The sequence below is a fragment of the Mesorhizobium sp. M0664 genome, assembly GCF_040320565.1.
In the GTDB taxonomy this organism is placed as follows: Bacteria; Pseudomonadota; Alphaproteobacteria; order Rhizobiales; family Rhizobiaceae; genus Mesorhizobium.
Map to the genome: position 1 here is coordinate 53356 of NZ_JAMYPW010000020.1, position 50023 is coordinate 103378.

A 50023-nucleotide genomic window follows, 5' to 3' on the forward strand; every position below is an offset into this window, starting at 1 on the left:
AGCCATAAACCAGAAACCGGCATGCCGCGTATGACAAATGATGACAGCGCTTCGTGCTTCGTGAATCCGTAGCGCACGGGCAATATTTGCAAGTGCCCCGATTGCGTTTTGCGGCGCTTTGGCTAAGAGGTGCGCGACGCTTCAATCGATCAATCGGGGACATCGCAATGACGGCCATCATCGACATTGTCGGGCGTGAAATCCTGGACAGCCGCGGAAATCCGACCGTCGAGGTCGACGTCGTGCTCGAAGACGGCTCGATGGGTCGCGCCGCGGTGCCGTCCGGCGCCTCGACCGGCGCGCATGAGGCGGTCGAACTGCGCGATGGCGGCCCCCGCTATCTCGGCAAGGGCGTGCTCACTGCGGTCGAGGCGGTGAACGGCGAGCTGTTCGAGGCGATCGGCGGCATGGAGGCAGAGAATCAGATTCATATCGACCAGACCATGATCGAGCTCGATGGTACGCCCAATAAGAGCCGGCTCGGCGCCAATGCCATCCTCGGCGTGTCGCTGGCTGTGGCCAAGGCTGCGGCCGAAGCCGCCGACCTGCCGCTCTATCGTTATGTCGGCGGCACCAAGGCCCATGTGCTGCCGGTGCCTATGATGAACATCATCAATGGCGGCGCGCATGCCGACAACCCGATCGATTTCCAGGAATTCATGATCCTGCCGATCGGCGCGCCGACGCTGCGCGACGGCGTGCGCTGGGGCTCGGAGATCTTTCATACGCTGCGAAAGAAGCTGAAGGACGCCGGCCATAACACCAATGTCGGCGACGAGGGCGGCTTTGCCCCCAACCTGAAGAGCGCGCCGGCCGCGCTCGACTTCATCATGGAATCGATCGAGCAGGCTGGCTTCAAGCCCGGCGAGGAGGTTGCGCTAGGCCTCGACTGCGCGGCGACCGAATTCTTCAAGGATGGCAACTACGTCTATGAAGGCGAGAGGAAAACCCGCGACCCGAAGGTGCAGGCCAGATATCTGGCCAAACTTGCTGCCGACTACCCGATCATCACCATTGAGGACGGCCTGGCGGAGGATGACTGGGACGGTTGGAAAATACTGACCGATCTCATCGGCAAGCAAACGCAGCTGGTTGGCGACGATCTGTTCGTCACCAACACGGCGCGGCTGCGCGACGGCATCCGCATGGGTGTCGCCAATTCGATCCTGGTCAAGGTCAACCAGATCGGCTCGCTTACCGAAACGCTCGACGCCGTCGAGACCGCGCACAAGGCCGGCTATACCGCGGTGATGTCGCACCGCTCGGGCGAGACCGAGGATTCGACCATCGCCGACCTCGCCGTTGCCACCAATTGCGGGCAGATCAAGACGGGCTCGCTGTCACGCTCGGATCGCATGGCCAAGTACAACCAGCTCATCCGCATTGAGGAGGAGCTCGGCAAGCAGGCGCGATATGCCGGCAAGTCGATCGTGAAAAGCTGATTTCGAGAGAAAATCCGTGGCGGCGAGGGCGGGGACATTCCCGCCCTTTTTTGCTTCCTGGCTCTGAATCCAACAGGCTGTAACCGTCCATTAAGCACAATCGGGCGACAAAGGCGGCGTAGAGGATTCGGACCATGTGGACACGCCAGCACAAGCAAAGAAACACCGGCCGGCTGATCATCCCCTCGCTCTGCGTGGTGTTCCTGACTTATTTCGGCTTCCATGCCTATCATGGCGAGTTCGGCATCTATTCCAAGTATCAGCTCGAAGCTGAGACTGCCGAATTGCAGGGCAGGCTCGATGCCGTCAGGGCGCGCCGGATCGATCTCGAGCGCCGCGTTCAGCTGATGCATGAGGGCACCCTGGAGAAGGACATGCTGGACGAGCAGGCGCGCAAGGCGCTTAATCTGTCCCACGCGGACGAGATCACCATCATGCTGCCGGTTGCAAGATAACCGGATTTCAGTTAATCGGTGATATTTGCAATGATTTTAATTGCTTAGATGCATGACAGCCATGCGTTTTCGGCATGGCGAAAGCCTTCCCTGCATGTTAGCCTGCCTCAAACCGGTGGGAGAACTGATCTCCCTCGCTGTCCGCCAAGAGACGCCAACAGGGAGTGATGCATGGCCACCGCCACCAGAAAAGCGCCTGCCAAATCCAAATCGGACGGCAAAACGCCGGGCCTTTCCACCCCAAAGCCTGTTGAATTCACCAAAGACCAGGAGCTTGCCGCCTACCGGCGCATGCTGCTCATCCGCCGCTTCGAGGAAAAGGCCGGCCAGCTTTACGGCATGGGCTTCATCGGCGGTTTCTGCCACCTCTACATCGGGCAGGAAGCGGTCGTTACCGGCATGAAGATGGCGCTGATCGATGGCGACCAGATGATCACCGCCTATCGCGACCATGGTCATATGCTGGCCATGGAGTTGTCGCCGCGCGGCGTCATGGCCGAACTGACCGGGCGCCGTAGCGGCCTGTCCAGAGGCAAGGGCGGCTCGATGCACATGTTCTCCAAGGAGAAGCATTTTTACGGCGGCCACGGCATCGTCGGCGCGCAAGTGTCGCTCGGCACCGGCATTGCGTTCGCCAACCGCTATCGCGGCAACAACAATGTGACGCTGACCTATTTCGGCGATGGCGCGGCGAATCAAGGCCAAGTCTACGAAAGCTTCAACATGGCCTCGCTGTGGAAGCTTCCGGTGATCTACATCATCGAGAACAACCGCTACGCCATGGGCACCTCGGTCTCGCGCTCGTCGGCCGAGACGGATTTCTCGCACCGCGGCGCGTCCTTCAAGATTCCAGGCATCCAGGTCGACGGCATGGATGTGCGCGCTGTAAAGGCAGCCGGTGACCTCGCCGCCGAATGGTGCCGCGCCGGCAACGGGCCGCTCATTCTCGAAATGCAGACCTATCGTTACCGCGGCCATTCGATGTCGGATCCGGCTAAATACCGCTCCAAGGAAGAAGTGCAGAAAATGCGCTCCGAACGTGACCCGATCGAGCAGGTCAAGGCGCGGCTGCTCGATAAGAAATGGGCAAGCGAGGACGAACTCAAGGCCATCGACAAGGAAGTCCGCGACGTTGTCGCCGACGCCGCAGAATTTGCCCAGAACGACGCGGAGCCAGATCCGTCCGAGCTCTGGACCGACATCGTACTTTAACGAGAGGGCAAGGACATGCCGATCGAAATTCTCATGCCCGCCCTCTCGCCGACCATGGAAGAGGGTAATGTTTCGAAGTGGTTGAAGAAAGAAGGCGACAAGGTCGCGGCCGGTGACGCCATTGCCGAAATCGAGACCGACAAGGCAACGATGGAAGTCGAAGCCGTCGACGACGGCACGCTTGCCAAGATCGTGGTTCCTGCCGGCACCGAAGGCGTCAAGGTCAACACACTGATCGCTGTGTTGGCCGTCGATGGCGAAGACATCGACGAGGCGGGCGAAGGCATTGGCGAGGAGGCTGTCGTGTCGCAAGCGGCAGCGCCCGCGGCTGCTCCGCCCCCCGTTGCTGCTCCGGCCAAGAGCGAAGCGGCAGCACCTGTTGCCGCCGCACCCAGGCTGGAAATTGCCGCCGATCCGGACATCCCGGCCGGCACCGAAATGGTCTCGACCACGGTGCGTGAAGCGTTGCGCGACGCAATGGCTGAGGAAATGCGCCGCGACGGCGACGTCTTCGTCATGGGCGAGGAAGTCGCCGAGTACCAGGGCGCCTACAAGATCACACAAGGCCTGTTGCAGGAATTCGGTCCGCGGCGCGTAGTCGACACGCCGATCACCGAGCACGGCTTTGCCGGCGTTGGTGTTGGCGCGGCGATGGCCGGCCTGAAGCCGATCGTCGAATTCATGACCTTCAACTTCGCCATGCAGGCGATCGACCAGATCATCAATTCAGCCGCCAAGACGCTCTATATGTCCGGCGGCCAGATGGGCGCCCCGATCGTCTTTCGCGGCCCGAACGGCGCGGCTGCCCGCGTCGCCGCGCAGCATTCGCAATGCTATGCCGCCTGGTACAGCCATGTTCCCGGGTTGAAGGTGGTGATGCCCTATACCGCCGCCGACGCCAAGGGTCTGCTCAAGGCGGCGATCCGTGACCCGAACCCGGTCATCTTCCTCGAGAACGAAATCCTTTACGGCCACTCCTTCGACGTGCCGAAGATGGACGATTTCGTGCTGCCGATCGGCAAGGCGCGCATTCACAAATCCGGCAAGGACGTGACCATCGTCTCGTTCGGCATCGGTATGACCTACGTGATCAAGGCCGAGGCGGAGTTGCGCGGCATGGGCATCGATGCCGAGATAATCGACTTGCGCACCATCCGCCCGCTCGACTTCGACACGATCATCGCCTCGGTCAAAAAGACCAATCGCCTCGTGGTGGTCGAGGAAGGCTTTCCGCAGAACTCGGTCGGCGACCATGTCGCCAATCAGGTCTCGCAGCGCGCCTTCGATTTCCTCGATGCACCGGTCATTACAATTGCCGGCAAGGACGTGCCGATGCCCTATGCGGCGAACCTCGAAAAGCTGGCGCTGCCCAATGTCGGCGAGGTCGTCGAGGCGGTCAAAGCCGTCACGTATCGCTGAGCAGGGCGGGAGGACAAAATGCCGATCAACATCACCATGCCGGCGCTTTCGCCCACAATGGAAGAGGGCAACCTTTCCAAGTGGCTGGTCAAGGAAGGCGACAAGGTCTCGCCGGGCGACGTGATTGCCGAGATCGAGACGGACAAGGCAACGATGGAAGTCGAAGCCGTCGACGAAGGCACGGTTGCCAAGCTGGTGGTTCCGGCCGGCACTGAAGGCGTCAAGGTCAATGCGCTGATCGCGGTATTGGCGGCTGAGGGGGAGGATGCTGCTTCTGCCGTCAAAAGCGGTGATGGCGCTGCGCCGGCCAAGGCTGAGGCTCCGAAAGCGGAAGCCGCCAAAGCGGAAACATCAAAGCCCGAAGCGTCGAAGCAGGAGCCTGCCGCACCTACGCCTAAGGCGGACGCGGTGCCGGTCGCCAACGGCCACGCAAACGGTGAGCGCATCTTCGCCTCGCCGCTGGCCCGGCGCATCGCCAGCGAAGCTGGTATAGATGTCGCGGCGCTGACAGGCTCCGGCCCCCGCGGCCGCGTGGTAAAGGCCGATGTCGATGCCGCAATTTCCAGTGGCGGCGCCAAGGCGGCACCAGCAGCAAAAGCGGCGCCCGCCGGCGCTCCGGCGCCTGCGGCCGCAGCACCCAAACCAATGTCCGACGAGCAGGTGCTCAAACTGTTTGCCGAAGGCTCCTACGAGCTGGTCCCCCACGACAATATGCGCAAGACCATTGCGCGGCGGCTGGTCGAGGCCAAAACCACCATCCCGCATTTCTATCTGACGCTCGACTGCGAGCTCGACGCGCTTCTGGCCCTGCGCACGCAGATCAATGCGGCCGCCCCGGCGAAGAAGACCGAGAAGGGCGAAACGCCGGCCTACAAGCTTTCGGTCAACGACATGGTTATCAAGGCTCTGGCCATGGCGCTGATGGCGGTGCCGGATGCCAATGTGTCGTGGACAGAAAACGCCATGGTCAAGCACAAGCATGCCGATGTCGGCGTTGCCGTGTCGATCCCCGGCGGCCTGATCACCCCGATCATCCGGCGTGCCGATGAAAAGACGCTGTCCGTCATCTCCAACGAGATGAAGGATCTTGCCGGCCGCGCCCGTAGTCGCAAGCTGAAACCGGAAGAATATCAGGGCGGCACCACGGCGGTGTCCAATCTCGGTATGTTCGGCGTCAAGGATTTTTCTGCCGTCATCAACCCGCCGCATGCGACGATCCTGGCGGTCGGCGCCGGCGAGCAACGCGCAGTGGTGAAGAACGGCGAGATCAAGATCGCCACGATCATGTCGGTGACGTTGTCGACCGATCACCGCGCCGTCGACGGTGCGCTCGGCGCCGAGTTGCTCGTCGCCTTCAAACGCATGGTCGAAAACCCGATGGGCATGCTGGTTTAAGAGAGGGGAACAGGGCGGTGCGGAAATTCTTCACCAGCCTTTTTGCCTTTTTTCTTTCCGGTTTGGCGGGCGGATTGGTGGCGCAGTGGCTCGCCGTCGCCACCAATGCCGACGTAGAGTACATCCTTGTGTTCATGATCTCGGTTCTCGTCACCGTCCTCGTGACGGTCGCGTTCTTCATCGCACAATTCATGTCGGACCCACGACGGGCAACAAAGCTGACGGCGACCATAGGGGTAGCGTTTTTTGTGCTCGTTGGAGTTGCCCTGATCGGCTGGACTTTCTCCCAGCCCCCAGGCAAGAGCCAGTGGTCGGGCGATCTTCCCGTAGTCGCCGGTCTCGTTCTGCCGGGCATCGCTACAGTGCTGGTCCAGTGGCTTTTCGTGCGCTGGCGATTGGCGCGCTCGCAACCAGGTTTCGGCGGGGCAGGCACATGAAGACGGTCCTCTGCTACGGCGATTCGCTGACCTGGGGCTATGACGCGGCAAACCTCGGCCGTCATCCGCCGGCGGATCGCTGGCCGAGCGTGCTGCAGGCAACATTGGGCAGCGGCGTCGAGGTCATCGCCGAAGGCCTGAATGGCCGAACCACCGCCTTCGACGATCACTTGGCCGGGGCGGACCGCAATGGCGCAAGGCTGTTGCCAACAATCCTGACGACGCACGCACCGATCGACTTGATCGTCATCATGCTCGGAGCCAACGATATGAAGCCGTGGATTCACGGTAATCCGGTCGCGGCCAAACAAGGCATGCAACGCCTGATCGACATCGTGCGCGGTCACGATTACCCGTTCGATTGGCTGGCGCCGCAGATCCTGATCGTCGCGCCGCCCGTAGTCAGCCGCACGGAAAACGCCGAGTTCAAGGAAATGTTCGCCGGCGGCGATGACGCGTCAAAGCGGCTGGCGCCGCAATATTCCGCCCTTGCCGACGAGGCCGGCTGCGGCTTCTTCGATGCCGGCACGGTGGCCAAAACCACGCCGCTCGACGGCGTCCACCTGGACGCGGAAAACACGCGGAACGTCGGGCAAGCGCTGGCGCCGCTCGTGCGCCTCATGTTGGAATTGTGAAGGAGAAAGCCGTGGCTGAGAACTACGACGTCATCATCATCGGCTCCGGCCCCGGCGGCTATGTCACTGCAGTGCGTTCGGCCCAGCTTGGCTTCAAGACGGCGATCGTCGAGCGCGAGCACTTGGGCGGCATCTGCCTCAACTGGGGCTGCATTCCGACCAAAGCGCTGCTGCGCTCCGCCGAGATCATGCACTATTCGGATCATCTGAAGGACTACGGCCTGAAGATCGATGGCAAGGTCAGCGTCGACACAGCCGCCGTCGTCGATCGCTCGCGAAAGGTCTCGCTGCGGCTCAACGGCGGCGTCGGCTTCCTGATGAAAAAGAACAAGGTTGACGTCATCTGGGGCGAAGCCAAGCTGACCAAACCTGGCGAGATCGTCGTGTCGAAATCGTCGAAGAAGCCGATGGAGCCGCAGCCGCCGGCGCCCAAGGGCGTCAAGGGCGAGGGCACCTACAGCGCCAAGCACATCATTCTGGCGACCGGAGCGAGGCCGCGCGCATTGCCCGGCATCGAGCCGGACGGCAAGTTGATCTGGACCTATTTCGAGGCCATGGTGCCGAAAGAGATGCCGAAATCGCTGCTGGTGATGGGCTCGGGCGCCATCGGCATCGAGTTCGCCTCGTTCTACCGCACCATGGGCGCCGAGGTGACGGTGGTCGAACTGCTGCCGGCTGTGATGCCGGTCGAGGACGCCGAGGTCTCGAAATTCGCGCAGAAGCAGTTCGAGAAGCAGGGCATGAAGATCATTCTAGAAGCCAAGGTGACCAAGGTCGAGCAGGGCACTAACTCGGTCACGGCGCATGTCGAGATGAAGGACGGCAAGGTCGAGAAGATCACCGCCGATCGTATGATCTCGGCCGTCGGCGTACAGGGTAACATCGAAAACCTCGGCCTCGAGACGCTCGGCGTGAAGACGGACCGCGGTTGCGTCGTCGTCGACGGCTACGGCAAGACAAATGTGCCGGGCGTCTACGCCATCGGCGACGTTGCCGGACCGCCGATGCTCGCCCACAAGGCCGAGCATGAGGGCGTGGTCTGTGTGGAAAAGATCGCCAATTTCCCCGGCGTGCATGCCATCGACAAGCTGAAGATCCCGGGCTGCACCTATTGCAATCCGCAAGTCGCCTCGGTCGGACTGACGGAAGCCAAAGCGAAAGCCGATGGCAAGGACATCCGCGTCGGCCGCTTCCAGTTCGCCGCAAACGGCAAGGCGATTGCGCTGGGCGAAGACCAAGGTTTCGTCAAGACCATTTTCGACAAGAAGACCGGCCAGTTGCTGGGTGCCCACATGGTCGGCGCAGAAGTAACCGAACTGATCCAGGGCTTCGTCGTGGCGATGAATCTGGAGACCACCGAGGAAGAGCTGATGCACACGATCTTCCCGCACCCGACGCTGTCGGAGATGATGAAGGAGAGTGTACTCGACGCCTATGGTCGCGCACTGAATGCATGATAAATTAGTTGGGGCGAGTCTCACACGGAAGACACAGAGGAACTCGACGGCAGAGCAATTCGTTTCGCAGGCATCATCCATCATACAAGGAGAGGGCATATGGAAATGAACGGCGTGGGCTGGGTTGCAGCCATCATCATCGGTGGCCTGGCGGGGTGGCTGGCCGAGATGGTCATGAAGAGCAATACCGGCATCCTCATGAACATCATTCTCGGCATTGTCGGCGCAATCGTGTTGAACGCCATCTTGCAGGCCCTGAACATCGGCATCTTCGGCGTCGGCTGGATAGCCTATCTGATCACCGGCTTCATCGGTGCCTGCATTCTGATTGCGGTCGGACGACTGGTGCGCCGCTAACCTCTGTCGGCACTTGCTATGCGAAAAAGGTCACCGCGGCATGCGTGATCGCGGCCTTTTTCTTTTCGCCGAAAAGTCCTAGATGATGTGGGTAGAGCGAGCGCTGGACAAGCGCTTGCCAATGAGCCGGGTTTCACATGGTCACCGTCCTCGACACGATTGCCAATGCGCCGCGCCTGCGGCATCCCGAAAAGGCGCACAAGCCGGATCAGGACGTACTGCGCAAGCCTGACTGGATCCGCGTCAAGGCGCCGATGTCGAAAGGCTATGCCGAGACGCGCGAAATCGTGAAGTCTCACAAACTGGTGACGGTTTGCGAAGAGGCGGGCTGCCCCAATATCGGCGAGTGCTGGGAGAAGAAGCACGCCACCTTCATGATCATGGGCGAGATCTGCACGCGGGCCTGCGCCTTTTGCAATGTCGCCACCGGCATCCCGACCGCACTCGATCCCGACGAGCCGGCGCGCGTCGCGCATGCGGTCAAGCAAATGGGCTTGAGCCATGTCGTCATCACCTCCGTCGATCGCGACGATCTGGCCGACGGCGGGGCCCAGCATTTTGCTGATGTCATCCGTGCGATCAGGGCAGCAACCCCGTCGACGACGATCGAAATCCTGACGCCCGATTTCCTGCGCAAGGACGGTGCGCTGGAGATCGTGGTGGCGGCCAGGCCGGATGTTTTCAACCATAATCTCGAGACCGTGCCGTCTAACTATCTGACGGTTCGGCCGGGCGCGCGCTATTTCCACTCGATCAGGCTCTTGCAGCGGGTCAAGGAGCTTGACCCCTCGATCTTCACCAAGTCCGGCATCATGGTCGGCCTTGGCGAGGAGCGGAACGAAATTCTGCAGCTGATGGACGATTTGCGTTCGGCCAATGTCGACTTCATGACCATCGGCCAATATCTGCAGCCGTCGAAGAAGCACCATCCGGTGATCCGCTTCGTCACGCCGGAGGAATTCAAGTCCTTTGAGACGATCGGCAGGACCAAGGGCTTCCTGCTGGTAGCGTCGAGCCCGCTGACGCGCTCGTCGCACCATGCCGGGGACGACTTTGCCAGGTTGCGCGCGGCGCGCGAAGCGTTTCTCAAAAAGTCCGCCTAACACTGGTTTTATGCCACAATTCGAAGCCCATCGCCGCGTTGCGCATACGCCGGAGCAGATGTTCGCTCTGGTCGCCGATGTCGAATCCTATCCGCAATTCCTGCCGCTTTGCGAGGCACTGACGGTTCGCTCACGCAAGGAACGCGACGGGCGCACCTTGCTCATCGCCGACATGAGCATCGGCTACAAGGCGATCCGCGAGACTTTCACCACGCAGGTGCTGCTGAAGCCTGACGAGAACGCCATAGATGTCAAATACATCGACGGCCCTTTCAAATATCTGAGCAATGTCTGGCGCTTCGACCCGGCGGACGGCGCTTGCAACGTCTGCTTCTTTATCGACTACGAGTTCAAGAGCCGCATTTTGGGTGCGTTGATGGGAACCATGTTCGACCGCGCCTTCCGCATGTTCTCCGAGGCGTTCGAGAAACGGGCCGAAATCATCTACGGCGCGCCATCGACGGCCTGATCCGCAGCGAGCGCGCGCAGACCCAGTTCAAGCGCATGACGGACCGTCTCCCTGCGGATGTAATCGCGGCCCTTGTCGGCGAACAGCTGGCATTCGCTGACTACCGGCCGGCCAGCCACGGCAACGCCGAACCAGACCAGGCCGACAGGTTTTTCCGCCGAGCCGCCGTCCGGACCGGCGATGCCGGTCACCGCCAGGGCGAGCCCGGCCGGCGAATGCGCCAAGGCTCCGGCCGCCATCTCCACCGCAGTCTCGCGCGAGACCGCGCCGTGCGCCTCGAGCGTAGCGGCCGAGACGCCGAGCATCTCGGTCTTGGCCTGGTTGGAATAGGTGATGAAGCCGCGATCGACCACCGCGGAAGAGCCGGCGATGTCGGTCAGCGCGGCGATGATCATGCCGCCGGTGCAGCTCTCCGCCGTCGCCAGCATCATGCCGCGCTGCTGGCAGGCCTTAAGCAGGGCATCTGCGAGACCGCTATTGCTCATTCAGGGACATCCCCTGGAAACACAACGCTGGCAGTCGCGATGGCCGCTATGCCTTCCTCACGGCCGACGAAGCCAAGCTTCTCATTGGTTGTCGCCTTGATCGAGATGCGATCGCGCGAAATTCGCAGCATTGCCGAAAGCGCTTCGGTCATGGCCTCGCGATGCGGGCCGACGCGCGGCGCCTCGCAGATCAGGGTGATATCGGCGTTGGCGATGCGTCCGCCGCGCGCGCGCACCAGCTTCACCGCGTGTTCGACGAAGATGCGTGAAGCGGCCCCTTTCCACTGCGGGTCGGAGGGCGGGAAATGCGTGCCGATGTCACCGGCGCCGCAGGTGGCGAGCAGGGCGTCGGTCAAGGCGTGGAGACCGACATCGGCATCCGAATGGCCGGACAACTTCCTATCGTGTGGAATGGCGACGCCGCACAGGGTGACATGGTCGCCGGGCACGAACGCATGGACGTCATAGCCATTGCCGGTTCGGATGTCGGGAAAACGCGGGGCGCTGGAAAGCCGCTGATCCGCCATTGCAATATCCCGTGCCCAGGTCAGTTTGACGTTGTCCGGCGAGCCGGGAACGATCTTCACCGGAATATGCGCCCATTCGGCGATTGCCGCATCGTCGGTGAAATCCGCTTTGCCCAGATGATGAGCCTTTTCGTGCGCAGCCAGGATCGGCCAGAACGGAAAGCCTTGCGGTGTCTGTGCGGCATGAAGCCCGGCCCTGGACACGGTTTCGCCGATCATGCCTTCGGCCGTTTCGCGCTTGAGCGTATCGGCAACCGGCAAGGCAGGCAGTGCCCCCTGGCGCTCGCCAATGGCGGCGATCGTGCGGTCTATCAGTTCCGCATCGACAAACGGCCGGGCCGCATCATGGATCAAGACCCGGCCCGGCGCATTGCTTCTCAACGCCAGCAGTCCAAGGCGGACGGACTCCTGCCGTGACGTACCGCCGGTCACCGCGACGACACGGTCGGCGTTCGCACCGGCCGCACGGCGGAAAAGCGCGCCGTCGTCGGCATGGATAGCAACGACGACAGGTCCAATCTTCGGATGCGTCAGAAAGGCGCCGAGCGTGCGTGCGATAACGGCGCCGCCGCCGATTTGCTGGTACTGCTTCGGCCCCTTGGCCTGTCCGGCGCGCGCGCCGCGGCCGGCAGCAACGATGACCACGGCGACCTTGTCGTCCGCAGCTTGCTTTTCGCTCGCATCTCTCATGCCGAGACGCTTAACGCATGATCCCGAAAAGTGGTATCGCTTTTGGAAGACCCAGGATTGATGCGGTGCGGCGATCCGTATTTTTCCCAAATGCGCCTTAATGTCACGACATTGCGCGTTGCACATTGCCGCCGTTCTGGCTAGAGAATGTGCAGCAACCGAAGGTGCTTGGTTTTTGTGCATGCCTGATGTGACCAAATTGGCTTCGCCGCTGGATGTGGGTGGCGTGAGAATCCGCAATCGCGTATTTCTCGCGCCCATGTCGGGCATCACCGACGAACCGTTCCGGCAACGCGCCCATGCGCATGGCGCCGGGCTGGTCGTATCGGAAATGGTGGCGAGCGGCGAGCTTGCAAAGGGCAGGGCTGGTTCCGGCCTGCGCATCCGTCATTCCGGGCTGCCTGTCCACATGGTCCAGCTTGCCGGCCGTGAGGTGGCGCACATGGCCGAGGGCGCGCGAATCGCAGCCGGCGAAGGCGCCGACATCGTCGACATCAACATGGGCTGTCCGGCCAAAAAGGTGACGGGCGGCTATGCCGGTTCGGCACTGATGCGAGATCTCGACCACGCGCTGTCGCTGATCGAAGCGGTAGTCGGCGCGGTCGACGTGCCGGTCACGGTCAAAATGCGGCTCGGCTGGGACGAAGGCGCGCTCAACGCGCCGATGCTGGCGCGACGCGCCGAGCAGGCCGGGGTGATGATGGTGACGGTGCATGGCCGCACACGTTGCCAGTTCTATCAGGGCACGGCCGACTGGCGTGCCATCGCACGCGTCAAGCAGGCCGTCTCGATCCCTGTGGTTGCCAATGGCGATGTCGGCTCGCCGGCAGAGGCTGCGTCGATCCTTGACCAATCCGGCGCCGACGCGGTGATGATCGGCCGTGCGCACTATGGCGCGCCGTGGACCGCCGGCAGCATTGTAGCGGCCGCGCTGGCCGAGCCGGTATCCGGCATGCCGGAAAGCCCGCAAGCGCTGACCGATTACGTCATTGCCCATTACGAAGACATGCTGACGCTCTATGGCGTGGAAAGCGGATTGCGCCAGGCGCGCAAGCATCTCGGCTGGTATCTCGACCGCCACGCCGCCACAAGCGACGACCGGCGCAAGGCCATACTCACGTCTTTCGAGCCTGGGCGCGTCATTTCCTTGCTGCGCGACGTATTTTCAAGCGCTCCCGAAGCAGCGAACCTGCGGAGTGCGGCATGAACGCCACCGTCACACAGAGCACGGATATGGCGGACGCCGCGCATATTGTGCTCAACACCATTCGTCGGCCGGTGATCATGGTCGATCCGCAAGGCTTCATCACCTTCGCCAATGCCGATGCCGAGGATTTTTTCCGTTCGAGCGCCACGATGCTCGCCCGCAACACGCTGCACAAGCTCATTCCTTTCGGCAGCCCGCTGCTGACGCTTGTCGACCAGGTGCGCGAGCGCCGGGCGCCAGTCAACGAATACCGGGTGGACGTGTCGTCGCCGCGGCTCGGCATCGAGAAGGTGGTCGATCTCTACGTCGCGCCTGTGACGGAATTTCCAGGCTCCGTCGTGGTAATGTTCCAGGAACGCTCAATGGCCGACAAGATCGACCGGCAGATGACGCATCGCGGTGCGGCGCGCTCGGTCACCGGCCTTGCCGCGATGCTTGCCCATGAGATCAAGAACCCGCTGTCCGGCATTCGTGGTGCCGCGCAGCTGCTTGAACTGTCGGCGTCCGACGAGGATCGCGCACTGACCAGGCTGATCACCGACGAGACCGATCGCATTGTCTCGCTGGTCGACCGCATGGAGGTGTTTTCGGACGAGCGGCCGATCGACCGCTACCCCGTCAACATCCATGTCGTGCTCGACCATGTCAAGGCAATCGCCAAGAACGGTTTTGCCAAGCGGATCAAGATATTGGAGGATTATGATCCATCATTGCCTCCGGTTTTTGCCAATCGCGACCAGCTCATCCAGGTCTTCCTCAATCTGGTAAAAAATGCCGCCGAGGCGATCGGCAGCGATCCGCAGGGCGAGATCATGCTGTCGACCGCCTTCCGTCCGGGCATCCGTGTTTCCGTACCCGGGACTCAGGACCGCGTATCGCTGCCATTGGAATTCTGCGTGCGTGACAACGGTTCGGGTGTTTCCGAGGATATCCTGCCGATCCTGTTCGATCCCTTTATCACCACCAAGCCGAACGGCTCCGGTCTCGGTCTGGCGCTGGTCGCAAAGATCGTCGGCGAGCATGGCGGCATCATTGAATGCGAATCGACGCCGCGCGGGACCACCTTCCGTATCCTGATGCCGGCATGGAAAGAAACCCAGTTTGGCACCGACGACGACGGTGAAGGAGACCGCAAATGACCGTTCGCGGCAATATTCTCGTCGCTGACGACGATGCGGCCATCCGCACAGTCCTCAACCAGGCGCTTTCGCGCGTCGGTCACGACGTGCGCGTCACCTCCAATGCCTCGACGCTGTGGCGCTGGGTGGCGGCGGGCGAGGGCGATCTGGTCATCACCGACGTTGTCATGCCCGACGAGAACGCCTTCGACATGCTGCCGCGCATCAAGAAGGCGCGACCGGAACTGCCGGTCATCGTCATGAGTGCGCAGAACACGTTCATGACCGCGATCCGGGCCTCCGAAACCGGAGCCTATGAATATCTGCCGAAACCGTTCGACCTGACGGAACTGCTCAACATCGTCAACCGCGCGCTTTCCGAGCCGCGGCGGCCCAAGATCGATACGCGTGCCGACGAGCCGCCTGAAACGATGCCGCTGGTCGGCCGCTCGGCGGCCATGCAGGACATCTACCGCATGCTGGCGCGCATGATGCAGACCGACCTGACGGTGATGATCTCGGGCGAATCGGGTACCGGCAAGGAACTGGTGGCGCGCGCGCTGCATGAATATGGCCGTCGTCGTGGTGGCCCCTTCGTCGCCATCAACATGGCGGCGATCCCACGCGACCTGATCGAATCGGAACTATTCGGGCACGAGAAGGGCGCCTTTACTGGCGCACAGAACCGCTCCACTGGCCGTTTCGAGCAGGCCGAAGGCGGCACGCTCTTCCTCGACGAGATCGGCGACATGCCGATGGAAGCGCAGACGCGGCTGCTGCGTGTGCTGCAGCAGGGCGAATACACCACGGTCGGCGGCCGCACGCCGATCAAGACCGACGTGCGCATCGTGGCTGCCACCAACAAGGACCTGCGCACGCTGATCAATCAGGGGCTTTTCCGCGAGGACCTGTTCTACCGCTTGAACGTTGTGCCGCTCAGGCTGCCGGCGCTGCGCGAGCGCTCGGAGGACATTCCGGACCTCGTCCGCCACTTCTTCAAGCTCGGCGTCAGTGAAGGCTTGCAGACCAAGCGCATTTCCACCGGCGGCATCGAGCTGATGAAGCGCTACCCATGGCCCGGTAATGTGCGCGAACTCGAAAATCTCATCCGCAGGCTGGCCGCACTGTATTCGCAGGACGAGATCTCCGCGGAGATCATCGAGGCGGAGTTGAAGACCGGCGAAAGGCCTGTCGTTCCAGGTGGCGGCAACCTCATTCCCGACGACCTTTCCATCGGCCAGGCGGTGGAGCATTTCCTGCAACGCTATTTTGCCTCGTTTGCCGGCGACTTGCCCCCGGCCGGGCTCTATCAGCGAATCCTCTCCGAGGTCGAATATCCGCTGGTCCTCGCCTCGATGACCGCAACGCGCGGTAACCAGATCAAGGCTGCGGAATTGCTGGGGCTCAACCGCAACACGCTGCGCAAGAAGATTCGCGAACTCGGCGTCAACGTCTACAAGTCGTCCAGGCAGGTCTAGACGAATCCCTTTAAGAGCGCTTTCCAGGGGATCGATTGCCGAAAGATTTCCGTCTCGGCCACACTTGTTGCATAATCGCCACAATGCGTTGCATACATCCGACGCAATCACTGGCTCTAGACGGCGACATGGCCCTGCACGCACCGACACTGAGCAAATCGCTTTTCAGCAATACCGGCGCGCGAGACGGTCGCCGGCTGCTTGCGCTGCCGGGCGTGATCGCCGTTGCCGGTGCGCTGGTGACGGCGGCGATCTCCTTCGCCATTCTGGTCGGCGCGACGCCGATCACGCCCGACGCGAGGACGACGCTGGCGCTGATTGCGCTTAATGCGGCGTTCGTCCTGTTTCTGATCTTGCTGGTCGGCCGCGAGGTGCATCGCATCCTGATGGCACGCCGGCACGGCAAGGCTGCGTCGCGCCTGCATGTCCGCATAGTCGCGATGTTTGCGCTGGTCGCCGCCATCCCCGCGATCATGGTGGCGATCATCGCGTCGATCACGCTCGACATCGGCCTCGACCGCTGGTTCGAGATCCGCACCAAGACGATCGTCAATTCGTCGTTGTCGATCGCCGACGCCTATGTGCAGGAAAACGCGCGAAATCTTCAGGGCACGACGTTGTCGATGGCTTACGACCTCGACGCTTCGCGCACGCTCTACGGTCTCGATCGCACCGGGTTCCTCGATCTCATGAACAAGGAGGCGGTGGGACGCTCGCTGGCGCACGCAGCACTCATCAAGCCCGATGGTTCCTTCGTTATGAGCGCCAAGACCGACGCCGACTTTGCCATGCCGGAGCCGCCTGAGGGCGCCGTGGCAAGCGCTGCCGACGGCAAGCCGGTGCTGATAGAGCCGCGCACCCGCAACATCATGGGTGCGATCGTCAAGCTGCGCGAGATCGACGGGCTCTATCTCTACACCATCCGCCTCGTCGATCCCGAGGTGATCAAGGCACGGCAGATCGTCAAATCCAACACCGCCGAATATCGCGGTCTCGAAGACAATCGCCGCACCTCGCAAGTGGCTTTCGCGCTTCCCTATCTGTCGCTGACGCTGATCATCATCCTGTCTGCCATCTGGACCGGCATTGCGGTGGCCGACCGCCTGGTGCGGCCGATTCGTCAGCTCATCGGCGCGGCCGATGAGGTCGCCACCGGCAATCTCGACGTAGCCGTGCCTGTCCGCCCCTCCGACGGTGACGTCGCCTCGCTCGGCGACACCTTCAACAAGATGCTGATGGAGCTGAAATCGCAGCGCAACGAGATCCTGTCGGCCAAGGATTTGATCGACGAGCGGCGGCGCTTTTCGGAGGCGGTGCTTGCCGGCGTCACCGCCGGGGTCATCGGCGTCGATCCATATGGCATCGTCACCATCGTCAACCGTTCGGCGGAAACGATGCTGGCCATATCCGCCACGGCAGCGCTTGGGCAGAACCTTTCGGCCGTGCTGCCGCATGTCGGCCGCGTCTTCGAGATCGGCCGCAAGTCGGGCAAGCCGGTCTATCGCGAACAGGTCACCTTCTATCGTGCCGGCACTGAACGGACCTTCAACGTACAGATCACGATCGAAGCCGGCGACGACGGTTCGGAGGATAAATCCTACGTCGTTACAGTCGATGACATTACCGATCTGGTCCAGGCACAGCGTTCCTCCGCATGGGCCGACGTGGCGCGACGCATCGCCCACGAGATCAAGAATCCACTGACGCCGATCCAGCTTTCGGCCGAGCGTATCAAGCGGCGTTACGGCAAAGTCATCACCGAGGACCGTGAGGTTTTCGATCAATGCACCGACACCATCATCCGGCAAGTGGAGGACATCGGCCGCATGGTCGACGAGTTCTCGGCGTTCGCCCGCATGCCGAAACCGGAAATGAAGGCCATCGATCTGCGCGATTCGTTGCGCGAAGCCTCGTTCCTGGTCGAAGTGAGCCGGGCCGACATCACCTTCGAGCGCTTCTTCGGCAATGAGCCGCTCAAAGGCACGTTCGACAGCCGGCTGATGGCGCAGGCTTTCGGCAACGTCATCAAGAATGCTGCCGAAGCCATCGACGGACTTGATGCAGAGGATCGTCCGCACGGCATAATCCGGATTCAAGCCGGGCGTCAGAATGGCGCGATTCGAATCGACGTCATCGACAACGGCAGGGGCTTGCCGCGCGAGAACCGGCAGCGCTTGCTCGAGCCTTACATGACGACACGCGAGAAAGGCACCGGGCTTGGCCTCGCTATCGTCAAGAAGATCGTGGAGGACCATGGCGGGCGACTCGAGTTGCACGATGCACCAGCGGACTTCCACGATGGGCGGGGTGCAATGATCAGCATCATCCTGCCGGTTGCCGCCACCGTTCCGGTACGCGGCGAGGGCAAGACGGAACACGAAAAAGAAACTGAAAAGGTCGGTAATGGCGTCTGATATTCTCATCGTCGATGACGAGGAAGACATCCGCGAACTCGTCGCCGGCATCCTGAGCGACGAAGGTCACGAAACACGCACGGCGTTTGATGCCGACAGCGCGCTGGCGGCGGTCGCCGACCGGGCACCCAGGCTGATCTTCCTCGACATCTGGCTGCAGGGCTCGCGGCTCGATGGCCTGGCCTTGCTGGACGAGATCAAGACGATGCACCCGAACCTGCCGGTGGTAATGATCTCGGGCCACGGCAACATCGAAACGGCAGTCTCGGCCATCCGCCGCGGCGCCTATGATTTCATCGAAAAGCCATTCAAGGCCGACAGGCTGATCCTCATTGCCGAACGGGCGCTCGAAACCTCCAAATTGAGACGCGAGGTTTCGGATCTCAAGCTGCGCAGCGGCGAGACTTTCGACCTCATCGGCATGTCGTCGGCAATGAGCCAATTGCGCCAGACCATCGAGCGCGTCGCGCCGACCAACAGCCGCGTCATGATTATCGGCCCCTCCGGCTCGGGCAAGGAACTGGCGGCGCGCGCCATCCACGCACTGTCGGCGCGCAAGAGTGCACCGTTTGTGACGCTGAGCGCCGCCAACATCACGCCTGAGCGTATGGAGATCGAGTTGTTCGGCACCGAATCGAACGGCGTCGAACGCAAGGTCGGCGCGCTGGAGGAAGCCCATCGCGGCATTCTCTACATCGATGAAGTGGCCGACATGCCGCGTGAGACGCAAAACAAGATCCTGCGCGTGCTGGTCGAACAGCAGTTCGAGCGGGTAGGGGGCACCAAGCGGGTCAAGGTCGACGTGCGCATCGTCTCGTCGACCTCGCAGAACCTGGAAGCCATGATCGCCGACGGCCGTTTCCGTGAGGACCTTTATCATCGCCTGGCCGTGGTTCCGGTCATGGTGCCGGGACTGGCCGAGCGTCGCGAGGACATTCCTTATCTGGTCGACAATTTCATGAAGCAGATCGCTCGCCAGGCCGGCATCAAGCCGCGCCGCATCGGCGACGACGCGCTGGCGGTGCTGCAGGCGCATAACTGGCCGGGCAACGTTCGCCAGTTGCGCAACAATGTCGAGCGGCTGATGATCCTGGCGCGCGGCGACGATGTCGATGCGCCGATCACCGCCGATCTCCTGCCTGCCGAGATCGGCGACGTCATGCCGCGCACTCCAAACAAATCCGATCAGCACATAATGGCGCTGCCGCTGCGGGAAGCGCGCGAACAATTCGAGAAGGACTATCTGATCGCCCAGATCAACCGTTTTGGCGGCAATATCTCGAAGACGGCAGAGTTTATCGGCATGGAACGCTCTGCATTGCACCGCAAGCTGAAGTCGCTGGGCGTCTGACAGCCAAACCAGTCGTGGCCCACGCAATTATCGGTTACGGCGGTCTTGGAATCGCATAAGAAAGCTGGACTTCTTTCAGGGGTTAGCCATGCCGCGCATTGCGTATGTGAACGGGCGCTACGTCGCTCACGCCGAAGCTTCCGTGCATATCGAGGACCGTGGCTATCAATTCGCCGACGGCGTCTACGAGGTCTGCGAGGTGGCACGAGGCTTCATCGTCGACATGCCCCGCCATCTCGCCCGATTGAACCGCTCACTTGCCGAACTCTCGATCGATTGGCCGATCACGCGCGGCGTGCTGCCGCTCGTCATGCGCGAGGTGGTGCGCCGCAACCATGTCGTCGACGGCCTGGTCTATGTCCAGGTGACACGCGGCGTCGCCAGCCGCGAGTTTTTCTTCCCGCCGGCGGAGACGAAGCCGTCGCTGGTGGTGACTGCCAAAAAAGCCGATCCTGCAGCTGCCGCGAAGCGGGCCGAGAGCGGGATCCGGGTTATCACAGTGCCGGAGAACCGGTGGGATCGGGTCGATATCAAGTCGGTCGGCCTGTTGCCGAACGTGCTGGCCAAGCAGAAAGCCAAGGAAGCCGGCGCTCAGGAGGCCTGGTTCGTCGATGTCGACGGCACCGTCAAGGAAGGTGGATCGTCGAACGCCTGGATCATCACCGGGGACGGCGTGCTGGTGACGCGGCCGGCCGAGCACGGCATCCTGCGCGGCATCACCCGTACGACGCTGTTCGACGTGGCCGCCAAGCTCGGCCTGAAGATCGAGGAGCGCGGTTTTTCGGTGGCCGAAGCCAAGGCCGCGCGCGAGGTTTTCATCAGCTCCGCGACCACGATTGCCATGCCGGTGGTGGCGATCGATGGCGCTCCCGTCGCCAACGGCCACCCGGGCTCGATAACAGTTTCATTACGGCAGGCCTTTTTTGACGTTGCGGAAAAAAGTCCAGCCTGATAACCGCACAGATGGAATGAACATCAATATATCTCGTTCTGCTTGTCGTTACTGACGGCAAGATGGTGTTTGCGTGCTTGACATGTGCCGGCTAATTTGGCGCATTGGCCTGCAAACCGAAGGGGATCGGCGAAAGACAAGAACAATGGCGGAACGATCGCAAAATCTTCAGGACCTGTTCCTGAATTCAGTTCGCAAGAGCAAAAATCCACTCACCATCTTTCTCATCAACGGCGTGAAGCTGACCGGCGTGGTCACTTCGTTCGACAATTTCTGCGTTCTGCTGCGTCGCGACGGCCATTCCCAGCTTGTCTACAAGCACGCTATTTCCACGATCATGCCGAGCCAGCCGGTTCAGATGTTCGATGGTGAGGAAAGCCAGGGCGCCTGATTGGAACGTGAGAAAGACGCGGACCGCCGCGTTCGCGGAAAACCAGCACATCAGACCGGGACAGAGGCCAACGGCCCGACCCGGGCGGTGGTAATCGTGCCGGTGCTTACCCGGCAGCCGCGTGGCGGCGACGACACCAACCGCCCCCGCCTGACCCGTTCCGCCGAGGCTCGTCGCGACGAGGCCGTCGGCCTCGCCAGCGCCATCGACCTCGACCTGGTCCACACGGCGGTGGTGACCGTCAACGATCCACGCCCGGCGACCTTGCTCGGCAGCGGCAAGGTGGCGGAGTTCGCTGAGATCGTCAAAGAGGGCCACGCGGAAGTGGTCATTGTCGATCATCCGCTGACCCCGGTACAGCAGCGCAACCTCGAAAAAGAGTTGAACGCCAAGGTGCTCGACCGCACCGGGCTGATCCTGGAGATTTTCGGCGAGCGCGCCCGCACCAAGGAAGGCACGCTGCAGGTCGATCTTGCCCATCTCAACTACCAGAAAGGCCGCCTTGTGCGGAGCTGGACCCACCTCGAGCGCCAGCGTGGCGGCGCCGGCTTTCTCGGCGGCCCTGGCGAGACCCAGATCGAGTCGGATCGGCGTGTGCTGCAGGACAAGATCACCAAGCTGAAGCACGAGCTCGAAACTGTGCGCCGCACCCGCGACCTGCACCGCGCCAAGCGCAAGAAGGTGCCATTTCCGGTAGTGGCGATCGTCGGCTACACCAATGCCGGCAAGTCGACTCTGTTCAACCGGCTGACCGGAGCAGGGGTGCTGGCCGAAGACATGCTGTTTGCCACGCTCGACCCGACGCTGCGCCGCGTGCGTCTGCCGCACGGCACGCCGATCATCCTTTCCGATACGGTCGGCTTCATTTCCGACCTGCCAACGCATCTGGTCGCGGCCTTCAGGGCGACGCTGGAGGAAGTGGTCGAGGCAGACCTCGTCATTCATCTGCGCGACATCTCCGATCCCGATACGGCCGCGCAGGCCGAAGATGTCGAGCGCATCCTTGCCGATCTCGGCGTCGATGCCCGCGATAGCAAGCGCGTCATCGAAGTATGGAACAAGATCGACCGGCTCGACGAGGGCAACCGGGCGCGGCTGCTTGCCGATGGTGCTGACGGCAAGAAGGCACCGCCGATCGCCATATCGGCGGTAACCGGCGAAGGCATCGATGCGCTGAAGGCGATCATCGAGACGATGATGTCGGGCGAACTGGAGACCTTCACCGTCACACTCAAGCCCGACCAACTCGGCGTCGTCGACTGGCTTTACCGCAACGGCGACATCATCTCGCGCGACGACAATGAGGATGGCAGCGTAACCGTCGCGCTTAAAGCTACACACAGCGCTCGGCAGGAGATCGAAAGCCGATTGCGCCGTCAAAACAACGGGTAGAGGCGGTTACTTCGCGCTTTTTGCCTGCTGCCAGAGCGCTTCCATCTCGTCCAGTGTCGCCTCTTCCAGGCTGTTTCCCGACGCTTGCAGCGTCCGCTCGACATAGTGGAAGCGCGACCGGAATTTTTCGTTGGTGCCGCTGAGTGCCGCTTCGGAATCAATTTTGAGGTGCCGGCCGAGATTGACGACCGCAAACAGCATGTCGCCGAACTCGTCCTTGATCGGCGCAGTGTCGCCTTTGGCCAGCGCCTCGCGTAGTTCGCCGATCTCCTCCTCGATCTTGTCGAGGATCGGCGCCGCCTCGCTCCAGTCGAAGCCGACGCGGGCGGCCTTTTCCTGCAGCTTGAGCGCCCGGGTCAGCGCGGGCAGGGCGACCGGCACGCTGTCGAGAAAGCCCTTGCCATGGTCTTCCGGGTCGAGCCCACGGGTGAGGCGCGCACTGCGCTTCTCCGCCTTTTCCTCTGCCTTGATTTTTTCCCACATGCCCTTGGCCATGCCGGCGCTGCGCGCCTTGTTGTCGCCGAAGACATGGGGGTGGCGGCGGATCATTTTTGTGGTGATGGCCTGGACCACATCGCCGAATGAAAATTCGCCGGCCTCCTCGGCCATTTGCGCGTGGTAGACCACTTGCAGCAGGAGATCGCCGAGTTCATCCCGCAGATCGTCCAGATCGCCGCGCGCAATGGCGTCCGCCACTTCGTAGGCTTCCTCGATCGTGTACGGCGCGATTGTCGAAAAGTCCTGCTCGATATCCCACGGGCAGCCGGTTTCCGGCGCCCGCAGCGCTGCCATGATCTCGATCAGTCGGGAAATGTCTTTCGAGGGTTTCATCTGGGAAACGCTATCCTGTACACGGCTGTGCGGCCAACGGCTTCAGCCGGTGAGGGCGCCTTGTCCACAGACGGGCCGCCAGACCATGATACGAAAGTGGAAGCCGGTTTCCGGAAGATCCTAGTTAGCAAAAGCATCAGTCGAGCACGGAGACTATCGCCTTGGCGAGCGCATCCATGCCGTCCTCGGGCAGGCCGGCAACGTTGATGCGGCTGTCGCCGACCATATAGATGGCATGCTCGGCGCGCAGCCGCTCGACTTGCGCCTCCGACAGGCCAAGCCGGGAAAACATGCCGCGATGGCTGGCGACGAAATCGAAACGGTCGGAGTTGGACTGCCGCCGCAGCGCCTCGGCGAACTGGACGCGCAGCCGCAGCATGCGCAGCCGCATCTCTTCAAGCTCTGCCTCCCAGTCGGAACGCAATGCGGGGTCTTCAAGCACGATGCGCACCGCCGCCGCGCCGTGGTCCGGCGGCATCGAATACATGGCGCGCGCCGCCGACAGCATCTGGCCCATCGCCAAATCCGCCTGCGCGCCACCTTTCGCCATGATCAGCGCTGCACCGACTCGGTCGCGATAGACGGCAAAGTTCTTCGAGCAGCTGGAGGCAACGACCATTTCCGGAACTTTTGCCGCCAGAAGGCGCAAGCCGGCGGCATCCGCATCAAGTCCCTCGCCAAAGCCCTGATAGGCGATGTCGACAAAGGGCAGCAGGCCGCGCTCAACGACAAGATCGGCAATGGCAGCCCATTGCGAGATGTCTAGATTGGCGCCTGTCGGGTTATGGCAGCAGCCATGCAACAATACGACGTCGCCAGGATTCGCGGTTCTCAATGCATTCAGCATGTCGTCGAAGCGAACCGCACCAGAAGCAGCGTCGAAATAGGGATATTCGCGTATCTGCAGGCCAGCGGCGCGCATCACCGGCATGTGGTTCGGCCATGTCGGATCCGACAGCCAGACCATCGCGTCGGTGCGGGTCCTTTTCAGCAGCTCTGCTACCAGCCGCAGCGCGCCGGAGCCGCCTGGCGCCTGCGCCGCACGAATGCGCGTCATGTCGGCGGCTGGGCCGAACACCAACCTGGCCATCGCCGCGTTGAAGGCGGTATCGCCGGCAAGGCCGAGATAGGTCTTGGTATCCTGGCCCTGCAGCAGCCGCTTTTCGGCTTCGCGCACCGCGCGCATCACCGGCGTCTTGCCGTCGCGATCCTTATAGACGCCGACCCCAAGATCGACCTTGTCGGGACGCGGGTCGGCGCGATAGAGGCCGATCAAGGCCAGGATCTTGTCGGCAGGCGCGGGCTGGAGATTTTCGAACATCGATAAGGTTCCGTTGGCGGCGGAGTGATACGCAAACCGGCCGTGCTTTGCCAGCAGTTTCATATGCGCCAACTCGGCGCCGGTTTGCCTCGAAGGCGGCCGATACTATCTGGCGGGCGAGAGCGGGCCCGATACCTCCCAGGACGAGAACGCGGCGAGCCGTAAGAAAATTTCGGGGAGAGCGGGATTAACATCCCGACCTGCTCCGTAAACAGGACATGAAACGGCCGATGCCACGCTTCGATATTCTGGGACAGCTCGGTTCGCTGCGCCGCTATGCACGCTCGCTGACGCGCGACAGCGCCGATGCAGAGGATCTGGTGCATGATGCGCTGGTGCGTGCCTATGAGCGACGCGGCAGCTTCCGCTCCGGCGGAAATCTTCGCGTATGGCTGCTGTCGATCGTCCATAATGCATTCATCGACGGTCTGCGGTCCCGCAAATCCGAAGCAATGCGCATCGAACAGGCCGGCTATCTCGCCGAGGCGAATGTCCCGGCGCCGCAGGAACATTCGGTCCGTCTGGCGCAGGTGCGCGAAGCGTTTTTCGAATTGCCGGAGGAGCAGCGTTCGGCGTTGCATCTCGTCGCCATCGAGGGGCTTAGCTACAGCCAGGCCGCTGAGGTGAGTGGCGTGCCGCTTGGCACGCTGATGTCGCGCATCGGCAGGGCGCGTGCGGCCCTGCGCGAGATGGAGGACGCGGTGCCGGCACGCGCGAAAGGCCATCTGAAGATCGTCGGAGGTGGATCATGAACCAACTGCGCGATCCCGTGACCGACGCCGATCTCGACGCCTATGTCGACGATCAGCTGGACGTGGCTCGTCGCATCGAGGTCGAGGCGTTCCTTTCGGCCCGCCCGGACGCGGCCGCGCGGGTGATGTCCGACTTACGGATGCGTGACGAATTGCGCGTGGCGCTTGCCGGATCGAAAGGCATGGCGCGGCCCGCGACGGCCGATGCTGCACGGCGGCTGGAGCGGGGATTGGCGCGCGGCCGCGTCCTTGGTGCTTTGCAGCGAGCTGCGGCAGTCGCTGTCTTCGTCGCTGCCGGCTGGCTTGCGAACGGGCTCATCGGACCGATATCGGTGACGGAAGTCGTCGCTTCGACCCATCCGCCGGCCTATGTGGAGGACGCGGTCCGGGCGCACCGCACGACGCTCGTGCGTGAGGCGATGTCGTCGCAACCCGAAGCACCCGGCTACAATGCCGACGAAATCCGCGCCGCGACGGCGATCGTGATGCCATCGCTGTCAGCGGACTGGACGGTCCGTGACGTGCAGATCTATCCATCGCAATTCGGACCGAGCGTCGAGATGGCTGTCGAGACGAAAGAGATGGGGCTGGTCTCGTTGTTCGCGATCAGGCCCGGAACATTCGACGTCGTCAAGCCGACCGTCGTTCCCTCGGGCGAAGTTTCCTCGGCTTATTTCCAGATCGGCGAGGTCGCCTACGCGGTCGTCGGACGCAGCGATGTCGGCGGTCTCGATCGCACGGCCGAAGCGCTCGCCAAAACGCTTTACTGATCGACCTGCAAGAAGGAGAACCACATGAACAATCTCGGATATATCGGGGCCGGAGCCCGAGCCGGAGCCGTCTACGATGAAGGCCTGCGCCGGCACATGCTGCGCGTCTATAACTATATGGGCCTTGGCCTCGTCGTTACGGGCGTGATCGCGTTCGTGGTGGCTTCCACGCCCGCTCTTTACGTGCCGATCTTCTCCACACCGCTGAAATGGGTGGTGATGCTGGCCCCGCTGGCCTTTGTGCTCTTGTTCTCGTTTCGGATGCAGGCGATGTCGGCAGCCGGCGCCCAGGCGATGTTCTGGGCATTCTGCGCGGTCATGGGCCTGTCGCTGGCTTCCGTGTTCCTGGTCTTTACCGGCACCAGCATCGCACGCACCTTCTTCATCGCCGCCACCATGTTCGGCGCGACCAGCCTTTACGGGTACACGACCAAACGCGACCTGACGCAGTTTTCGTCGTTCCTGATCATGGGCCTGATCGGCGTGGTGATCGCCAGCATCGTCAATATCTTCCTGGGCTCGACCGCGCTCCAATTCGCGATCTCAGTGATCGGCATCGCCGTCTTCATAGGCCTCACCGCCTGGGATACCCAGACGATCAAAGAGCAGTATGCGGAAAACTTCGGCGCGGAATCACAGCAGAAACTCGCTGTCTTCGGTGCATTCTCGCTCTATCTGAACTTCATCAACATCTTCCAACTGCTGTTGAACTTCACCGGCGAGCGCGAATAGCCGGCGTTGAACCAAGACCGGAGTTGGACATCATGGACAGAAACGATCAGCAAGCGATCGGACAGCTCTTCGAGAAGTTGGCAAGCGCCGAGCGCCAGGCGCCCCCGCGCGATGCCGAAGCAGAGCGCTTCATCCAGGACCAGATCACCCAGCAGCCTGGGGCGCCATATTACATGGCCCAGACGATCGTGGTGCAGGAGCAGGCCCTGAACGCAGCTCAGGCGCGCATAGAAGAACTGGAGGAGCAGGCGCGGCAGCCGGCCGGCGGTGGACCGCTCAGCGGCTTCTTCGGCCGCAGCGGCGGCAGGCGCTCAGGCTCGGTTCCGCGGGTAGGGCGCACCGCCTCCGTTGCAACTGAAGGGCCGCAGGACACGCCACAGCGGGCAGGCGGCGGTTTTCTTGCCGGCGCCGCGCAGACCGCGATGGGCGTGGCGGGCGGCGTGCTGCTCGGCAACGCGATCGCCGGCGTGTTTGGCGGCAGCGAAGCGAAGGCAGCTGAACAGCCGACGCCGCAGCCGGACGAAGCCGATCAGGCAGGCGATGCCAGCTCCGACAATGGCGGTGACTTCGGTGATATGGAGTTCTGATGAGCGACCCAGACTGTGCCTGTACCGGCGCTGGGGACGATTGCGGGTAAGCATAGGCGAGATGGCGAGGGCAACATCCGGGAAGCGAGCCCTCGCCGGCGGCTAATAACCCAGGCGCTTCAGTTCAGCCTTGACCGCTGCGATCGTCTTGAAGCGGAAGTGCTTCGTTGTGCCGTCGCGCCAATGGCAGTCGCATGTGGCGTCGAACTTCCGGCTCGCTTTCAATTGAGTCAGCGCCTTCTGGCCTGGCTTGGGGCCATCGAAGATGCGAACTTCGTAGAGCGTCCCTTCGACATCGTAGTGCATCTGAGCCCAGGAAAGTATCACGATCAGTTCCTTTGCCGGGTCGTGGTCGGCGTTGGCGAGGCCGAGCGCGATGTCCGGTGTGTCGCCCTCTTGTTCACCGAGCGTGACCTGGATTGCGCGATATCTGTTGTCAGCTAGCCGTTGCAGCGCGACGAGCGGGCGTTCCGGATATTCCTCGGCGGTCTGGTAATCGACGAAGAGTGTCTGGAGGCCGTTCCAGCTCACGGCTGTGGTGTGCGGATCAGCATTGTCGGCGAACCCAACAACACGTTTGGCGAAAGCCAGGTCGTTCTCGCCTGGCGTACGACTGACATCCTGAGCTCGCGCATCGGTGAGCGCGCAGGCGAGGGTGAGGGCAAGACCTGCAAGCAGCGGAAGCGTCTTCATGATTCGCAATCCTAGCATGCCCGTTGCCCCACAGCGCTGTTGCGAACGTCTACGAGTGACCGGCCTGATCTCGCCGCCATCGGATGCTATAGGCGTAGTCGCATAAGATAGATTATGGAACTGGCGTAGCCGATTGGATGTGGCGTGAAGATAGCACTCCGCGAGATCCAAACCCGCGAACCCAGCCGTAAAAACCTCGCCCTTCACGCTGATTCGTAAGGGATTTCGATCGTCATGCCGTCATAAGCAGGCTCGACGTTGGCCGGCGTCTCGGCCATTACCGTGGCGTAGTCGAGCGGAACATGCATATGCGTCAGCACCGCGTTCTTCGGCGCCAGTCCTTCGATCCAGCCAAGCGCCTGGCCAAGCGACAGATGGCTCGGATGGACGGTGTATTGCAGCGCGTCGATGACCAGCATGTCCAGCCCGCGCAAACGCTTGGCGGTCGCCTCCGGAAAGTCGCTGACGTCAGGGCAATAGGCCAGCCCGCCGATGCGGAAACCCAGCGAGGTGATGTCGCCATGGAGCTGCAGCAGCGGTTCGAGGGTGAGGGCGCCGCCCTCGCCTGCGATCACCACCGGCCTGTGGTGGTCGATGATATGGGCGTTGACGATCGGCGGATACGAACTGCCTTGCGGTGTTTCGAAACAGTAGCGGAACGCCTCGCGTAGGCGCAGCATGGTAGCCTGATCCGCATGGATGTCGATCCGGTGGCGCTGCTCGAGCACGAAGCCGCGCAGATCGTCGATGCCGTGGATATGGTCGGCATGCGGATGTGTATAGACCACCGCATCGATGCGCTTGACGGATGCCAGCAGCATCTGCTCGCGGAAATCCGGGCCGGTGTCGATGACGACCGTGGTCCGGGCGCCATTCGCCGCGATCCGCTCGACAAGCGCTGCGGTGCGCGTGCGCCGGTTCCGGGGATTTGCGGGATCGCAATTGCCCCAGTCGCCGGTGATGCGTGGCGTGCCCGGCGATGAGCCGCAGCCGAGGACGGTAAGACGTAACCGGTCGCTCATGCGTCAGGCGCCCGTCGCGCTCGGGCGCGGCATTTTCCTGAACAGCCGGATGAAGTTATCCGTGGTGATGTCAGCGATCTCGGCATCGCTGACGCCGATCGTCTCGGCCAGCACCTTGGCTGTATGCGCGACATAGGCGGGCTCATTGCGCTTGCCGCGAAACGGGATCGGCGCCAGGTATGGCGCGTCGGTTTCGACCAGCAGACGGTCGCGCGGCACATCGGCGGCGACGGCGCGCAGCTCGGCGGAGTTCTTGAAGGTCAGGATTCCGGAAAACGAGACGTACCCGCCGAGCGCCACGCCGATCTCGGCCAGCCGGCGTCCCGACGAAAAACAGTGCAGGATGAAGGGGAAGGCGCCCTTCCCTGTTTCTTCTTCGAGGATATTAGCCATGTCGTCGTCGGCGTCGCGCGAATGGATGACCAGCGGCAGACCGGTCACGCGCGCCGCGGCGATGTGGGTGCGAAAGCCCTGCGCCTGTGCGTCGCGCGGCGCATGATCGTAGAAATAGTCGAGTCCGGCCTCGCCGATCGCCACCACTTTGCGATGAGCAGAGAGCCGCACCAGATCATCGACAGTGACATCAAGCTCTTCGGCCGCATTATGCGGATGGGTGCCGACCGAGCAATAGACCTCATCGAAAGTCTCTGCAATCTCAAGCACTTGGTTAAATCGCTTCACCCTCGTCGAGATCGTCACCATTCGGCCGATGCCGGCCGCTAGGGCGCGGGCGACAATGGCCGCCCGCTCTTCGGCGAAATCCGGAAAGTCGAGATGGCAGTGACTGTCGACCAGCATCAGGCGCTTGTATCCGTTTGCTCGACATAGCGTGGAAATACCGGTTCCGGCGCCGGCAGCGGCGTACCGGATACCAGCGAATGGCCTTCCGCGACATGCTCGAAATTACGGCTGCCGGCCGGCACCGCCAAAAGGTCTAGTAGCTTTGCCGCCGACTGCGGAATGAAGGGCTGGCACAGCAACCCGACACGCCGGATCACCTCAGCGGTCGTCCACAGTACCGTTTCCATGCGCGCCGGATCGGTCTTCTTCAGTGCCCATGGCTCCTGCCCGGCGAAATAGCGGTTGGCTTCGGCCACCACGCCAAAGATCGCCGCCAGAGCAAAGTGGATGCCCTGGTCGGCCATCGTCCTGCGCGCCGTGACAAGGGCGGTATCTGCCTGATCGAGGATCGCTTTGTCGGCATTGCTCAATTCGCCGCGCTTAGGCACCACGCCGCGGCAGTTCTTGGCGATCATGGACAGCGAGCGCTGCGCCAGATTGCCGAGATCGTTGGCGAGGTCGGCATTGGTGCGGTTGACGATTGCATCATGGCTGTAGCTGCCGTCCTGGCCGAACGGCACTTCGCGCATGAAGAAATAGCGCACTTGGTCGAGGCCGTAGTGCTCGATCATCGCGAACGGGTCGACGACATTGCCGACCGACTTCGACATCTTCTCGCCACGGTTGAACAGAAAACCATGCGCAAACACGCGCTTCGGCAATTCGATGCCGGCCGACATCAGGAATGCCGGCCAGTAGACCGCGTGGAAGCGGATGATATCCTTGCCGATGACGTGGACGTTCGCCGGCCAGAAAGACCATCTCTCATTGGTCGGATCCGGATAACCGGCGGCGGTGATGTAATTGGTTAGGGCATCGACCCAGACATACATCACATGCTTCTCATCGCCGGGCACCGGCACGCCCCATTTGAATGTGGTGCGCGAGATCGACAGATCCTTCAGGCCGGATTTGACAAAGCTGATGATTTCATTGCGCCGCTCCGCCGGTCCGACGAACTCGGGGCTGTTCTCATAGAGCGCGAGCAGTCTGTCCTGATAGGCGGAAAGGCGGAAGAAATAGCTCTCTTCCTCGGTCCATTCGACAGGCGAGCCGAGCGGTTCGCGGCGCACGCCGTCGTCACCGACCTTGGTTTCGGCCTCGTCGAAATAGGCTTCCTGCCGCACCGAATACCAGCCACTGTAGCGGTCGAGGTAGATGTCGCCATTCTCAGCCATGCGCGTCCAGATCGCCTGGCAGGCCTTGTAATGACGCTCTTCGGTGGTGCGGATGAAAACGTCGTTCGAGCAACCGGTCGCTTCGAGCATCGAGCGGAAGATCGCCGAGTTGCGATCGGCAAGCGCTTTCGGCGTCAGGCCTTCGGCGTCCGCCGTCTGCTGCATCTTCAAACCGTGCTCGTCGGTTCCCGAGACGAAGAAGACGTCCTTGCCATCGAGCCGCTGGAAGCGGGCCAGCGTGTCGCTGGCGATGACATTGTAGGCATGGCCGATATGCGGCTTGCCGTTCGGATAGAAAATCGGCGTCGTGACGTAGTATTTTTCGCGTGCCATGGATGAGCCGTCATGAATGTCTGAATGAAAGATGTCGCGGTGAGATATCGCATCGAAACGGCAATTGCCATCCGACGCCAATGTGGTGGCTTCGAAGTTCCTGCGATTGATTGGGAATCAATACTCAGGGGCTTCAAAAGCCACGCCAGCGGCCGTCACATTCGCATTGCAGAATTCAGGCGGTCGATCATGGTCAGGGCGTGCTGCTTTTTGTCGAGGTTGTAGGTCTCGGTTTCAGATATAGCGTTCAAAGCCGCGTGCCAAGTATCCGACAGCGTTTTGGCTCGCGCGAGATCGCCGACGAGCGCGGCCTGGCTGGCGCCGGCCGACAGCAGATCAAGCGCACGGCGATTGAATATCTCGAACGGGATCGCCTGGTCGCGGCCGGCGACCGCCTCGGCAAGACGGTAGGCCGCCGCGACATCTAACTTCTTGGACATCACCAGAGCGTCGAGGGTGGCGGCGATTTCGAGCCCGCCATACTGCGTCAACAGGATCGCATTGCGCGCGCTGCCCCCTGACCGCTCCGCCAGCGCCGCGCGCGCCGCAGGATCCTCCGGTGGCGGCGGCTCGATGCCCTCCAGAACCGTCATCAAGCTCTCGGCATCGAGCGGCGCCAACCGCACCATCTGGCAGCGCGACCTGATCGTCGGCAGCAGACTGCCCGGCGCATGGACGATGAGGATGAATAAGGTGCGCGCGGGTGGCTCTTCAAGATTCTTCAGCAAGGCATTGGCAGCATTGGTGTTCATGTCGTCGGCGGGATCGACGATAACCACCCGGTAGCTGCCGTCGTGCGAGGTCAGCGACAGAAAACGGCTGACCTTGCGGATTTCGTCGACCGTGACCACTGTCTTGAAGCTCTTGGTCTTGTCGTTCGCCGGGCGTGTAAGATGCAGCACCGAAGGATGCGCGCCGGTGGCGATCTGTCGAAACAGCGACGAAGCCGGATCTGGAACGGCAAGGCTTTCCGGCGCCTGCTCGAAGGCCGGGTGCTTCAACAGATGATGCGCCAGGTGAAAGGCCAGCGTCGCCTTGCCGATGCCAACCGGTCCGGCAAAGATCAGTGCGTGCGGCAGCTTTCCCGAGCGGTAAGCGGTGGCGAGCATGTTGGCCGCCTGCAGGTGACCGACAAGACGCGGCGTCTCGGATGGCTCGGGCACCCCGTCCAGCGTGTCGTGCTGTTCGGGCGCGATGCGTTCGAAAATCATGCTGGCGCCGCCTGCTTTCTTTGCGCCGGCATCATCCTCTCGAGAGCCGCGAAGACCGCGGCGGTAACGACATCCTCCACCGCATCTAGGTCGGCTGAGGCATCGACGACAACGCAGCGTTCGGGTTCAGCTGAGGCGATCGCGAGAAACGCCTCGCGCCGGCGTTGGTGGATGGCCAATGTTTCTTTCTCGAAGCGGTCCGGTCCGTCACTGCTGGCCCGCCGGGCGGTAGCGCGCCTCAGGCCCTCGGCGGGGTCGATGTCGAAGATCAGTGTCATGTCCGGCACCATGCCGTTGATGGCGACCTTCTCCAATGCGTCCATGAATGCCGGGTCGAGGCCGCCGGTGACGCCCTGGTAGACGCGCGAGGAATCCATGAAACGATCGCAAAGTACGACCGAACCGCGCTCGACTGCCGGCCGGATGACCTGTTCGACATGGTCGGAACGCGCAGCGGCGAAAAGCAGAGCTTCCATCTTGGGGCCGAACGGCTCGGCTGCGCCTGAAAGCAGGACATGCCTGACCGCCTCCGCGCCCGGCGAGCCACCCGGCTCACGTGTCACCAGCACATCGTATTTCTTGGCGCGCATCTTCTTTGCCAGCCGCTCGATCTGCGTCGACTTGCCTGCTCCTTCGCCGCCTTCAAAAGTGATGAAAAATCCGCGCGCCAAAGCCTTTGTCCATACTTCGGGGACCGTATAGTCCCGGCGGAAAAAAAGGTCCACCGCGACGGTGCTAACGCAGCCAGCCGACGGCCAGTTCCTTGGCGGCGTCGAGCGCGCGCTGCGGAAGCGAACCGACACCGATCGACTCGGCGGCAAACAGCGGCGTCTCCTGGCTCAGCGTATCGCCGATCCAGACGCGCAGCGTACCCACCGGCTGCCCCTCCTCCACCGGCGCTGCCACCGGTCCGTCATAGACGATCCTGGCGGTGAGCTTGTCGCGGTTGGTGATCGGCAGGAAGATCTGCACCGGTCCTTTTGCCTTTAACGCGACACCGGACTTGGCACCGCCAAAGACCTGGGCTTCGCCAACCACTTCGTCCTTGGCGAATACTTCAGTCTTCTCGAAGGAGCGAACGCCCCAGTCGAGCAGCTTTCGCGCTTCCTCAGCCCGCTCACGGTCGTTTGCCAGACCGCTCATCGCCGCGATCACCCTTGTGCCGTTGTGGCTGACCGAGCCGACAATGCCGAACCCGGATTGCTCGCTGGCACCGACCGCGAGCCCGTCGGCGCCTATGTCCATGGCCAGTAGCGGATTGCGGTTCCTCTGGGAAATCTTGTTCCAGGTAAAATCCTTCTGGCCGTAATAGCGGTAGAGATCCGGGTAGTTGCGCCAGATATGCAGCGCCAGAAGCGCGAGTTCGCGAACGCTCGTTTGCTGCCCATCGGCCGGCAGACCGGTGGAATTGACGAAAGTCGATTTCTGCAAGCCGATCTGGCGGGCACGCCCGGTCATCTGCGCCGCGAAGTTTGCTTCGGACCCGGCCATCCCTTCAGCGATGACGATACAGCCGTCATTGGCCGCCTGCACGGTCACGCCCTGGATCAGGTCTTCCAGCCGGATCGTCGACTTGAGCTTGGCGAACATGGTCGATGTCCCCGAAGGAGCGCCGCCTTTGCGCCAGGCGTTCTCGCTCACCACGAAGGTGTCATCGAGCGTCATGCGCCCTGATTTGATGGCGTCGAAAGCCACTTCCATCGTCATCAGCTTGGCCAGCGAGGCCGGCGGGATCAACCTGTCGGCGTCCTTGGAAAACAGCACGGTTCCGGTTTCGGCATCGATCATGAAGGCCTGGGCGGCCTTGGTCTCGAAAAGCTGAGCTGAGGCCTGCGCAAGCGAGAGCAGCAGCAGGCCGAGCGCCACAAGCCCGGTGAAAGGGTGAAAAGATTTCATCAGGTTCGACCAATGAGCCGGCGCTTTTGCAAGTTGGCAGAAGCTATCAGGCTTTTGCCTGGCGGATCAATCGCGCGCGAAAAAACCAGGCAGCCCCAAGCTCAGTTGCGTACAGCAAGCGCATCCGGCGCACCATGCGACCACGCTGCCTGCAGCATCTCGTCCAGGCTGCCACGACCGTCGGCAAAGAGGTTGACCGAGTACCAGTCCTTGCCTTCAAGTTCCGAGCGCTGGATTTCGGTCTTGCCGAAGCTGGAAAGCTGGGCCGCCACACGCTCCGCTTCGGCGGCATTCTCGAATGAACCCGCCGCGACATAGGCGGTGGGCGACCCGGCTGGAGGGGCTTGCCGCTTCCACGGTTGAAGAAGCTCGGCGGACGACATGCCGGTGCGATCCAGCCCGGCAAACGCGTTAGAGGCGCGCTGCACGCGCTCGTCGGCGTAAGACAGCGACGCCATGGTGAACGGCGATTGCGCCGGCAGGTTGATCTCCGGACGCTCCGGCACGATCGGGCCGAAATCGGGCAGTACAATGTCTCCCGAAGCAGATGCTTGCACCGCCATGACAGGCCGTGCATCGGATCCCTGCCCGGAATTCGTCAGCTGACCGGGGAACGGCACGGCAGCAGCGCTCACCGGCAGGCTTGGCGACGGCCCATTCATCGCGACCATGACGCCGCTGGGCAGACCGTCCGACGGATCCGGCGCCCTGTTGCCTGGACGATACGAAGCCACCAGATACTGCCCGTCATTGCCTTCGAGCGGCGCACGGCCGACATATTCAACCTTCACCTCGGCCGTACCGACACTGGCATAATCGAGCATTTCAGCAGCGCGCTTCGACACATCGATGATGCGTCCATCATGATAGGGCCCGCGGTCGTTGACGCGCACGATCACCGAGCTGCCGGTCTTCATGTTGGTGACCCGCGCATAGCTCGGCAGCGGCATGGTCGGATGCGCCGCCGTCAGATCTGCCATGTCGTAGACTTCGCCGTTGGCCGTCAACCGGCCGTGGAAGGCCTCACCGTACCAGGATGCGAGGCCAACCTTGGCGTAACGTTTGTCTTCCTTCGGATAATACCACTTGCCGCGCACCTGATAGGGCTTGCCGAGCTGGTCGCGTCCGCGAGACGTCTTGAACATGACGCGCGGGCTGGCTTTCACGCCGTATTCGGCTTCGGAAAAATATTCCTTGGAGCGAGGTTTCTTGTTGACCATCGCCCTTTGCTGCGGCCCGGCACATGCTGCAAGAAAGGCTGCCGACAAGGCAAACAGCGCGAAAGCGGAAGCGCGACGAAGACGCGGGCGCGCCGTGGTCTGCATATTTTGATTGTCCCCTATAGCATCGACGAAGGCACCGCAGCATGAACGTCAGCGATGCCAAAGCACCCACTCCAGAAACGCCGGCGACGCCCTACCCCAATCCTTTTTGTGCGCAGGAATTGTTTATCACCGTATTAACCGATTGTGGTCGGAACCGGGCGAGATTGTGGCACGGACCGCCTCGCCGATCGGCATGAAAATCATCGCTGATCGATCAGCAATGCGGTTCGTGGCGCGTTGCCCTTGGCTTGGCCTGGCTGCGAGCGCAGATTCAGGGACCGAAGATCACAAGCTCGGTGAACGTCAGATCTCCAGGTGCGGGTGGTCTGGGACCCTTGAAGTATTTCAGCCCCTTGTTGGGCCGGTACCATCCCACCAAACCTGGAATCGGCTCCTTGGCGTCGACAAAGCAAACCAGGATTCCGCTTCGCAAGAGAAAGCGCCCCATCGGGCCGGCGCAGCGGCTCAAATCCGCAAGCGAGCGGCAATAGATGACCTGATGGCACTGGATAACACCGTGCAACATTCGGCGCGGCATCAACACCAGGGGGAACGCTGCTCCGTCGCAAATGCAGATCAACGACAGGCAGCCCAGCGCGGCGTGTTCCGACAGTATGTATCTCTCACTCTCGGGCAGCATCGCCAATTCCGGGAGATCGGGACGCACTTCGACCACGCGACATGACCGCTGCGCCGAACTCAAAGCCGGCAAGAAGGTAAATTGTCCGCTGGAGAAGAGCCGAAAGCCTAGCGCCCGGTTGGCTTTCAATGTCGCTTGTGCCGGCGAAATGTTCGTGTAGGTCACGTCCTTCCGCTTGAGAACCGCCGCAACCAACATGGCGCCATAGGGACGGAAATCTGCATCGACTGACCAGCTTGAAAGATTGCAGCGAATTTCCTCGCTCTCCGACCCCTGATAGCGAGCATAAAGGGTGAGCACAACGCCGACGATCCGACCGGCATGCTCCAAAGCAAAGCCATATTGTGGGAACTCGGCAACCACAGGCCGCTGCGACAAGCGGGTCAGAGCGTGTATCCAGTAACTCCGGTTACGCGCCGGAAAGCCCCTGCACAGGCAATCAACCACTCCCTCCCAGTCGGTTTCGCGGATTGGTCTACAGCGAAGACCGGGCGGGAGAGCGCCAAGTACGGCCAAAATCAACTCCGGAATACGATTTAGTTACATGTGCCTAATGCGCTCCACATATCAGCGCTCAACGATTAATAGTCCGTGCGGGTTTTAAAAACGATTTTCCACACTCAGCACAAACACAGCTCGCTATGACGCTGCTCACCGCCCCGGATCGCGCCGAAAGGTGCGGCTGCCACGGTTGACTTGGCGTCGAATGCGGCTTTACAGGAATGGAGCGCGAACCGGTCGGGGAACGTCCTGGTGCCAATCCGGTACCGACAGCTCGAACCCGCTCCTCTCGCGATATCCTAAGGTGATTGAAATATCACCTTGGAGGGATGGCCGAGCGGTTTAAGGCACCGGTCTTGAAAACCGGCGTGGGTGCAAGCCCACCGTGGGTTCGAATCCCACTCCCTCCGCCAATTCCAAGTTAAGTAATTGATTTTGTTTACTTATTTTTGGCGACCCGTGCGCCACCCACAAATCTAAAACAACAAATTTTCGGCCCGGCCAACGGTCACGAATCGCTGTCGGGGGCGCTACGCGTGGCGACTCCCCATCCCGAATGCCCGCTCAAAGACTCCTTCCTCCGGCCCGTCCGTCAGCGGACTCGGCAACGTGGCGGCCCCCAGGGGCAAAGTATGGTTATTACACCGGGTGGAAAAGCCATATCGGTCAGGTGGATCCGGCGCCCGATTCTGGCGACTCCTTCCCGCGGCAGTTCCGTTTGGGAGTCACCCGCTCGGAGGGGGAAATGCTGCGCTACGCCCCCCCGCTCAATTAAGAAAATCGACTATCACAGGCTCAGTAATACTTGTTGCAGCATTTGGTATGGCTGCACATAAACCGTTGTTTTTGTTGTTGTTTTTGTTTTTGATGCCGCCGATTGCCAAACGATATTCTGTGGTATTATTGAATTGTTCTTCGGCAATACTGTCGACAAAAGGAGTAGTGAAACATGAGCACCGCCGACACTTTCATAAGACGCCCGGAGGTCGAAAGACTAACGGGGCTGAAGACCAGTTCGCTGTACGAACAGATGAAATCGGGAAGCTTTCCCCGACCGACGAAGATCGGGCCGAAGGCTGTCGCGTGGCGATTGGCCGACGTGACCGAATGGCAAGAGCGCTGCCTCGCGAAGCGCGATGCTTCGGCAGCGGCGTAAGGAGGAATGAACATGGCAGACCAAAACTCCCACACCATACTTACTAAAGGCGACAACTATTACGCGGAGAGCGCACCCAAGCGCGCCAGGGAGATGCCCCTGACGAACGAACCGTGGCGCTCCGAACTTCACGAAGCCCACGAGCGGGATCAGCGCCTGCAGACTGATACCGAGAGAGTGGCGGGGGAACTTCTGGCACTCGCGCCGGATGCGCCCGCCGATTTTTCCTCCATCGTTCGCTCGTATCCGGTGGTGGCGGCGTATCTCCTCTCCGTCTTCGTGAAGGCGAACGGCGATGGCGAATGCTAAGTGGCGCAAGCGAAGCACGCAGGCGGAGGCTCGGCGAATTCTCGCCGGGCTTCGTTTCGCCGACTGTGACTTGGCGAGCCAAGTGATGGCCGCGTCGGACAACGTGCTGGCAGTTATGCAGGCGCTGATGTGGCTGTCCGGCGCATGGCTCGAAGTGGAAGGGGCGTTTCGCCGGCTCTTTATCGAGCACTCTGCGGCGTGGCTAGCCGAGATCGAGCCCTTGAAGCGCGCTCCGACGTGGGCCGTGATCGAAGCGTATCAGGCGATCACCGCGACGATGCGGATCATGGGGATCGAGCCCAGCGCCGAACTGCTGGACCACGAAGCGCACGTGAGTGCGTTGGTGGAGGCGGAACTAAGGCGACGCGCCTTCTTTGACGAGAGCGCCCCGCTTGAACCGCTTTGAGATGCCGAAGGTGCCGGGAAGCGAGGCCGCGACATCTCCCTGCGCTCGCGGCCCTCGCTTTTTCCGTGTGTCGTGCTGGCGAGATGAAAGGAGCCGAAACGATGGCAACGATAATCAATCTGAATGATGTGCGGGCAAAGCGGCGGAAGCCGCCCGATCCGCTGCAAGAGTTTGGCTCCGGGTGGCAGCGTCTGATGGATGCGGTGGATCGAATCGACGAGGCTCCGCCGTCGGCGCCGCTGGTCGCTGCGCGCGCGGCCATTCTTGAAGCGTGCGAGAGATTACTGGCTCGCGAGACGAGGTTCTATGGCGGATGACTGACGTGGTGAAAGACGGCAGCGGGTCTCCGCTGGTTAAAATGTTCGCGGAGCAGCTGGTGAGAAAGCAGCAGTCCTCGAACGGTGGCGCGGTGGTCAAGGCCGAGGCCTCAACGGAAATGACTCGGGTTCGAAATCCGAGCGGCATAGCTGCTTCGCTAGACAACGCGGAGCGAGCGATCCGAGAGCTCGGTATCGTGTTCCGCTTCGATGAGTTCCGGCAGCGCGTCGTGTGCGACGGACTTGAAACGCACCTCGGCGTGACAATGGAAGACATCGTGCTGCATGTGAGGCGCGCCGTCATTCAGAAGTTCGGCTTCGACCCGGAGCAAAACCACACTCGCGATGCAATCCGCATCTTGGCGCGAGAGAACTCATTCAACCCGGTGCTCGATTACATCGATGCGCAGAAGTGGGACGGAGTACCGAGGATCGACACTTGGTTGAGCGTCTATCTCGGCGCGGAGGATAACCGGCTGACCCGAGCCTTTGGACGGGCGTTCCTCATTGCCGGCGTTCGGAGGGCGCGTCGTCCCGGCTGCAAGTTCGACTACGTGTTGGTGCTGGAAGGTCAGCAGGGGCGCGGCAAATCGAGCGCCCTGAAGATAATGGCCGGTGGCGAGGACTTCTTTTCGGACGAGATTGTGATCGGCCAAGGATCGAAGGAACAGCAAGAACTGCTTCAGGGAAAGTGGATCGTCGAACTGCCCGAACTGGTCGGCTTGCGCAGTGCCGATATCAGGGGAATAAAGCAGTTCGTCTCAAAGACGGTTGACCGAGCGCGGGGCGCGTTTCAGAAGTCGGTCGAGGAGCTACCTCGTCGCTGCATTTTCGCAGGCACTACGAACGATGCGCAGTACCTGAAAGACCCGACAGGCAACCGCCGCTTCTGGCCGGTCGCGACTGGCAAGATTGATCTAGTCGCATTGGCGGACGCACGCCATCAGCTTTGGGCGGAAGCCGCCGCGGCCGACCCGGATGCTCCCGACCCGATCACCATTCCCGAAAGCCTTTGGGCCGCTGCAGCCGAGCGCCAGGCCGAGCGCTTTGCGAGTGACCCTTGGGAAGACATCTTGGAAAGAAAGCTGCCAGAGACGGCACAGCGCGTTGGCAGCGAACTGCGCATCCCGACCCATGCCATCTTCGAGAACTGCCTTGGCATGGAATTTGGGTCAGCGTCTCGCCGGGACATGTTGCGCCTTGGCGACTGCATGAGGCGCCTCGGATGGGACGGGCCGAGGGCGTTCCGGGTCGGGGGCGCGTTGGAAAAGGGCTATGTAAAGGAGGGGTAATATGGCTCTTGTGTTCCGTTACCGTTGTTACCGTGTAGCCGTTGTCCCGCTATGACTTCTCCCGGCGTGCAGTATCGCGGTCACCCAATCGGTTTTTCATCGGTAACTACGGTAACTACGGTAACACACCCCCAAAACATTGAAATGTCATGGCAATCTAGTAGCCGTCATCTCAACTCGGACGGCTACACCACGGTAACTAGCGCCCATTGGAGCGAAAAATGAACGACCCCGAAATCAGCCCTGCGCTGCGAAAGCTGCTGGACATCATGACATCACCGGAGGTGCCGGTTGCGCGCTCCATCGACGCCGCTAAGGCCATCATTGAGTACGAGGCCCCGCCCGAGGTGTTCGACCTCACTTACCAGTTCCTGATGGGGGTGGCGGAGGACCCAAAGCAGGGCGTGGGCTTGCAGTTGAAAGCGCTGGAATTGCTTCGCAAGGTCGAGGCGCGGCGCGTGTCGCCCGGAACGACCAGGGGTGCGGACCCGATGGAAGGGATTGGCCTGCGACTGGAGGCGGCGAGGCTGCGGGTAGAGGCGAAGCGAAAGGCGACGAATTAGGCGCGCTTATTCGGACGGCAACATCGAGCGTCGAATTCCCTGCGGCTGGTTTAGAATTGCCGCTTCAAGAGCCGCACTTGATCTCCTTGGATTTGGTCGTCAGACGGGTTCCAGCCGAAACGATCAAAGAACTCTTTGCACATTGCCAACGCGAGCCGTTGTGGGTTTTGAAGCCCATCCACCATCAAACGAGCTTCGATCATGACTTTTTCGGCGGCGGTAGTTTTCGGCTCAAAAAACGGCATTCGATTCTGTCCCACCCAAAGCCGCCTGCCGCTTGTCTGGCGGGCTTCAATTGAAATCCCAAGCCCATCCTTTAATGCCAGTGCGGCAGCCAACCGGCTGGCAAACTCAGTTATTTCAGTGAAGAGATAGATAACGCCTTCGATTGAGAGGAATGGCCGGGCCGGCATACCGGGGAAATCGTCTCGATCTTCCCACATCGAGCGGTAGTGGAGGAATTGCCCACTCTGGTACATCCGCCAGAATTCTCGCTGCATCATAAAGCTTACCCAGGCTTCAAAAAAGCCATCGCCATTAGAAGTGCCACCATATTGATCGTTTCCCCGCACCACGTGGGGATAGTCCCATCCTCTGAGTTCGACGCTACTGGCGGACACCACATCTCGACACTTTTGAAAGGAGAGCTTTTCAGCAAGCACAGAAAGCGGCCGAAGATTGATACGCCAATATCCCGCCCCTTCGATGTCTTTCAGCAGCGCCTCGTCCATTTTAAAAATCCCCGAGTTCCTTGTCGTAATCATAGGCAGGAGCAGCCGCGGCGCCAGCGAGACCGATTTGCTGCAACCCAGCCCATCTCTTTGCGATCGATTGCTCAATCACGCGACGCATATCAGTAGAATTTGAAATTCGAGCGCTCTGCGGCTTTTGGGCTGGGCTGCGAAAGTAGATCGTTCCCTTGGTAATATCCGGGCCATCCTTCTTGCAGATCACTGGCAGTGTTTCGAACGGTGACACCTGAATGACAACATATCGCCGCCCGGCGGCATCAACGGGCATGCGCACCGAGAAGATGACCTCCGGATCGGCGTACTCGGCAATCTGGTCGCGCATCTGGTCAGGAGAGTAGGAGTTACGTTGCTCCTCGCTGATACCTTGGCGCGCAAGGGTTTCATCCTCGATGCCTATTACGATGCGGCCGCCATCCTGAACGTTTGCCATTGCCAAGATGTCTTTGGCCAGCGAATGCTTGTCCCAAGCCATCCCCTGCTTGAATTCGAGCCGATCCGTTTCCTCAGCGCCAGCTAGAAGCGCTTCAAGTTCGTCAGTGGTCATGATTGCACCCCTCCTGCTCTTTATTGAGTAGGGCAATGCAGCGACGTCAAGAACAAAGTTGCCGAGAAGTCGCCTCCGCGATTCATCCCGCCATACCACCCGCCTCTCCCACCGGATCTCGACCAGTCGCCGAAAGTGGATGGTCTCTAGTTCCTGCCCGACAGGATGGAATAACTCCGCTCTCATCGATTCCTTTCGGCCGCACTTTTCGCAGCGGACCTTTGTCCGCACCTGATCAATGGTGACGTTGCCGATCACCTCCCGGAGTTCGAGCGGCTTATAGAAACGTTTGATGTTGCAAAGGCCACAGGTGATGCGGGCCACCTGCCCAGCGTTGTGGGCATGCATCAGTGTCCAGGGCGCGCCTCGCGGCCATTTGTCGGGTTGCTCAGGCATGCCATGAAATGAGGAGCATTTGCCCGCCCCGTCAAGGCGACACTTGACTCTTTTGTTCGCATTTTGTTCACTCTAACAAATGAGCGTCGAAATCAGTTTCTCGACCGCAGCCCAGGAGATCGCGTCGATGTCTCGCCACCAATTTGTTCAGGAACTCGAAAGCGCCGCCGACCACATCGCGGATGCGTCCCGAACCGATTTGCAGGTGCTATTGCGACGGGCCGCGCTTCTGCTTAGGAACGTTGGTGGGATCGCTCTTGCGCCGGGCATAGACGAAGTCCTGAATGGGCTGGCGGCTGAGATCGGTAAGCCTAAGCTCGATCTAGTCGAGACAATTCTGGACGAGTGGCTAATGGCCAACGCCTACTTGCCGGTGCCGCAAGCGCTGGACGAGGAAAGTTCAACGGCGGGCAAAGCCTGACGCGCGGGTGCCGAAATCATGTAAGCGTCTATTGTTTTTGAGACGGTATAATTTTCACTTCTTTAACACCTGGATGAGATGAAGCGATTTGCAGTATAGAATTACGCGTAGCATCCGCAAGAATTGTATCAATCTTTATTAGTACAGTTGCTCCAAAATTATAGAATGCTGCGTTGCCGGCGAGAGATTTAACGATGTTCTGTATTGACGAAATTATTTTTTGTGCCTCATTTTCGCTATAAGTCGGAAAAATCTCTATAGTAAAAGCAGTTCCTGTCGGCGGGCGTCGTGCCAGAAAATTGTTCAATTCGATATCGCCGCGTGTTTGGCCATATCGCGCGATAGAGAGCATATCGTTGTTCTCAATTGCTGATAGCCGCCTAGATATCTCGCCAAGCTGCTGTTGTATAATGGCGGTTTCGGGCGCAGCGCTTTCAACGAGTTTAACGACGCCACGAGCGCGAATAACTGGATTGTCCGGCTTGTAATCGGGTTGGAGTACTGCGTCCAAGGCTCGCCGCAAATCCGCTCTGGCCGTCCTGAGCTCAGTCGTGTCTGCATAGTCGTATGGGATTGCTCTGAATAACTTCACATCGAAGGGAATGATTCCCCCCTTCCTTACGATGTGCACTATCGGCAGCTCTTTCATATGCCGTATGCCAATTTCATAAAAAACGTTTGGGTTCAGCTCTGTCATGTCGGCGATCACCAAATCGTCGTCCAATAGGTGGCTGATAATTTGCGCGTCGATCATGCCGGGTTGATCGATCTTGTCTGCGCGTATCACTTCAAATTGGTCGGTAAAATAAGCTTCAAGGACGTGTTCAATTATCTCATGAAGTAGCCAGTCGGCATGTCGCCTCGTGGGACTACCTTCTTCGCCAATCGGGCAAACAACGAAGCAGCATTTCTTCTTTTTTGGCAGGTGCGCTTTAGAATCTGACATTTGCTGCTCCCTTTGGTCGCGAACCGATATGACGCTTCACAGCGGGACAGCACTGCTGTCGAGTGCTCAAAACATCAATGACTTTTTTCGGGCTTCTGCCGCTTCAGTGATGCCCACCCAGCGCTTGCTGTCGCTTATCAGCCGATGAATGAACCGATGACAGCAGGCGCACACCAAAGCCATGTCCGAAAGGCGGGTTGTTCGCTCCCCCTCTGCCACTGCTAGTGGAGTAATGTGGTGCGCTTCGAAAAAACTATCGGTGGATTTGGCCGCACTGGTGCTCACCGCAAAATCGCAGATCTCGCATCTAAGCCCGCCGGTACGCCTCTTTTCGATCAATCGCGTTCGCAGTCTCCGGTCTCTCTGGCGATGTCGCCTAGCCAAAACCTTGCCTTCCGGCACTTCAAGATCATCATCGTCCTCCATCGCGTCGGAAGGATTGCTGGCAAGCGCTTGCCGGATTGCAGAGGCGATCTCCGCCAGTTCGAACTTTCGGCTGCTTGTAAACTCGACGACGACCGCTCTATCCATTTCGGATGAACTGAGGCGTCGTTCGGGGTGCAAGGCCGAAAACAGATTCTGCGTTTTTAACGCTACTCCATCGGAGTTCCGGAAGCTGTCTTTTCGTTCTGTCGCTGGATAGATATTGGCTGCGCGCAGCAGCCGCGACAACTCCGCGGCGTCCGTGTGGTTTTTATCCACTGGTTTCCCGTGACGGTAGAGCAGATCTAGCGCCAGTAGGGTCTCGTCACGCGTCCACTTTGGATTACCCGAGCCGCTTGTTACAGGCATTGCGATTTCCCCTTTAATATGCGGAACCCCTGCTTAATCGAACTAACGTCTTTTCCTCTTGCGTTCGCGCGGCAAATTTCGCCTCGGTCCGGGCGAAAATTTGGAGTCGATTCCTTTGCGCACCGGCGCCGCGTCGGGGAAAAGCACAATCATTCGATCCACGCAGTCCGACAGCACCTCTGCACAGTGCTCCAGGAAGAGGCCGATATAAAATCGGTCAGCGTCGTTGTTAATTCCGGTTCCTCTACCGTTGTGCTCCATCCGATAGAAAGAGAACGTCAGAATGTGGGCATACTGGGAAAGGATGTCCCAGAACATATAAAACTCGCGGGCTTTCCATTCTACGAGTTCAAGCTGCTCAGGACGACTCAAAATCGTGAGTTCTCCCCCCTTCAAAAGTTTCTCTTGCAAGGTATCTTTTAGCTGAGAGAACCAACCATTTTGTTTTAGGCGTTTCCGGATTTCCTCCGCCGATTTCTCAAAGTCCTCAAGCATCGTCTTATCAACAACACCGCCCAGCACACGGATACGTTTTGTGCAATCGTAAAGGTGCATGACGTTGACACGAGCGTTCAACTCTTCGGCATTGGCAGGAGGGTGAGTCATGTATGCGAAAAAGAGGTAGCCTTCCACAATTGACCGGGCATGGCCGGCTATGGCCGAGAAGTCCCAATTCTCTGAGTCTGATTTGACCCACCTGGAGTGCGGAGCCGCTCGAACGAAAGAAACCGCGTGGCCGCAAATTCTCGCAAATATGTGGGTGCCGTATCCAACATGCGGCTCCGCCATCCGACCCGATGTCGCCTGACCGACCGCCAATGCTTCACAGACAGTAGCATCAAACGCCCTAAGGAGCTCCCGGTAACGCTCCATTGTCACCGGCCGCGCTGCTAAGCCGTCTTGCGCCTCTTCGAATGCTGCCTCTTCCATACGATACTCGTTACCTTCATGAGACGACATTAAGCTGTATCGCGAAGAATGCGAAATACGCTCGCCCGTCCAATCCCCAGCTTTGCGGCGATGGCATCGCCCGTCAGCCCATCCGCTTTCAGCTTAAGCACATCCTTCGCCTTCGCGCGCGCAGTCGGCGCCCTCCCCTTGTACTTCCCCTCGGCCTTCGCTTTGGCTATCCCTTCGCGTTGGCGCTCAAGCATCAATTCCCGTTCGAACTCCGCAATGGAGCCTAGCAGGTTCAACATGAGCTTGCCGGTGGGCGTGGCGGTGTCGAGGTTCATGGAAAGAATGCGAAGTGCAACGCCCTTGGCCCGCAAAGCCTTAGTAATCGCCACAAGGTCCGCAACAGACCGCGCGAGCCGGTCAAGCTTGGTGACGATAAGCGTGTCGCCCTCGCGGACGTAGTCCAGCGCGCGTTCAAGTTCCGGTCGATTGGTGGCGACCGAGGACAATTCCTCTCGAAAGAGCTTGGTGCAACCCGCCGCTTGGAGGTCGCGCAATTGCGCCTCAAGCCCTGCTTTCTGATCGGCGGTGGATGTGCGAGCGTAGCCAATGAGGGCGGTGGTGGACATGATAAAGGCCTCCGATGAGTCTCAATAAACTCAAAGAGACTGTGATACTGCCGTATCAAAAAGTCAACTCGGATTTGTGTGATACCGAAAACCGGGCTGCCGCAGAGAATCGCTAGGGCAAGCCCATGTGATACTGAGCCTCGGGCTGGCTTTTGCCGTGTGCCGCAACGGGCGATGGACGGGGTATCGGACGGTCGTGCGCGGCGTGGCCGTGGGCGGGCCGTGTACGCGCGTTCAACGCATTGGCGCACGAATGACCGGGGCAACGTCGGCGCGCGTTGTGGGCCGTGTGCGAGGCGCACATCGATATGGCTTTTGAGGACCCCACCCCCCTCATTTCCAATGGTCGCAGAGGGGCTTTCGCTGATGGCACCCCCGGCCATCCCCCGCACCAGGTCCCTCGCAAATTTTGCGCGAATTTTTGAAACCGGCGTGCTAGGGGGCAGATTGTTCGGAGTCGTGACACTCAAAGGATTAGGTGGCGAAAAATGGTGGCGGAGAGCAAAGCTCTAATTCTCTGGAACGTCGATGACGAGCCGATGGTCATTAATGACCTTGCGGTGGTGCACATTGACGAACAAAACGCGCGAACTAAAAACTTTCTCGCGAGCGCCGGGGCTTCCGATGACGATTGGCTGAAGTCCAAACTCCAGACCCCGATGGGCCTTTTTTTGTATCTTTCGGTGTATTACGGCTTCAAAGATCGAAAAGTCCTGAACAAAGCGATAAGCGAATTCGGCAAGATCGACGGTGACGATTGGTGCAAAGAACTGATGTCCACCATGTTTGATCCTCCCGAAGACTGAAACCAAATGCAGGGTCTCGCCGGGCTAGATAGCAGCAATACCCTCACCCTTTCCGTCTGCCTGGATTCAGGGGCGCAATCGGTTCGGCGTCCTTTGGAGGGATGGCGAACAACTCGGAGACGTCATGCCCGAGGACTATCGCCACCTTTTCGAGTGTGCTGATAGTCGCGTTCCGCTTGCCACGCTCCAGGTACCCGACATAGGCGCGCTCGATGTCAGCGGCATACGCAAGATGATCCTGCGACATGCCCCTCTCGACCCGTAAGCGCCGGACATTCCAGCCGACCCGTTCCCTGACATCCATTTAGTCAGAGCAACATCTGGCACTCTATGAAACCACGTCATATAAGACGATGATTTCCGGAGTATACGAGGGGCGTGGCATGGGTATGAACACATTTTCAACTAAAGCCCGTTTGCTTGCGGGAGCCTGCTTTCTTTTGGCACCGGAACACGCACTCTCCCACGGCTTGATCGAGACGCTAAATGCCTCAGTGGAACTTAAGAAGGCGCACGTCCTTCGGTATTACGAACGATGCATCTCGGAAAACAAATCCGATAGCGTTTGTCGCTCAGAGCTAGAAGCGCTCCACCCCCGCGAAGAGACTGCGCTGCAGGGTATTCTTCGAAGTGCGACTCGATACGACCAATTCGAGGTAAGCGAAGCAATGGCGTCGTGCTACGGTCAGACCAGGGATTACAAAGAGGTGATCGAGTGCTGGGAGCGGCTCGCGGTCAAGATGACAGCTGGCGAAGATATTAAGAACGATGCGAGCGTAAAACAAACATCGTTGCCGGCTGACCCCAAGGGAGAGCTGGCTGGGCTAACCTCGGCCGAGAAAAGGTCCGTGGTACTGTGCGTAAGGGGAGCCATAAGTACCAACTACCGCGATACCGTTGCCCACAACCTCCAAAAAGGTGGAAACGACACCGCCTGGGCATTGAAAGTTAGCGGTTTCGAGAGCGCCCAAATGAATGAACTCGCCAAGGCGGCAGATTGGCCCGATATGGTGACCTACTACCAAGCGGAAACCGATGCCGCCGAGAAGCTGATACAAGGCAAACTTAGCTGGGGTGGCTACGGCAACGCTGAGCGGCAGAATAATGGAGTCTTGAAAAAAATCTTCGATTCCGACCCAATCGGGCTGGATGAGCACAAGAGGAATTTTCAGAAATTTGAAGCGGTCTGCAAAGACATCTCTTCAAGCTTCATTGTCAGAGCCAAAGGTTCAGCCTCTTCCAAATGACCTCCGACTTCACTTGGCCGTCCCCGCAAAGCCAGCCCATGCGCTCATGAGTTTGCGCCGCTTGTCCAACAGATCGCCGCGCTGATACGCGGCCTCGGTCTTGTCGCTAAGGACGTGTGCCAAAGCCGCCTCCGCGATTTCGCGCGGGAAGTTCGAACGCTCCGCCGCCCAATCGCGGAAGGTGGAGCGGAAGCCGTGAACGGTTAAGCCCCCCATCCCCTCCATGCCACGCACTAGCTCCAGCATCGCCATGTTGCTGAGTGGCTTCCCCTTGCGGGCGCCTGGGAAAATGTAGGCGCTGTCCGCCTCACGCGGAATGCTTTTCAAGATCTCGATCGCGCGATCGGAGAGCGGGACTCGGTGTGGTCGGTCCGCCTTCATGCGCTCGGCGGGGATGGTCCAGAGCTTCTTCGCGAAGTCGAATTCCCCATCAGTCGCGCCGATCGCCTCGCCAGTGCGGACGGCGGTCAGGATCGTGAACTCAAGCGCGCGGGCCGAGATGCTGTCCATCGCGCGAAGCCGCGTCATGAATGCTGGAACGTCTGCGTAAGGCATCGCCGCGTGATGCTGGACCTTCGCGACCTTCGCCCGTGCGGGCAGCGCCTTGTCGAGGTGGCCGCGCCACCGGGCCGGGTTATCACCCTTTGGACGGAAGCCCCTCACGGTCGCCCAATCAAGCACCGACTCGACCCGGCCTCGGACACGCGAAGCGGTCTCGGTTTTCGTTTCCCAGATTGGGTCCAGTATCTGATGGACGTGGGCGGTCTCGACCTTCGCCACCGGCAGTTCCCCGATGAACGGCCAAGCGTAGGTGGCGAGAGTGTTGCGCCACTGGTCGGCATGTTTGGCGTTCTTCCAACCCGCCTTCTGCGCGGCAATATAGCGCTCGGACGCCTGCTTGAACGTGATCCGCTTAGCGTCGTCGGCGCGATAGGTAGATTTCTTCTCTTTCCGTTCCTCGATTGGATCGATGCCATCAGCGACCTTCTGGCGGGCTTCACGGGCCCTTTTTCGTGCCTCCTGAAGGGAGAAGGTGTTGACGTCGCCAAGCCCCATATACCGGGCCTTGCCCGCAAGCATGAAGCGGAAGAGCCAGGACTTGGAGACGTCCCCCGGCTTCGCAGCCTTCGAAGTGCTCTTGGCGACTTGCAGATAGAGCCCGTCGCCGTCACTGTAGATGCCCGGCTTGGATTTCTTCGCCACCTCGATGGCGCTGAGTTTGTTGATCGTCTTGGCCATAGGGGTCCCATCTCGCAACTCATATTTTCCGACGATGAAACGTACCTACAATTCAACCCACAAACAAGTGCTGGGTTTGGCCGGAATTGGGCAGAATTCGTCGGAGCGATTTAGACTGTTATCGCATTGCGATTATTGAGCTTTCGGAACTAGGCGGAACTGGGCGTGAGTTAGGCGGAAGGACACTCCCTCCGCCATATCCGTCCTTTGTCCAACCCGGAGACATGGGTAACAGATTGTACTTAAGACATGGGTGACAACCTCGTGCCGAACGGGTTGTCGATGGTCTGCAA

53 protein-coding genes and 1 tRNA gene are annotated in these 50023 nt (G+C 60.6%); 33 read left to right on the forward strand and 21 right to left on the reverse strand.

Annotation, left to right across the window (positions count from 1 at the left end):
* The first annotated feature begins 167 nt into the window (after positions 1–167).
* The 11 genes from eno (at position 168) to NKI39_RS19055 (ending at position 10381) form a co-directional block, all read left to right on the forward strand.
* The gene (eno, locus tag NKI39_RS19005) at positions 168–1442 is read left to right on the forward strand and encodes a phosphopyruvate hydratase (RefSeq protein ID WP_352471834.1); all 1275 of its coding nucleotides are present in this window, start codon (positions 168–170) and stop codon (positions 1440–1442) included.
* Positions 1443–1576: 134 nt separating this feature from the next.
* Positions 1577–1897, forward strand: coding sequence for an FtsB family cell division protein (locus NKI39_RS19010; protein WP_023675088.1), 321 nt, complete (start codon positions 1577–1579; stop codon positions 1895–1897).
* Between the two features lie 171 nt (positions 1898–2068).
* A complete protein-coding gene (pdhA, locus tag NKI39_RS19015) occupies positions 2069–3109 on the forward strand; it encodes a pyruvate dehydrogenase (acetyl-transferring) E1 component subunit alpha (protein WP_352502934.1) in 1041 nt (346 codons plus the stop codon).
* 15 nt (positions 3110–3124) lie between these two features.
* On the forward strand, positions 3125–4528 hold the full coding sequence (locus NKI39_RS19020) for a pyruvate dehydrogenase complex E1 component subunit beta (RefSeq protein WP_352542001.1): 1404 nt from the start codon (positions 3125–3127) through the stop codon (positions 4526–4528).
* An 18-nt stretch (positions 4529–4546) separates the two neighbouring features.
* Positions 4547–5923 carry a pyruvate dehydrogenase complex dihydrolipoamide acetyltransferase gene (locus NKI39_RS19025; RefSeq protein WP_352542002.1) on the forward strand — a complete coding sequence of 459 codons (1377 nt, stop codon included), beginning with the start codon at positions 4547–4549 and terminating at the stop codon, positions 5921–5923.
* A gap of 17 nt (positions 5924–5940) precedes the next feature.
* Complete coding sequence (locus tag NKI39_RS19030) at positions 5941–6360, forward strand: hypothetical protein (protein ID WP_352448942.1); 420 nt, start codon at positions 5941–5943, stop codon at positions 6358–6360.
* Positions 6357–6995 (forward strand): SGNH/GDSL hydrolase family protein, encoded by a 639-nt coding sequence (locus NKI39_RS19035; protein ID WP_352833563.1) that lies wholly within the window; start codon positions 6357–6359, stop codon positions 6993–6995. Before NKI39_RS19030 ends, NKI39_RS19035 begins: the two co-directional genes overlap by 4 nt.
* Before the next feature lie 11 nt (positions 6996–7006).
* Positions 7007–8452, forward strand: a complete 1446-nt coding sequence (lpdA, locus tag NKI39_RS19040) for a dihydrolipoyl dehydrogenase (protein WP_352471838.1) — start codon at positions 7007–7009, stop codon at positions 8450–8452.
* 99 nt (positions 8453–8551) lie between these two features.
* Positions 8552–8809, forward strand: coding sequence for a GlsB/YeaQ/YmgE family stress response membrane protein (locus tag NKI39_RS19045; protein WP_292655302.1), 258 nt, complete (start codon positions 8552–8554; stop codon positions 8807–8809).
* A 137-nt stretch (positions 8810–8946) separates the two neighbouring features.
* Positions 8947–9912, forward strand: coding sequence for a lipoyl synthase (gene lipA / locus NKI39_RS19050; RefSeq protein ID WP_352471839.1), 966 nt, complete (start codon positions 8947–8949; stop codon positions 9910–9912).
* Between the two features lie 10 nt (positions 9913–9922).
* A complete protein-coding gene (locus NKI39_RS19055) occupies positions 9923–10381 on the forward strand; it encodes a type II toxin-antitoxin system RatA family toxin (protein ID WP_352833566.1) in 459 nt (152 codons plus the stop codon).
* On the opposite strand, the gene NKI39_RS19060 is transcribed toward NKI39_RS19055, so the two are convergent.
* Entirely contained in the window at positions 10357–10866 is a 510-nt protein-coding gene (locus NKI39_RS19060; RefSeq protein WP_352833569.1) for a CinA family protein, read from the reverse strand. The two genes, NKI39_RS19055 and NKI39_RS19060, sit on opposite strands and share 25 nt — an antisense overlap.
* Complete coding sequence (locus NKI39_RS19065) at positions 10863–12083, reverse strand: bifunctional 2-C-methyl-D-erythritol 4-phosphate cytidylyltransferase/2-C-methyl-D-erythritol 2,4-cyclodiphosphate synthase (protein ID WP_352502929.1); 1221 nt, start codon at positions 12081–12083, stop codon at positions 10863–10865. Before NKI39_RS19065 ends, NKI39_RS19060 begins: the two co-directional genes overlap by 4 nt.
* 181 nt (positions 12084–12264) lie before the next feature.
* On the opposite strand from NKI39_RS19065, the gene dusB reads away from it, so the two are divergent.
* From dusB to hflX, 8 genes are all read left to right on the forward strand, one after another.
* On the forward strand, positions 12265–13290 hold the full coding sequence (dusB, locus tag NKI39_RS19070; RefSeq protein ID WP_352833571.1) for a tRNA dihydrouridine synthase DusB: 1026 nt from the start codon (positions 12265–12267) through the stop codon (positions 13288–13290).
* The gene (locus NKI39_RS19075; RefSeq protein WP_023675075.1) at positions 13287–14429 is read left to right on the forward strand and encodes a two-component system sensor histidine kinase NtrB; all 1143 of its coding nucleotides are present in this window, start codon (positions 13287–13289) and stop codon (positions 14427–14429) included. The genes dusB and NKI39_RS19075 overlap by 4 nt, the downstream gene beginning before the upstream one ends.
* Positions 14426–15886 (forward strand): nitrogen regulation protein NR(I), encoded by a 1461-nt coding sequence (gene ntrC, locus NKI39_RS19080; RefSeq protein WP_254817199.1) that lies wholly within the window; start codon positions 14426–14428, stop codon positions 15884–15886. The genes NKI39_RS19075 and ntrC overlap by 4 nt, the downstream gene beginning before the upstream one ends.
* Positions 15887–16014: 128 nt before the next feature.
* Entirely contained in the window at positions 16015–18300 is a 2286-nt protein-coding gene (locus NKI39_RS19085) for a sensor histidine kinase NtrY-like (RefSeq protein ID WP_352833574.1), read from the forward strand.
* Positions 18290–19651 carry a nitrogen assimilation response regulator NtrX gene (gene ntrX / locus NKI39_RS19090; RefSeq protein ID WP_352471845.1) on the forward strand — a complete coding sequence of 454 codons (1362 nt, stop codon included), beginning with the start codon at positions 18290–18292 and terminating at the stop codon, positions 19649–19651. The genes NKI39_RS19085 and ntrX overlap by 11 nt, the downstream gene beginning before the upstream one ends.
* A gap of 88 nt (positions 19652–19739) precedes the next feature.
* Entirely contained in the window at positions 19740–20603 is an 864-nt protein-coding gene (locus NKI39_RS19095) for a D-amino-acid transaminase (protein ID WP_352448933.1), read from the forward strand.
* 145 nt (positions 20604–20748) lie between these two features.
* Positions 20749–20994: an RNA chaperone Hfq gene (gene hfq, locus NKI39_RS19100; RefSeq protein WP_006202172.1), complete on the forward strand. Its 246-nt coding sequence runs from the start codon at positions 20749–20751 to the stop codon at positions 20992–20994.
* Positions 20995–22386 (forward strand): GTPase HflX, encoded by a 1392-nt coding sequence (gene hflX, locus NKI39_RS19105; protein WP_352833577.1) that lies wholly within the window; start codon positions 20995–20997, stop codon positions 22384–22386. It abuts the gene before it with no gap.
* 6 nt (positions 22387–22392) lie between these two features.
* Here the strand turns inward: hflX and mazG are convergent, their stop codons facing one another.
* Complete coding sequence (gene mazG, locus NKI39_RS19110; RefSeq protein WP_352772849.1) at positions 22393–23217, reverse strand: nucleoside triphosphate pyrophosphohydrolase; 825 nt, start codon at positions 23215–23217, stop codon at positions 22393–22395.
* Between the two features lie 136 nt (positions 23218–23353).
* Complete coding sequence (locus tag NKI39_RS19115; RefSeq protein WP_352682713.1) at positions 23354–24538, reverse strand: amino acid aminotransferase; 1185 nt, start codon at positions 24536–24538, stop codon at positions 23354–23356.
* Between the two features lie 218 nt (positions 24539–24756).
* On the opposite strand from NKI39_RS19115, the gene NKI39_RS19120 reads away from it, so the two are divergent.
* Genes NKI39_RS19120 through NKI39_RS19135 form a run of 4 tightly spaced genes read left to right on the forward strand, consistent with a single transcriptional unit; the run spans position 24757 to position 27379 of the window.
* The gene (locus tag NKI39_RS19120; protein ID WP_502896504.1) at positions 24757–25290 is read left to right on the forward strand and encodes a sigma-70 family RNA polymerase sigma factor; all 534 of its coding nucleotides are present in this window, start codon (positions 24757–24759) and stop codon (positions 25288–25290) included.
* A complete protein-coding gene (locus tag NKI39_RS19125) occupies positions 25287–26060 on the forward strand; it encodes an anti-sigma factor family protein (RefSeq protein WP_352833580.1) in 774 nt (257 codons plus the stop codon). Before NKI39_RS19120 ends, NKI39_RS19125 begins: the two co-directional genes overlap by 4 nt.
* Before the next feature lie 24 nt (positions 26061–26084).
* The gene (locus NKI39_RS19130; protein ID WP_352448927.1) at positions 26085–26792 is read left to right on the forward strand and encodes a Bax inhibitor-1/YccA family protein; all 708 of its coding nucleotides are present in this window, start codon (positions 26085–26087) and stop codon (positions 26790–26792) included.
* 32 nt (positions 26793–26824) lie between these two features.
* Positions 26825–27379, forward strand: coding sequence for a DUF2076 domain-containing protein (locus NKI39_RS19135; RefSeq protein WP_352542012.1), 555 nt, complete (start codon positions 26825–26827; stop codon positions 27377–27379).
* A gap of 102 nt (positions 27380–27481) precedes the next feature.
* On the opposite strand, the gene NKI39_RS19140 is transcribed toward NKI39_RS19135, so the two are convergent.
* From NKI39_RS19140 to NKI39_RS19180, 9 genes are all read right to left on the reverse strand, one after another.
* Entirely contained in the window at positions 27482–28072 is a 591-nt protein-coding gene (locus NKI39_RS19140; RefSeq protein ID WP_352471855.1) for a hypothetical protein, read from the reverse strand.
* 203 nt (positions 28073–28275) lie between these two features.
* A complete protein-coding gene (locus NKI39_RS19145; protein WP_352542013.1) occupies positions 28276–29094 on the reverse strand; it encodes an MBL fold metallo-hydrolase in 819 nt (272 codons plus the stop codon).
* 3 nt (positions 29095–29097) lie between these two features.
* Positions 29098–29892, reverse strand: coding sequence for a TatD family hydrolase (locus NKI39_RS19150; protein ID WP_352815551.1), 795 nt, complete (start codon positions 29890–29892; stop codon positions 29098–29100).
* A complete protein-coding gene (metG, locus tag NKI39_RS19155) occupies positions 29892–31478 on the reverse strand; it encodes a methionine--tRNA ligase (protein ID WP_352815662.1) in 1587 nt (528 codons plus the stop codon). Before metG ends, NKI39_RS19150 begins: the two co-directional genes overlap by 1 nt.
* A 122-nt stretch (positions 31479–31600) precedes the next feature.
* Positions 31601–32656 carry a DNA polymerase III subunit delta' gene (locus NKI39_RS19160; protein WP_352542015.1) on the reverse strand — a complete coding sequence of 352 codons (1056 nt, stop codon included), beginning with the start codon at positions 32654–32656 and terminating at the stop codon, positions 31601–31603.
* The gene (tmk, locus tag NKI39_RS19165) at positions 32653–33327 is read right to left on the reverse strand and encodes a dTMP kinase (RefSeq protein ID WP_352833584.1); all 675 of its coding nucleotides are present in this window, start codon (positions 33325–33327) and stop codon (positions 32653–32655) included. The genes NKI39_RS19160 and tmk overlap by 4 nt, the downstream gene beginning before the upstream one ends.
* 64 nt (positions 33328–33391) lie before the next feature.
* Entirely contained in the window at positions 33392–34552 is a 1161-nt protein-coding gene (locus NKI39_RS19170; protein WP_352471861.1) for a D-alanyl-D-alanine carboxypeptidase family protein, read from the reverse strand.
* Between the two features lie 101 nt (positions 34553–34653).
* Positions 34654–35877 (reverse strand): septal ring lytic transglycosylase RlpA family protein, encoded by a 1224-nt coding sequence (locus NKI39_RS19175; protein WP_352833586.1) that lies wholly within the window; start codon positions 35875–35877, stop codon positions 34654–34656.
* Positions 35878–36148: 271 nt separating this feature from the next.
* The gene (locus NKI39_RS19180; RefSeq protein ID WP_352833589.1) at positions 36149–36880 is read right to left on the reverse strand and encodes a hypothetical protein; all 732 of its coding nucleotides are present in this window, start codon (positions 36878–36880) and stop codon (positions 36149–36151) included.
* 461 nt (positions 36881–37341) lie between these two features.
* On the opposite strand from NKI39_RS19180, the gene NKI39_RS19185 reads away from it, so the two are divergent.
* The 7 genes from NKI39_RS19185 (at position 37342) to NKI39_RS19215 (ending at position 41061) form a co-directional block, all read left to right on the forward strand.
* Positions 37342–37431, forward strand: a tRNA-Ser gene (locus NKI39_RS19185).
* Between the two features lie 536 nt (positions 37432–37967).
* Complete coding sequence (locus NKI39_RS19190) at positions 37968–38174, forward strand: helix-turn-helix transcriptional regulator (RefSeq protein ID WP_352833591.1); 207 nt, start codon at positions 37968–37970, stop codon at positions 38172–38174.
* 12 nt (positions 38175–38186) lie between these two features.
* Complete coding sequence (locus NKI39_RS19195; protein ID WP_352833594.1) at positions 38187–38483, forward strand: hypothetical protein; 297 nt, start codon at positions 38187–38189, stop codon at positions 38481–38483.
* Positions 38470–38889, forward strand: a complete 420-nt coding sequence (locus NKI39_RS19200) for a hypothetical protein (protein WP_352833597.1) — start codon at positions 38470–38472, stop codon at positions 38887–38889. Before NKI39_RS19195 ends, NKI39_RS19200 begins: the two co-directional genes overlap by 14 nt.
* 101 nt (positions 38890–38990) lie before the next feature.
* Entirely contained in the window at positions 38991–39206 is a 216-nt protein-coding gene (locus NKI39_RS19205; RefSeq protein ID WP_352833600.1) for a hypothetical protein, read from the forward strand.
* Positions 39203–40498: a virulence-associated E family protein gene (locus NKI39_RS19210; RefSeq protein WP_352833603.1), complete on the forward strand. Its 1296-nt coding sequence runs from the start codon at positions 39203–39205 to the stop codon at positions 40496–40498. The genes NKI39_RS19205 and NKI39_RS19210 overlap by 4 nt, the downstream gene beginning before the upstream one ends.
* Positions 40499–40719: 221 nt before the next feature.
* The gene (locus tag NKI39_RS19215; protein WP_352833606.1) at positions 40720–41061 is read left to right on the forward strand and encodes a hypothetical protein; all 342 of its coding nucleotides are present in this window, start codon (positions 40720–40722) and stop codon (positions 41059–41061) included.
* 50 nt (positions 41062–41111) lie between these two features.
* On the opposite strand, the gene NKI39_RS19220 is transcribed toward NKI39_RS19215, so the two are convergent.
* Complete coding sequence (locus NKI39_RS19220) at positions 41112–41792, reverse strand: hypothetical protein (RefSeq protein ID WP_352833609.1); 681 nt, start codon at positions 41790–41792, stop codon at positions 41112–41114.
* 1 nt (position 41793) lies between these two features.
* On the reverse strand, positions 41794–42705 hold the full coding sequence (locus NKI39_RS19225; RefSeq protein WP_352833612.1) for an AlbA family DNA-binding domain-containing protein: 912 nt from the start codon (positions 42703–42705) through the stop codon (positions 41794–41796).
* Positions 42706–42832: 127 nt separating this feature from the next.
* Between NKI39_RS19225 and NKI39_RS19230 the strand changes: the two genes are divergently transcribed.
* A complete protein-coding gene (locus NKI39_RS19230) occupies positions 42833–43174 on the forward strand; it encodes a hypothetical protein (RefSeq protein ID WP_352833615.1) in 342 nt (113 codons plus the stop codon).
* A 28-nt stretch (positions 43175–43202) separates the two neighbouring features.
* Here the strand turns inward: NKI39_RS19230 and NKI39_RS19235 are convergent, their stop codons facing one another.
* The 4 genes from NKI39_RS19235 to NKI39_RS19250 all read right to left on the reverse strand — a co-directional run bounded on the left by NKI39_RS19235 (position 43203) and on the right by NKI39_RS19250 (position 46438).
* Entirely contained in the window at positions 43203–44120 is a 918-nt protein-coding gene (locus NKI39_RS19235) for a hypothetical protein (RefSeq protein ID WP_352833618.1), read from the reverse strand.
* Between the two features lie 66 nt (positions 44121–44186).
* Complete coding sequence (locus NKI39_RS19240; RefSeq protein ID WP_352833621.1) at positions 44187–44912, reverse strand: HNH endonuclease; 726 nt, start codon at positions 44910–44912, stop codon at positions 44187–44189.
* A gap of 42 nt (positions 44913–44954) precedes the next feature.
* A complete protein-coding gene (locus NKI39_RS19245; protein ID WP_352833624.1) occupies positions 44955–45842 on the reverse strand; it encodes a hypothetical protein in 888 nt (295 codons plus the stop codon).
* A gap of 29 nt (positions 45843–45871) precedes the next feature.
* Positions 45872–46438 carry a recombinase family protein gene (locus tag NKI39_RS19250; RefSeq protein WP_352833627.1) on the reverse strand — a complete coding sequence of 189 codons (567 nt, stop codon included), beginning with the start codon at positions 46436–46438 and terminating at the stop codon, positions 45872–45874.
* Between the two features lie 488 nt (positions 46439–46926).
* Here NKI39_RS19250 and NKI39_RS19255 point away from each other — a divergent pair, with 488 nt between their 5' ends.
* Positions 46927–47244 carry a hypothetical protein gene (locus NKI39_RS19255; protein ID WP_352833630.1) on the forward strand — a complete coding sequence of 106 codons (318 nt, stop codon included), beginning with the start codon at positions 46927–46929 and terminating at the stop codon, positions 47242–47244.
* A gap of 43 nt (positions 47245–47287) precedes the next feature.
* Here NKI39_RS19255 and NKI39_RS19260 read toward each other — a convergent pair whose 3' ends face one another.
* Positions 47288–47548, reverse strand: a complete 261-nt coding sequence (locus NKI39_RS19260) for a helix-turn-helix domain-containing protein (protein WP_352833633.1) — start codon at positions 47546–47548, stop codon at positions 47288–47290.
* Positions 47549–47627: 79 nt separating this feature from the next.
* On the opposite strand from NKI39_RS19260, the gene NKI39_RS19265 reads away from it, so the two are divergent.
* A complete protein-coding gene (locus NKI39_RS19265; RefSeq protein WP_352833636.1) occupies positions 47628–48491 on the forward strand; it encodes a hypothetical protein in 864 nt (287 codons plus the stop codon).
* A 9-nt stretch (positions 48492–48500) separates the two neighbouring features.
* Here NKI39_RS19265 and NKI39_RS19270 read toward each other — a convergent pair whose 3' ends face one another.
* Positions 48501–49730, reverse strand: coding sequence for a tyrosine-type recombinase/integrase (locus NKI39_RS19270; RefSeq protein WP_352833638.1), 1230 nt, complete (start codon positions 49728–49730; stop codon positions 48501–48503).
* Between the last annotated feature and the right edge of the window lie 293 nt (positions 49731–50023).

Excerpts from the sequence above, each read along its gene's own strand:
- eno (WP_352471834.1), top strand. The coding sequence starts at position 168 with ATGACGGCCATCATCGACATTGTCGGGCGTGAAATCCTGGACAGCCGC.
- NKI39_RS19010 (WP_023675088.1), top strand. The coding sequence starts at position 1,577 with ATGTGGACACGCCAGCACAAGCAAAGAAACACCGGCCGGCTGATCATC.
- pdhA (WP_352502934.1), top strand. The coding sequence starts at position 2,069 with ATGGCCACCGCCACCAGAAAAGCGCCTGCCAAATCCAAATCGGACGGC.
- NKI39_RS19020 (WP_352542001.1), top strand. The coding sequence starts at position 3,125 with ATGCCGATCGAAATTCTCATGCCCGCCCTCTCGCCGACCATGGAAGAG.
- NKI39_RS19025 (WP_352542002.1), top strand. The coding sequence starts at position 4,547 with ATGCCGATCAACATCACCATGCCGGCGCTTTCGCCCACAATGGAAGAG.
- NKI39_RS19035 (WP_352833563.1), top strand. The coding sequence starts at position 6,357 with ATGAAGACGGTCCTCTGCTACGGCGATTCGCTGACCTGGGGCTATGAC.
- NKI39_RS19045 (WP_292655302.1), top strand. The coding sequence starts at position 8,552 with ATGGAAATGAACGGCGTGGGCTGGGTTGCAGCCATCATCATCGGTGGC.
- lipA (WP_352471839.1), top strand. The coding sequence starts at position 8,947 with ATGGTCACCGTCCTCGACACGATTGCCAATGCGCCGCGCCTGCGGCAT.
- NKI39_RS19055 (WP_352833566.1), top strand. The coding sequence starts at position 9,923 with ATGCCACAATTCGAAGCCCATCGCCGCGTTGCGCATACGCCGGAGCAG.
- NKI39_RS19060 (WP_352833569.1), bottom strand. The coding sequence starts at position 10,866 with ATGAGCAATAGCGGTCTCGCAGATGCCCTGCTTAAGGCCTGCCAGCAG.
- NKI39_RS19065 (WP_352502929.1), bottom strand. The coding sequence starts at position 12,083 with ATGAGAGATGCGAGCGAAAAGCAAGCTGCGGACGACAAGGTCGCCGTG.
- dusB (WP_352833571.1), top strand. The coding sequence starts at position 12,265 with ATGCCTGATGTGACCAAATTGGCTTCGCCGCTGGATGTGGGTGGCGTG.
- NKI39_RS19075 (WP_023675075.1), top strand. The coding sequence starts at position 13,287 with ATGAACGCCACCGTCACACAGAGCACGGATATGGCGGACGCCGCGCAT.
- ntrC (WP_254817199.1), top strand. The coding sequence starts at position 14,426 with ATGACCGTTCGCGGCAATATTCTCGTCGCTGACGACGATGCGGCCATC.
- NKI39_RS19085 (WP_352833574.1), top strand. The coding sequence starts at position 16,015 with ATGGCCCTGCACGCACCGACACTGAGCAAATCGCTTTTCAGCAATACC.
- ntrX (WP_352471845.1), top strand. The coding sequence starts at position 18,290 with ATGGCGTCTGATATTCTCATCGTCGATGACGAGGAAGACATCCGCGAA.
- NKI39_RS19095 (WP_352448933.1), top strand. The coding sequence starts at position 19,740 with ATGCCGCGCATTGCGTATGTGAACGGGCGCTACGTCGCTCACGCCGAA.
- hfq (WP_006202172.1), top strand. The coding sequence starts at position 20,749 with ATGGCGGAACGATCGCAAAATCTTCAGGACCTGTTCCTGAATTCAGTT.
- mazG (WP_352772849.1), bottom strand. The coding sequence starts at position 23,217 with ATGAAACCCTCGAAAGACATTTCCCGACTGATCGAGATCATGGCAGCG.
- NKI39_RS19115 (WP_352682713.1), bottom strand. The coding sequence starts at position 24,538 with ATGTTCGAAAATCTCCAGCCCGCGCCTGCCGACAAGATCCTGGCCTTG.
- NKI39_RS19120 (WP_502896504.1), top strand. The coding sequence starts at position 24,757 with ATGAAACGGCCGATGCCACGCTTCGATATTCTGGGACAGCTCGGTTCG.
- NKI39_RS19125 (WP_352833580.1), top strand. The coding sequence starts at position 25,287 with ATGAACCAACTGCGCGATCCCGTGACCGACGCCGATCTCGACGCCTAT.
- NKI39_RS19130 (WP_352448927.1), top strand. The coding sequence starts at position 26,085 with ATGAACAATCTCGGATATATCGGGGCCGGAGCCCGAGCCGGAGCCGTC.
- NKI39_RS19135 (WP_352542012.1), top strand. The coding sequence starts at position 26,825 with ATGGACAGAAACGATCAGCAAGCGATCGGACAGCTCTTCGAGAAGTTG.
- NKI39_RS19140 (WP_352471855.1), bottom strand. The coding sequence starts at position 28,072 with ATGAAGACGCTTCCGCTGCTTGCAGGTCTTGCCCTCACCCTCGCCTGC.
- NKI39_RS19145 (WP_352542013.1), bottom strand. The coding sequence starts at position 29,094 with ATGAGCGACCGGTTACGTCTTACCGTCCTCGGCTGCGGCTCATCGCCG.
- NKI39_RS19150 (WP_352815551.1), bottom strand. The coding sequence starts at position 29,892 with ATGCTGGTCGACAGTCACTGCCATCTCGACTTTCCGGATTTCGCCGAA.
- NKI39_RS19160 (WP_352542015.1), bottom strand. The coding sequence starts at position 32,656 with ATGATTTTCGAACGCATCGCGCCCGAACAGCACGACACGCTGGACGGG.
- NKI39_RS19170 (WP_352471861.1), bottom strand. The coding sequence starts at position 34,552 with ATGAAATCTTTTCACCCTTTCACCGGGCTTGTGGCGCTCGGCCTGCTG.
- NKI39_RS19175 (WP_352833586.1), bottom strand. The coding sequence starts at position 35,877 with ATGCAGACCACGGCGCGCCCGCGTCTTCGTCGCGCTTCCGCTTTCGCG.
- NKI39_RS19190 (WP_352833591.1), top strand. The coding sequence starts at position 37,968 with ATGAGCACCGCCGACACTTTCATAAGACGCCCGGAGGTCGAAAGACTA.
- NKI39_RS19195 (WP_352833594.1), top strand. The coding sequence starts at position 38,187 with ATGGCAGACCAAAACTCCCACACCATACTTACTAAAGGCGACAACTAT.
- NKI39_RS19200 (WP_352833597.1), top strand. The coding sequence starts at position 38,470 with ATGGCGAATGCTAAGTGGCGCAAGCGAAGCACGCAGGCGGAGGCTCGG.
- NKI39_RS19205 (WP_352833600.1), top strand. The coding sequence starts at position 38,991 with ATGGCAACGATAATCAATCTGAATGATGTGCGGGCAAAGCGGCGGAAG.
- NKI39_RS19210 (WP_352833603.1), top strand. The coding sequence starts at position 39,203 with ATGACTGACGTGGTGAAAGACGGCAGCGGGTCTCCGCTGGTTAAAATG.
- NKI39_RS19215 (WP_352833606.1), top strand. The coding sequence starts at position 40,720 with ATGAACGACCCCGAAATCAGCCCTGCGCTGCGAAAGCTGCTGGACATC.
- NKI39_RS19220 (WP_352833609.1), bottom strand. The coding sequence starts at position 41,792 with ATGGACGAGGCGCTGCTGAAAGACATCGAAGGGGCGGGATATTGGCGT.
- NKI39_RS19225 (WP_352833612.1), bottom strand. The coding sequence starts at position 42,705 with ATGCATGCCCACAACGCTGGGCAGGTGGCCCGCATCACCTGTGGCCTT.
- NKI39_RS19230 (WP_352833615.1), top strand. The coding sequence starts at position 42,833 with ATGAGCGTCGAAATCAGTTTCTCGACCGCAGCCCAGGAGATCGCGTCG.
- NKI39_RS19235 (WP_352833618.1), bottom strand. The coding sequence starts at position 44,120 with ATGTCAGATTCTAAAGCGCACCTGCCAAAAAAGAAGAAATGCTGCTTC.
- NKI39_RS19240 (WP_352833621.1), bottom strand. The coding sequence starts at position 44,912 with ATGCCTGTAACAAGCGGCTCGGGTAATCCAAAGTGGACGCGTGACGAG.
- NKI39_RS19245 (WP_352833624.1), bottom strand. The coding sequence starts at position 45,842 with ATGGAAGAGGCAGCATTCGAAGAGGCGCAAGACGGCTTAGCAGCGCGG.
- NKI39_RS19250 (WP_352833627.1), bottom strand. The coding sequence starts at position 46,438 with ATGTCCACCACCGCCCTCATTGGCTACGCTCGCACATCCACCGCCGAT.
- NKI39_RS19255 (WP_352833630.1), top strand. The coding sequence starts at position 46,927 with ATGGTGGCGGAGAGCAAAGCTCTAATTCTCTGGAACGTCGATGACGAG.
- NKI39_RS19260 (WP_352833633.1), bottom strand. The coding sequence starts at position 47,548 with ATGGATGTCAGGGAACGGGTCGGCTGGAATGTCCGGCGCTTACGGGTC.
- NKI39_RS19265 (WP_352833636.1), top strand. The coding sequence starts at position 47,628 with ATGGGTATGAACACATTTTCAACTAAAGCCCGTTTGCTTGCGGGAGCC.
- NKI39_RS19270 (WP_352833638.1), bottom strand. The coding sequence starts at position 49,730 with ATGGCCAAGACGATCAACAAACTCAGCGCCATCGAGGTGGCGAAGAAA.